Source organism: Erwinia persicina NBRC 102418 (assembly GCF_001571305.1).
Taxonomy (GTDB): domain Bacteria; phylum Pseudomonadota; class Gammaproteobacteria; order Enterobacterales; family Enterobacteriaceae; genus Erwinia; species Erwinia persicina.
On sequence record NZ_BCTN01000021.1, the window covers coordinates 1 to 57,671 of the forward strand.

Here is a 57,671-nt window from a genome sequence, read left to right on the forward strand (position 1 = left end):
GCCGCTGTGCGTGGCCTTAAAATCGGCCTGGTTGTGGATGTCGCTCCAGCCCAGCGTGCCGGTATCGAGGCGGTTCCTGTCGCTCTCCGCCGTGCTGGCTATCACCGCGCCGTCGAGCTGGGTGTGCTCTTTGACGGTGACGTCATAGCCGCCTTTGCCCGCAAACAGCCCGGTCTGCTCTTTAACGCTGTCGAAGTTGCTGTGCAGCTTGTCCCGGCTGGCGCTGACGCTGGCGGAACCGGTCATCGAACCGAAGGTGAAGCTGCCGCCCGCGCTGACGTTCTGCTGCTTCGCATCATAGCGGTCGCTGTCCCGTTCGCTTGCCAGCGTCAGGTTGCGCCCTGCGTCAACGGTGATTTTTTCCCCACTGGCCTGCGCCCCTTGCAGAGTGGTGTCGCGGCCGCTGGTCAGGCTGAGATGGCTGCCCGCATCGAGCGTGGTTTCGCTATGGGTCAGGCCGTTGCCGTTCTCATGCCCTTTACCGGCGTTTACCCCGGCAGAGACGCTGATGCCGTAGCCGCCAGTGCCGGCGCCGATACCCACGCCGACGTTGCCGCCTTTACTGCTGTTAGTGCCTGTTGTGGATTCGCTATTCTGCGCGGAGTGCAGGGTAATATCCCGCGCCGCATCAAGCGTCAGGTCTTTGCCCGCCTTAAGCTGACTGCCGGATATCGCGATATCGCCGCTTTGCGCGGCGTTATTCTTACCGGTTGCCGTTATCGACAGGTTTTGCCCGGCGCTGAGCGTGCTGCCCTGCGACTGGTGGCTGTCGGTGCGGGTTTCGCTCTTCGACGACTGGCTGCCCCAGGAGGCAGTGACGCCAACGGTGTTGGTGGCTCCCTGCGCGGCACCTTTATCACCCGACTGCAGGCCGGCTGCAGCATTCTTCGCGTCCGCCGCCCCGGTCAGGGCGTCGTCACGCGCCCAGGCCTGTGCAGCCTGCACGCCGGACAGCGCCGCTTTGGTGTTTTGCAGCGCGTTCAGGCGTCCGTCGCCTTCCTTTCTCGCCTGCTGCGCAGTGCTGACGGCGGCGTTGAGCGCGCTGCCCACGCTGCCCGACAGCGCCACGCTCAGCCCGCTCTGCTTCTGCTCGAAGGTTTCCTTGCGGGTGCGCTGGTCGTAGCCCGGGTCGATAGCCACGCTGTCGCCAGTAAGGTTCAGGTCCCTGGTCGCCACCAGGTCGGCACCGCCGATGTGCAACTGGTTGCCTGCGGTGATACTGACATTGCCCTGGCTGCTGCCGATGGTGCTGACACTCTGGCTCTGGGTCGTACCTTTTTCGTCGACTTCGTGCTTGCTCGACTGCTTACCAACCGTAAAGCCGATGCCCCCGGAGCTCATCAGTCCGCTCTTTTTCTTCTCTTCCAGCTGGTAGTGCGTGTCGGTCTCGGTGGCCGCACCGATATCAACGTTATGTCCGGCCTGCAGGTTGACGTCACGGTCGGCGGCAATCGCCGACCCGGTGACCGACAAGTCATTGCCGGCGCTGACGCTGACGCTCTCCCCGCTGAGCAGGGTACCTTTCTCACGCGTGGTGGCATCATGCGCCACGCTGTGGCTGCTCCTTTTTTTCAGGAAGCCCTTTTTCTGAGATCGTTCCTCACTGAAGGTTGACTCGCGTTCGGTGGCGGTATTGAGGGTTACATCCTTTTTCGCCTGCAGCGTGATGGCCCCCTGTTCGCTGTGCAGGGCGCTTGCCGTGGCGGTAATGCTGCCGTCCTGCGCCACCACCGTGACGCCGTCGCGCCCGCTGAGGGTACTGCCCACCACATTTTCACGCAGGGTTTCTTCGGCGCGCTGACCTTTGGTTTTCCGGCCGCGACTCTCCTCGCTGGAGACGCGATGTTCGCTGTCGGTGGTGTGATTAAGGGTCACATCCTTTTTCGCCTGCAGGGCGATGGCGCCCTGTTCGCTGTGCAGGGCGCTGCCGGTGACCGTTACGTCGCCCCCACGCCCGATAACCGTGACCCCTTGCTGACCGCTGAAGGTACTGCCGCTGCTGGTCTCGCGTGTGGTTTGCTCGATGCGATGACTGTTGGTCTTGCCCTCGCGTTTGTTTTCACGGTCCTGATCCTGCGTGTGGGTCCGTGCGTCCTGAATAGTCACGTCCTGCGCGCTGATGCCGATGCGGCCCTCTTTACTGTCAACCTGCGCGCCTTCGGCCAGCAGCTGGTTGCCCGCTACCAGGGTCACGTCCCGATCGCCTCCGAGGCTACTGAGCGTCAGCCGCTCTTCCTCGCGGCTGTTGCTGACTGACGAAGTCCGGCTGTTGGCGTCCAGGTGCGTGGTGTTGGTGGTCTTATCGGCAAGGAGATTGATATTGCCGCCGGCCTGTACGCCCAACTGGCCGCCTGCCTGAACCTGGCTGCCCGTCAGCGTCACGTCACGCCCGGCATTGAGCGTGAGATTGCCGCCGGCGTTAAGCTCACTCCCCAGCGCCTGCTGCCATTCGCCGCTAACCTGCGCCATCCGGGATCCGGCTGCCTCAGTTCCGCCGCGGGTGCGGTTGCCCATCGAGCCGGAGATAACCCCAAGGTCAGCCGTGTGGCTGCTTCTGGCGGTGGTAATGGTCAGATTGTTGCGCGCGCTCAGGCTGAGGGTGTCAGCCGCAGTCAGCTTCGCGCCCGCAAGCCGAATATCAGTGCCGCGCAGGCTGATATCATCGGCACTCATCGTCGCCTGGCGCAGCGCGTCCTGCAGGTTGGTACTCATCGACAGGGTGTCGGCCTGCACGTCAACAGTGCCGGCCTTGATGTCGCCACCCTGGTGCAGGAACTGCCCGGCGTAGACCGTCAGGGCTTTGTCGGCAAACAGGTTGCCGGCATTGGTGATGCTGCCGGCCGAGAGCTGCAGATTGCCGCCGCCAATCACCGCCCCATCCCCGGTCAGGCGCAGCGTGCTCTGTGCCAGGTAGACCTTCGGTACCCACACCGTTTGCGGACCGTCGGCCGTTTGTACCGTCTCGCTGACCAGCCAGACGATGTCCTGCTGCAGCGCGGCGATCTGTTCCGGCGTCAGGGCCACGCCGGGCACCAGATGGAAGTCCTGCGCGACCTGGCTACCGTTGCTCATCAGCTGCTGGTACTGCGCCATCGCATCTTCCCCCCTGACGGACGGTTTACCGGTGAGTGCCAGCACCTGCTCACGCACCAGGCGCTGCTCGTAAAAACCGTCGCCCAGGCGCTTGTGTGCCTGCGCCGGGTCATAACCCACCCGGTCGAGCAGGTAATCGCTGCTAATAAACTTATCGCGGCGGGTAAAGCGTTCGTCGGTGACCACCAGGAACGGGCTGGCGGGCGCCGTATGCTGGGCAAAAAGGCCATTATTGGGAATGGCGGTCGCTACATTACCCAGATGCTGTAACTGCGTTAGCGCCAGCTCGGCCGGCAGCAACGGGCGCCCCAGCGGCGAAGACGTTGTGGCGCCCGGCCTGGTCATTTGCTCGCCCGGTGCAAGCGCGGTGTCGCCACCCAGAGGAGCAGCACCTTCAACCTTAAAGGCCAGCGGGTTGCGCTCCAGTTCGGCACGTTCGGCGTCCACGGCGTTTAATGCCGACTCGAGCCGGCTGATTTGCGCCTGGTTTACCGTCGTGTTGGTAATGCTGGCGCCGTTGATGGTAACCGTGCCGTTGCCGGTAATAATGCCGTCAACGGTGGTCAGCGCCGTGGTTTCGTCGCGGTTGAACGTCGGATACCAGTGATGGGTGTCCTTGTCGTAATGGTCGACAATGACGGCCTGCCGCCGTTCATTGACCGAGTAACCGCGATTGTCCACGCTGCCACCGCCATCCTGCGTCAGGTTGCCGTTGGCGGTGATGACGCTGGCGTCATTGAGCAACTGCCCGGTAATGCGCAGCAGCAGATTGCCGCCCGCCAGAATGCGCGCGCCGATGCCTTCGGAGACCAGCCTGTCGCGCGTCACCGTGCCGCTCTCGCTACGTTCGCGGAAATTGTTGTAATCGGTGACGAACGGTGCGCTGTCGATATCAATGTGCTTTTCGGGGTCCCAGGTCAGCACCTGCGTCCAGTCGTGCTCCCAGTGAAAGCCGTTTTGATAGGGCGTCGGGATGGTCGCCAGCTGATTTCCCCCACGCGTTTCATAGAACGTCATGGCGTAGCTGCCGTCGTTATTCGGCTTAAGCGCCAGGTAGTTGACCCACAGGTCGGTCAGCTGGCCTTTGTTGTCTTTTACGCGCACCTGCGCGCGCTTGCCCGCCGCATCAATGGCCAGCAGGGTGCCGTAGCGGTTGCTCTGCGCCGCCGCGTCATCCTGGAAGGTCAGCTGCTGGGTGGTCGGCGCCATGGTGCTTTTATCGGGGTTGACCGCCGAACCATAGGTGCGCCAGTAGTAGTTGTAGCGATGCCACTTGTAGTCGCTCTTTTCTGCATCGCGCTCTATCTCCAGCCCTTCGCGCAGATTGTCCAGCCGGCGGGCCTCGACAGTAACGTTGCCGTCCGCTTCGATAAAGCTCGCCCGGTTCTCAATCAGGCCATCGCTGTGAAGCGACAGGCTGTCGCCGCTGTAGAGCAGGGCGCCATCCCGGTTGCTCAGGCGCTCACCGGCCCGCAACGTCAGGCTGTGGGCCGCCGCGATCACCGCAGGCTGACCGTGGTTATCGAGAGCACGCGCACGCACGCTAATGTCGTCGCCCATCAGCGCTGCGGCGTTGTCCAGGGTACCGACGTCCATCGTCATGGTGTCCGCTTCGATGCGTCCGGTGTTTTTCAGGGTCCCGGCCGTCAGCTGTAGCGTTTTGCCCACCAGGGCCGCCGGATTGGTGATGCTGCCCGCATTGAGGATAAGTTCGCCCGGTAGCAACCAATCCGCCAGGTTGGTAAAGGCACCGCTCAGGGAGAACGTCACCGTGCCGTTGCTGCTGACGGTTTCGCCTGCGGTGCGGGTGTAATCCTGCTGCGCGCTCAGCGTGAGCGACTGCAGACCGAGCAGGGTGCCCCGCTGATTTTCCAGGGTGCGCGTATGCACGGTCAGGTCACCGGCACTCTCTACCCGTCCGCCCTGATTGAGCAGGGCGAGCGGTGAGTCGGTCGGCGACAGTCCGGCATTAATGGCGATATGACCGTTGGCAAGGAGTCGTCCCTGGCGGTTATCCAGTGTGGCGACATCCGTGAAGGTGAGGGTGCCCGCACTTTGCAGCCGTCCCGCCGCATTGTCGATGTCGCGCGCGCGGATGCCGGTGTGCGTGGTGCCCAGGATCAGGCCGCCGTCGCGGTTGTTCAGGCTGTCAGCTTGCAGGTCAAGCGACGCCTGGCTGCTGAGCGTCCCCTGAGCGCTGTTGTCCAGCGCGTCCGCCTTGAGCCTCAGCGCCTGCATTGCGACGAGCTGGCCGCCCTGGTTATTCACCCGCGTTGCGTTAAGCGTCAGCGATGCAGCGCTGTGAACCTTGCCCTGCTGGTTGTCAAGCCGGTCGATGTGATAGGTGCCTGCACCCTGACTGATAAGCGTGCCGCCGGCGTTGTCCAGCTGTGCCGTCGCCAGGTCAACGTCACCAAGGCTGCTGAACACACCCTGTCGGTTATTGATATTGCCCGCCGTTACCCGCTGGTCGCCGTTGCTGCGTACTGTACCGCCGGTATTATCAAACAGGCTGAGGATGCGCAGCGTCAGCGCCTGCCCGGCGTCTGTCGTCCCACCGGCATTGTTCAGTGCCTTTGCGTCAAGCGACAGCGCGTCGCCGCTCTGCAGCCTGCCGCCGCGGTTATCCAGTTCGCCGTTCAGGTTCAGGCGCAGCAGCTTCTGACTGTACAGCTCACCGTTTTGGGTGTTGTTAAGGCTCAGGGCAGCAATGTTCAGTGCCTCTCCCGCCAGCCACTGGCCGCCCGCATTGTTGATTGCCCCGGCGGAGGCATCCGCAGTCGGGCCCTGTACGGCAAGCAGCCCCTGTGCGGAAACTTTGCCGCCGTGGTTATCGATATCCTGCGCAACGTGCAGCACCAGGTCCGCCGCAGACTGCAGGATACCTTCGGTATTGCCCAGCCGGTTCGCTGAAAGCTGCGCATCCTGCTGGCTTTGCACGCTGCCCCGTGCGTTGTCAAAGCTGCCGCTGACGGCGTGCCAGCTGCCCTGGCTGCCCATCCAGCCGCTGGCATTGACAATGTCCTGCGCGTCGAGCTTTTGCGACAGCTGACTGAAAATACGTCCCTGGCCATTATCCAGCTTCCCGCTGAACTGCATGTCCAGGCTGTCCAGCGCGTTGACAGTCCCCAGAGCATTCAACAGGTTTGCAGCGCGTACCCACGTGCTGCCGCTGCCGGTCAACGTGCCGCCCTGGTTGTTCCATTCCCCGGCGAGGCTGAGTGCCAGTGCGTTCTGGCTGTAAACCCGCCCAGACTGACGGTTGGTCAGTCGTCCGCCCTGCAGAGCCAGGGTGCCGCCGCTCTGCAGCGAACCACCATCATTGTCAAACAGGCTGAGCGCGCCTGCGTTAACCGTGACTGCCTGCTGCGCGCTCAGTTTGCCCGCGCGGTTAAGGATATCGCCTGTACTGTTAAGGCTCAGGTCGCCACCGGACTGCAGCCTGCCGCTGGTATTGTCGAGCGACTGCGCACTGGCGTTGACCTGATGGCCGCCCTGGGCGGTACCGCCACGGTTATCCCAGTCGCCCCCGACGTTTAGCGAGAGGCCATCACCGGCCTCAAGCCAGCCGCCGGCATTATTCAGCCCCTGCTGCGACGTCAGGGTGACGTCGTTTTGGGCAATGACCTTACCCAGGGCATTATCCAGACTGCCGGTCGTCAGCGTCAGCGACTGACCGCTGATTTCACCCTTTCCATTCGCGAGCAACCCCGCCGCGGTGAGGGTGAGCTGCTCACCACCCAGCAGCTTGCCGTCATCGTTGTGCACGTCCCGAGCCGTTACGGTAGCCTGCCCGATTGCGGTGAGCGTGCCGCCACGGTTGTTCAGGTCGCCGTCGGTGTGAGCCGCCAGCGTTTTACCTGCGCCAATGAGTCCCTGGTCGTTGTCCAGCCCCTGATGGGCATTCAGGTCCAGCGTCTGTTGGCCAATCACCTTACCCTGTGTGTTATCGAGGCTGTCAGCGCTCACCGTCAGCACCGTGCCGCTGATTTCGCCTCCGCGGTTGGAGGTGCGCCCTGCAGCATTAAGGATCAGCTGCTGGCCTGACAGCAGTTTCCCGTCGTCGTTGTTGACGGCGTTCGCTACCGCCTTCAGTGACGTTTCGCCCTGCGCCGTGCCGCTCCGGTTGTCCCAGTCGCGGGTGTGAATGTCCAGCTCTTTACCCGCCCCGATGAGGCCACGCTGGTTATCCAGGCTGTCTGCGGTCAGACCAAGGTCGCCCTGACTGATAACCTGCCCCTGGGTATTATCCAGATGCCCGGCCTTCAGAGTGAGCTGGCCGCCGCTCAGGGTGCCGGACTGGTTGCTGACGTCACCGCCCGCGCTGAGCGTCAGGGCGTTACCGGCCAGCAGGTTACCACCCGCGTTATTGGCCGCGCCGGAGCTATGCACCACCAGCGCTGCCTGGGTTTTTACCGTGCCGTTCTGATTGTCCAGACTACCAGCGTCAAGCCGCAGATCGCCGTTGCTACCCAGCTCGCCGCCCGCATTGTCGAGCTGGCCACTGACTCGCCACTGCTGTGCCGCGTTATCGAGTGCCAGCAGGCTGCCGCGCTGGTTGGTCAGCGCTGCAGCACTGAAGCTGAGCTGGCGGCTTTCTATGGTGCCGTCACTGTTGTCCAGCCGTCCCGTCAGCGCGAAGCGACTTTCACCACTTCCCGTCTGGGACCAGGTGGCCTGCTGATTGAACAGGTTATTTGCAGCGACGTCCCAGCGGCCCGCTTTCACCCTGGCCTGCCGCGCATCAATATCAGCGGCGGTGTTGATGACAAGCTGTTTGCTGTCTATCGCTGCATATCGCAGCGCCGCGCCGCCTTCCCGCGCGTTTAGCCGGGCACGGCTGGCCGCGACGTTCGCGCCGCTGATGTCGACCCGGCGTCCGCTCACATCAACATCTTTTTTGCTGAGCAGGCTGCCGCTGGCGCGAATATCGCCCTGGCTTTCCAGGCGCAGGCTGGCCTCGCGGTTAATCTGGCTGTTAGCATCGCTGCCCGCCAGAAGGTGCCCGCTGCTCTCTATACCGCGAATGGCGTTGAGCTGCACATCACCCGCCGCCGCGAGGGTGCCTGTCTGCGTCAGCTTACCCTCGCGGCTCTGCACGTAAAGTTGACCACCACTGTGTAATTTACCCTGATAGTCAACAGCGTCTCTGGCCGCCAGGCGGATATCGCCTCCCGCCTGGGTCACTGCGTCCTGGCTCCCGGACTGCCAGGTGAGCTTCCCTTCGCTGCTGACGGTCAGCGTTTTAGCCGCCTGGATATGCCCCCCCTGATTGCGCACCCCGACGCCAGCCTCTGTGCCGATCATGCGGATCTGGCCGCTGTACATGCCGCCCATCTGGCCCATATCAATCGCCAGCTCAGGGGCTTTACCGTCGGTGGCCAGCGCCGTCACCGTTTTACCATCGGCACTGATGCGATTGCGTCCTGCGACCACGTTGAGACCCTGCCGGGCCCAGACGCCCGCGTTGATATCAACCGCACGCGCCAGCACATCAACATACTCAGTATCATGCCGCGCGTCGCCGTTCAGGCCGCCGCCTTCAATACGCACGGTGCCGCGCTCGACCTGATAACCGGCGAGGCTGCCATCCGCATTCAACTGGGGCTTACCCGTGGTCAGCGTCATCCGTCCGGCATTAATAGTGCCGCAGCCGTTGCAGACGATCCCCGCCGGGTTAGCCACAATGACCTGTGCCCGCCCACCCGCAACTTCAAGAAACCCGCGCAGCTCGCTGGGGTTGTTGCTGTTGACTTCATTGAGAATGACGCGGGCCGGGGCCGATTTGGGATTGAGATTCGGGTTACCCTGGATCATCCCTGCCAGCTGCGTGGAGGTCATTGAGGCGGAGTTATTGAGGATGGCCCCCTTCTTATCGACGTCGAACTGGCGGTACTGGTTATGGGAGACCCCGGCCTGGTTGGGGGCGGTAATATTCACCTGCGGCAGGCCGTTCTGGGTCGCGATCACCTGCGGGCGCTGCGCCCCCGCCTGTCCGTCGGCAACAATCCCTCCGGCTGTCGCCGTGCCGGCACAGAGTGTCAGACCCAGCATCCATATCACCCTGCGCACCGTTACCCACAGGCGAGGCGCTCCGGTGGCACGGGTTTGTCCGGGTTCGCTGCTGCAGCTACGGGCCAGTTCCGAAACCACCCGCAGCTCCCCGTGAGTGCGGCTGAAAATAAGACGATAGCAATGCTTGTTCATGGGTTCGTCCTTGAAGGCGTAAGATCCGTTCAGTGAAGTATGCGGCTGTCGCTCAGGCGGCCGGCCGGTTAAATTTCCAGGTTAACGCTGAAGCCCGCCGTGGCGCCTGATGTGTGGAATTGTTCAGGTTTATACAGCGGCACGCCGGCAAACAGGTCGTAACTGAACCGTCGCCACAGCGCCCCGCGCACGCCCACGGCGCTGCCCGCCAGCTGATGCCCGGACAGATAACGGGTGCCGGGCCCGTCAACGCGGCCGTAGTCCAGCGCGACGTAAAGCTCATGCCCGCGCGACAGCACATTCCACGCCATCTCATTGCGCCAGATCAGCCCTTTCTCCCCGGAGAGGATCTGCTCCCCGTCAAAGCCGCGCACGGTGTAGCGCCCGGCAATCGCCAGACGTTCCTGAGGGGTCAGCGGGTTTGCGCTCCACTGCCCGCGCAGGCTGGTCACATAGCGCCACGGCTCTTCACCCAGGGTAAACGGCTGGTTCAGGCTGATATCCCCGAGGGCAATGCCGGTACGGGCGCTGCCGCTGTGGGTGTCCTCTTCCGGGGAGCGCAGCGCGCCGAAGGCCCCGGTGCCGCGCCGCCAGTTAATGCTGGCATCCAGCGTGGCATCGCTGAGGTAGCTGCGCTGGCTGAGTCCCAACTCCCAGCCCGCCGTCCGGCGGTGTTGCTGTTCGATATCAATGCCGTCGACGGCGTTAGTCGAGTGCTTGCGCCAGACACGCATATTCAGTGTGGTTTTATGCAGCTGATTGCGGAACAGCAGGCGGGACAGCGTCAGTTGCACGTTATCGCTCTTCCCGCTGTAACTGAGCACCTCGTTGGCGTTGGCAATGTTCTGGTGATAGGTGTAGTTGTTATAGTTGGCGGCCAGCCCCCAGTAGCCGAACGGCACAGAATAATTCAGGGTATGGGAACGGTTGCCAAACGGGCCGTGATCGAAGAGATCTTTGCCGATGTTGGCATAAAACAGGTCGTTCTGGGCAAACGGGGCGTCCACGGCCAGCGTGGCGGACCCGAGATAGCGGCCGGTGCTTTTGGAACCGCTGTCATCCAGTCCCAGGCTGAGGCGCACCGGGCGTCCCTCTGCCCAGTTCACCTGCAGATCGCTGGTGCCATCCCGCCCGCCGGGCAGGATACTGATATCGGCCGATGCACTCGGTACGCGGCGAAAGTTTTCCAGCCCCTGTTCAATATCGCGCAGATTCAGTACGTCGCCGGGTGAGGCGGGGACGGCATTCCACATGCGGGCACGCCAGGACACCGGCTGGCTGAAACGAACATGGTCAATGCGCCCCGGCTGGAGCGTCAGCGTCAGCACGCCGGTTGTCAGATCCTGCTCCTGTGCCATTACGCGCGTGGTGACATAACCCGCAGCGAGAATGGCGTTCTGCACCTTATTAAGAGCCAGCATAATCCCCTGTCCGCCGAGGCAACGGCCTTTTGCCCCGTCTGCCGCCGCCAGCGCCCACTGAAAGCGGGGCGCAAGATCGCCGTTCAGACGCAGAGTCTGGATCGGGAAACAGGGTTTTTCATTCGCGGGGTAGTCCGGCAGTACCTCACCGGGGCGCGTCAGACGGACATCACTTTCCGGCGCATTTTGCTGCTGTAACGCTCGTTCCCGCGCCTGTTGTCGAAGCTGCTCCCGGGCATCCAGGCTGGCAGCCTGGCGGGCATCACTGTCGGGCAAAAGGGCAGCCAGAGTGGGGGAAGAATAAGCCAGCACCGCACCCATAAGGACAGGCACGATTTCCCTGCGCTGAATAAAGCGAAAAGATAAAGTCATTCTAATGAAAGTCCGTTTACAGAGAAATTAGACGTTATAATTTTCGGACATTATCCATTCAAAAAAGGGGATATCAAGCAAAAGTAGCGTGAAATTGCTTTTTTAATTATCACCCTCCGCGCTGTGATAAGTTAATTCTGATTATCATTCCGCGTAAGGCTGGATATAAGTTACTCCTTAGAAATTTATACTTACAAACCCGCTTTGGACAAAATAACGCCCTGGCAGATACGTCTTCGCTCTGCCTGAAGGTTTATTCAGGCCCTCTCTTAATTCAGGGCATAAAAAAAGCCCCGCAGTGCGGGGCTTATTCAGCGATATTAATCGCGATCCTTTCTTAGAAAGGAATATCGTCATCGAAGTCCATCGGAGGTTCGTTATTTGCCGGTGCACTGTTCTGCTGTGGGGCCTGCTGCGGACGGGACTGCTGCGCGCCGCCGCTGAACTGGTTGTTGCTGCCGCCCTGTGGCTGCTGTGGCTGACCCCAACCGTTGTTGTTGCCACCGCTCTGACCGCCGCCCGCTGGTGCGCCGCCGCCCTGAGCACGACCGCCCAGCATCTGCATGGTGCCGCCGACGTTGACAACCACTTCAGTGGTGTACTTCTCTACGCCTGCCTGATCAGTCCATTTACGGGTCTGCAGTGCGCCTTCAATGTAAACCTGAGAACCTTTACGCAGATATTCGCCCGCCACTTCGGCCAGCTTGCCGAACAGCACAACACGGTGCCATTCGGTTTTCTCTTTGGTTTCACCGGTCTGCTTGTCACGCCAGCTTTCGGAGGTCGCCAGAGTAATGTTGGCAACGGCACCGCCATTCGGCATGTAGCGAACTTCCGGGTCCTGACCCAGATTTCCGACTAAAATTACTTTATTTACGCCTCTGCTGGCCATGTTGCTCTCTCCGGTTAATGTTCGTTCTGTAAGTCTAGGCGCAAAATTCTATCATGGGCTACCCTGAGATCCTACATTTAGGCGCTGCCTCGAAAAACGGGGCTGTTGTTGCAGTATGACATCGTTGCGCATGGCATTCTACGGCAAAACACTGGTTATCCATTCAGGTTTTTTTGTGCCATAATAATGCGTTTCTTTCTGGCCGTGCCGGGCAGGCATGGTGAGGTTTTGTGCTAATCCGGGAATTGTGAATGGATAAGATAGAAGTACGGGGTGCCCGCACCCACAATCTGAAAAACATTAACCTGACCATTCCGCGCGATAAGCTGATTGTCGTCACCGGTCTGTCAGGTTCTGGTAAGTCCTCGCTGGCGTTCGATACGCTTTACGCGGAAGGGCAACGTCGCTATGTAGAGTCGCTTTCTGCCTATGCGCGCCAGTTCCTCTCACTGATGGAAAAACCGGACGTCGATCATATCGAAGGGCTGTCACCGGCCATTTCGATCGAACAGAAATCCACGTCGCATAACCCGCGTTCCACCGTCGGTACCATCACGGAAATTCATGACTATCTGCGCCTGCTGTTTGCCCGCGTGGGCGAGCCGCGCTGCCCGGATCATGACGTCACACTGGCTGCCCAGACCGTCAGCCAGATGGTGGATAACGTGCTGGCCCAGCCGGAAGGCCGCCGCCTGATGCTGCTGGCACCGATTGTGAAAGATCGTAAAGGTGAGCACACCAAAACGCTGGAAAACCTGGCCAGCCAGGGCTATATCCGCGCCCGTATTGACGGGGAAGTGTGTGACCTGTCGGATCCCCCGAAGCTGGAACTGCAGAAGAAGCACACCATTGAAGTGGTGGTTGACCGCTTTAAGGTGCGTGAAGACCTGTCGCAGCGTCTGGCAGAGTCGTTTGAAACCGCCCTTGAGCTGTCCGGCGGCAGCGCGGTGGTGGCCGATATGGACGACACCAGCGCCGAAGAGCTGCTGTTCTCCGCTAACTTCGCCTGCCCCATCTGTGGCTACAGCATGAACGAGCTGGAACCGCGGCTGTTCTCCTTCAACAACCCGGCCGGGGCCTGTCCAACCTGTGATGGTCTGGGCGTGCAGCAGTATTTTGACCCGGATCGCGTGGTACAAAACCCGGATCTGTCACTGGCGGGGGGTGCCATCCGCGGCTGGGACCGCCGTAACTTCTACTACTTCCAGATGCTGCGCTCGCTGGCGGAGCACCTGAAATTTGATATCGAAGCGCCGTTCAGTTCCCTGCCGGATGAGAGCCGCAAGGTGATCCTCTACGGGTCAGGCAAAGAGAATATCGAATTTAAATACGTCAACGACCGGGGCGATACCTCCGTGCGCCGTCACCCGTTTGAGGGCGTGCTGCACAATATGGAACGCCGCTATAAAGAGACGGAATCGTCTGCCGTGCGTGAGGAGCTGGCGAAATATATCAGCAACCGCTCCTGCACCAGCTGCGGCGGCACGCGCCTGCGTCGCGAAGCACGCCACGTCTTTGTGGAAAACACCACGCTGCCAAGCATCTCTGATATGAGCATTGGCCATGCGATGGAATTCTTCCAGAACATGAAACTCAGCGGCCAGCGTGCGCAAATCGCAGAAAAAGTGCTGAAAGAGATTGGCGATCGCCTGAAGTTCCTCGTCAACGTTGGCCTGAACTACCTGTCGATGTCCCGCTCCGCCGAGACGCTTTCCGGCGGGGAAGCCCAGCGTATTCGTCTGGCCAGCCAGATCGGTGCCGGTCTGGTCGGTGTGATGTACGTACTGGATGAGCCATCCATTGGCCTGCACCAGCGCGATAACGAGCGCCTGCTAGAAACGCTGGTGCATCTGCGCAATCTCGGCAACACGGTGATTGTGGTCGAGCACGACGAAGATGCCATTCGCGCCGCCGACCATGTGATCGATATCGGCCCGGGTGCCGGGGTGCACGGCGGTCAGGTTGTCGCCGAAGGCACCGTCGATGACATTATGGCAGTCGCGGACTCGCTGACCGGGCAGTACCTCAGCGGTAAACGCGGCATCGCCATCCCGGAGCAGCGCGTCAAAGGCGACCCGGCGAAAGTGCTGAAGCTGACGGGGGCCAGCGGTAACAATCTCAAGGATGTCACCCTGACGCTGCCCGTCGGGTTGTTTACCTGCGTGACCGGGGTCTCCGGCTCCGGGAAATCGACGCTGATCAACGATACGCTGTTCCCGATTGCCCAGCGCCAGTTAAACGGTGCAACCATTGCCGAAGCCTCACCGTACCGTGATATCACCGGTATGGAGCACTTCGACAAGGTGATCGATATTGACCAGAGCCCCATTGGCCGCACGCCGCGCTCTAACCCGGCGACCTACACCGGGATCTTTACGCCGGTCCGTGAACTGTTCGCCGGGGTGCCGGAGTCTCGTACCCGTGGCTACACGCCGGGCCGTTTCAGCTTTAACGTGCGCGGCGGGCGTTGCGAAGCCTGCCAGGGCGACGGGGTGATCAAGGTTGAGATGCACTTCCTGCCGGATATCTATGTGCCGTGCGACCAGTGCAAAGGCAAACGCTATAACCGCGAAACGCTGGAAGTGAAGTACAAGGGCAAGAGCATCCACGAAGTGCTGGAGATGACCATTGAAGAAGCCCGAGAGTTCTTCGATGCCGTGCCGGCGCTGGCGCGTAAGCTGCAAACCTTGATGGATGTTGGCCTGTCCTACATCCGGCTCGGTCAGTCTGCCACCACGCTTTCCGGCGGCGAAGCGCAGCGCGTGAAGCTGGCGCGTGAGCTGTCGAAGCGCGGGACGGGCCAGACGCTGTATATTCTGGATGAACCGACCACCGGCCTGCACTTTGCCGATATCGAACAGCTGCTGGCCGTACTGCACCAGCTGCGCGACCAGGGCAACACCATCGTGGTGATTGAGCACAACCTTGACGTGATCAAAACCGCTGACTGGATCGTTGACCTGGGGCCAGAGGGCGGCAGCGGCGGCGGCGAAATCCTGGTGTCCGGCACGCCGGAAACCGTGGCAGAGTGCGAACGATCGCACACCGCCCGCTTCCTCAAGCCGCTGTTACAGGGCTAAATCAGACGGGCCGGTTCCTCACCGGCCCGTTTTTTTCTGCCATAGCTTTTCCCGCTATTTACTGCACTTTTGTTACCATCTCCACAAAATCTTGCAGAATCAGGCAAGACTTAGCGAGTTTTGGACATACCCCCCACCCCATTATCTGACTATGCTTAACCTTCATCATTTTGCGGATACGGCGAGGCATTTCCACGGCCGGCTCCCACCCTCACGGCCACTGCGCCACATCATCAATAACTGGAGAATCCAATGAATATTACGCATGCTTATGCAGCCCAGGACGCGAAATCGAAGCTGGCTCCGTTTGAATACCAGCCACGCGAACTGCGTGAACATGATGTGCAGATTGAAGTGATGTACTGCGGCGTTTGTCACTCTGACCTGCACCAGGCGCGCAATGAATGGCGCAACACCATCTTCCCGGTGGTGCCTGGCCACGAGATTGTTGGCCGCGTGACGGCCGTCGGCGCACACGGGCACAAATACAAAGTGGGCGATCTGGTCGGTGTAGGCTGCATGGTCGACTCCTGTCGTACCTGTGACAGCTGCAAAGAAGATCTGGAACAGTATTGCGAAGAAGGCTTTGTCGGCACCTATAACGGTCAGGATCGTATCAGCGGCGACATCACCTTTGGCGGTTACGCCACGCAGGTGGTCGTGCATGAAGACTTCGTGCTGCGCGTTCCGGAAAACCTGGACCCGGCCGGTGCTGCTCCGCTGCTGTGCGCCGGTATCACCACCTTCTCTCCACTGCACCACTGGGGCGTCGGCCCGGGTAAAAAGGTCGGTATCGTCGGTCTGGGTGGCCTTGGCCACATGGGCGTTAAGATTGCCCATGCGATGGGCGCGCACGTTGTCCTGTTCACCACCTCACCGTCAAAAATTGAAGACGGGAAGCGTCTGGGTGCAGATGAAGTGGTGATTTCGAAGGATGCTGACCAGATGGCGCAACACGCCAACAGCTTCGACTTCATTCTTAATACCGTTGCTGCACAGCATGACCTGAACCCGTTTATCACGCTACTGCGCCGTGATGGCACCATGACGCTGGTCGGTGCGCCAGAACATGACCATCCATCACCGCAGGTGTTTAACCTGATCTTTAAGCGTCGCAGCATTGCCGGTTCACTGATTGGCGGCATTAAAGAAACCCAGGAGATGCTGGATTTCTGCGGCAAGCACAACATCGTCTCGGATATTGAGATGATCAATATCAACGAGATCAACGAAGCCTACGAACGTATGCTGAAAAGCGATGTGAAATACCGCTTTGTCATTGATATCGATACGCTGCGCGCGTAACGGTGACGATCACGGGCGGACCGGGAAAGCAGGTCCGCCCCTGCTGCCACGGGGAGGCCCTTTATTCCGGCCGGCCCCGTCATCCCCCTTCACCCGGGGTACGCCGCCGTGTGAAAATCGATCTCCCACTGCAGCACTCTGCCGTAAAGCGCCGAAAGCGCCTGCTTTTCTGCCTCACTCAACGCATCTGCACAGCGGTCCAGCTCCTCTTTCAGCCAGCATGCCTGCTGGTAAAAGGCCTCTCCGGCATGCATCGATACCCAGCATCGCACGTCGTCATCCTGCAGCGTCTGTTCATTCACCCGGTGACACCAGTGGTAATACATCCATTCCGCGCCAAACATCAGGGTAATAATTTCCGCATAGCTGCCCTCCTGCGCCGCCTGTCGCATCCCGTCGTCAAAGCGGCGAACCCCGGGCAGATCGCCCGGATAGTCGGCAGGATTGATCTGCCGCCGGGCCAGCACAGCGTCAAACCAGGCGATCTGGGTATCTACCAGCGCATTGAGGACGCCGATCAGCCAGCGCTGTGAGCGAATATCCGGCGCTTTACTGACACCCAGGGCAAAGATAGCGATCGCCGTGGCGACAAATTGCCCCTCAAACACCAGGTAACGATTAAACACCGCCGCCGGCAGCTGTTGCCGCTCAATATCCGTGACGAAAGGATGCTGCTGCATGGCCTGCCACGCGGGCTGGTGCTCGCGCAGCAGACGTTCGCTGAATGCCTCTGTCATGCCTCCTCCAGCACCGCCTGTGCGACGGACATAAAGTGTTTTACCCGCGCCAGCTCTACGTCATTCCACCACACGCCGTCTGATTTCAGCGCGCTGGCCACGATCACGCCCTGGGTACGGCTGAGGATCTGGCACACGTTAGCCGGCGTAACCCCGGACCCGACTAACAGCGGCAGCTCAGTTGCCGCACGGATCTCATCAATTTCGCCCAGCGTCGCGCTGTCACCGGTGCGCTGCCCGGTGGCAATCACCGCATCGGCTTCGAAAAAATCGACATCGCGGGTTAATTCCTGGATTGAGCGGTCGGCAACAATCGCATGGCTGCCGTGCTTCACATGGCTGTCGGCAAACACGCGGATATGTTCCGCACGCAGCTGGCTGCGGTAGCGAAGGGCTTTGGCTGCCGCACCTTCAATAAACCCTTCGTTGGCAATGTAGGCATTCGCCCACTGGTTGACGCGCACAAAGTCCGCGCCGCCTGCCAGCGCCGTTGCCAGCGCGGGGATTGCGGCATTCGCCAGCACGTTAATGCCCAGCGGCACGCCAAAACGCTCACGGACTTTTTCGGTGATCACCGCCATCAGAGCAGAGGTTTCCGGGCCGATATCGTCAGGTTTAGAAAAAGGAATATCGCCATGATTTTCAATAATCAGGCCATGAACGCCGCCATTAATATAATTTTCCGCATCACGTAAGGCGCGCTCAATAATATCCTTCACTGATTTACCACGATATTTTGGTGACCCCGGAAAGGGATCGCAGTGAATAACGCCTATCACGGCTTTCTTACGTGAAAAAATAGCTTGTATTGCGTCAGTTTTTTCTGCTGAGATAGAAACCATCTTCTTCATCCTTTTAAGGAAACACGATGCGTGTTTATGTGGCTGGTAATATTACCGTCGATGAAACCTGGTCCATTGCGGATATTCCGCAAAAGGGATCATCGATTCATGGAAATAAAGTGTCGCAGGATATCGGCGGAAAAGGCGCGAATCAGGCGATCATATTGTCCCGCTGCGGTATCGACACGCGATTAATTGCCGCCACAGGAAATGACAGCAACGGATCGTGGATACGCGAGCAGATCATCAAAGAATCCCTGACGCTGTTACCCTCTCAACCTGTTTATCGCCATAGCGACACCTCAATTATTCTCAATAGTGCTGACGGCGATAATGCCATTATGACCACCACCGCCGCTGCCGATGCTTTTCACCTGGAAGCTATCGAGCCGTTGCTGGCCGATGCCCGCGCCGGGGATATCCTGCTGCAACAGGGGAATTTTTCTCTGGAGAAAACCCGTGCCCTGTTCCGGCTGGCGAAAGCGCGTGGTTTAACCACCGTATTTAACCCTTCACCGGTCAACCCGGATTTTGCTCAACTGTGGCCGCTGGTTGATATCGCCGTCGTCAACGAATCGGAAGCCGGACAGCTACAGCCACAGGGCATTGCCACGCTGGTGATCACGCAGGGGGCTGCCGGTGCCTGGCTGATCCGCCAGGGTCAGCGCCAGTTCTGCCCGGCGACCGGCGCCAGCGTGCTGGATACGACCGGGGCGGGCGACACCTTCCTGGCGGTGATGCTGGCTTCCGCCCTGCTGCGCGGCGTGGCGCCCGATGCGTTAGCCCTGACTCACGCCAGTCAGGCTGCCGCCATAACGGTCAGCCGCAGGGGCACGCTTTCTGCTTTCCCCCGGAGCGCTGAACTCGCCGCGCTGTTAGGGACACGCGGCGAGTCAGTCATCATTTAAACAGCGTACGGTAACGGTCAACGTTCGCTTTGGTCACCACCGTGGCCGGAACCAGAATGGTTTTCGGCACACTTTTACCCGCCGTCAGGGTGTTCAACGCTTTCAGGGCTTCCGACCCCATTTTTTCCGGGTCCTGCTGCAGTACGGCAGTCACGTAGCCACCATCCATGCCGGCAATCGCTTTTGCCGTCAGATCCCAGCCAAAGACCTTAATCTCTTTCTGTCGCCCCTGGTTTTCTACTGCCGCAATGGCTCCCAGCAGAGCCGGTTCACCCGTGGCATAAATCGCCGTCAAATCGGGATTACCGGTGATAAGATTTTCCGCCGCTGTCATGGCGTTATCCTGGACGTTCTGGCCATCCACCACATCGGCTATGGTGATGCCCGGGTGGGCTTTCAGCGTCTCTTCAAAGCCTTTCTGTCGCTGATTCTGAATTGCCGAGTTCAGCGCCCCGACGATGCCCAGGCGCGCCTTGCCACCCATCTCTTTTCCAACATACTCAACAAAGTATTTGCCCAGAATTTTACCGCCTTCGCTATTATCCACACCGACCTGTGCAGCCTGCGGCCCCGGCGGTAATACGGCATCAATCGCAATAACCGGAATATTGGCGGCGGCGGCCTCTTTGATCGCAGGCATAATGCCATTCACATCAATGGCATCAACCAGAATGCCCTTCACGCCTTGTTGAATATAGTTTTCGATAGCATCACTTTGCGCCACCGGGTTATCGGTAGCATTAAAGATGACTAATGTTTTACCGCTGGCTTTTGCCGCATCCTGTGCGCCTTTGTTCATCAGATTAAAGAACAGTGCCTGTTGGTTAATCTGCACCAGCGCATAAGTATCTGCCGCCTTTGCCGCTGAAATCACCAAAGCTGAAGCCAGTAATGCCGAAGCCGTTGCCATCAAATGCCATTTTCTGGTGTTAAATATCATCATCAGTACCCTCGAAAAAGAATGAGCGAAAAACAGCTGTGTCCGCGTCGCCAGGCAGCGCAGAGGGATTTTTTTTGGCGGGCAAATATCAGATGAATGCGCCGGACAGGATCCGGTTGCAACAAAGACCTGCTTTTCCCTCATTTCGGCATCCGGTCCGTTGCGGTGCACGACTGAAATGGGGTCTGGCCGGTTTGGGAATGACTTCCCGGGTAAGGCGGTAAACTGGTTATACAATTCTCCGCTGTGAAATTTTTGTCAAGCGTTTATTTTATCCACAGCCGGCTCGGATAAAAGACTACTGGCATCACGCTAACTTATGTTACAGATAGCCTTCCTGGAGAAAAATGGCGTGGAAAATGAGCATAAAACGCGTGTTGTTATCCGATGTGGCCAGGCGGGCTTCACTGTCGAAAGCGACGGTGTCTCGCTATATGAATCACAGCATTGTGTTGCCGCAGGAGACAATCGACCGCATTGAAACGGCCATTCGCGAACTGGATTATCGTGGCAACAGCCTGGCGCGTCGCCTGAGTAAAGGCGGCAGTGAAACCCTCGGCCTCGTGCTGCCCGATATTACCAACCCCTTCTTTGCCGAACTGGCCGATGCCGCCGAAGAGGCAGCCTCCGCCGGAGGCTACAGCCTGGTACTGTGCATCACCCGCAATAACCCTGACAAGGAATGCCAGTTTATCCGCTGGCTGGATACCTGCCAGGTTGATGGTCTGCTGTTTACCACTAACCGACCGGATAACGGATTGTTACGTAAAGAGATCCAGCGCCACCAGCGCATTGTGTTACTGGATGAAGATATCCCCGGCAGCAGCGTGCCCAAGGTGTTTGCGGACAATGTGCAGGGCGGACGCATCGCCACGGAAAAGCTGATCGCGGCCGGACACCGCCACATTGCCTTTGTCGGCGGGCCGGATGAACTGATGAGCGTGCGCGAGCGTTATCAGGGTTTTTGCACCGCCATGAAGCAGGCCGGATTAAGCTGGCCGCCGGAGTGGGTGATGTACGGAGAGTATCAGCGCGAGTTCGGCCAGCAGGCTCTGCAGCGCCTGTTCAGCCAGCCCACCCGCCCTACCGCCGTGTTCGCCGCCAGTGACTATCTGGTGCTCGGACTGCTCGACGGCCTGCGCGCCTGCGGGCTGCAGGCTCCCGAAGCGTTATCTCTGGTGGGCTTCGATGATGCCAATTACGCCGACTTCACCCAACCACGCATCTCCACCATCCGCCAGCCCGCGCGGGAGCTGGGCCGCACCGCTGTCGGGATCATGCTGCGCCTGCTGAATAATGAGAGTGATATCCCTGCTGAAACACGTCTTCCCGTCGAATGGATTGGCCGCGATTCTATCCAGCAATGTTAACCGTGTCTCAAAATGGCGCAAAACTGCACAGTTTTGGCGCAAATTTCGATCACTTTTTTTACTTTTCAGTATACTAAGTAAACCGGTTTACCTGATAATCCTGCTTAAAACCCTTGCATTACAGAGACTTAAATCGGCGGCGCACGCAGTATTTTGCGCCTGGCACGGAAGCTGCAATGTTCTGACTGGCGAACAAATATCTTTGTAGCGTTTGTCCTGAGGGTGAGAGTAAAGCTTCATTTTGCAGGTAAACCGGTTTACTAGACTGTAAACCGTGCTGAATGAGGCCTTTTTCGCCGGACGGCAAACATTTCCCTGCCACACCGATGGGAGTTATCAGATGCAGCAGTCACAACCTGCCCCGGCTCGGGTAGAGATGGTCAATATCACCAAGACCTACGGGTCGATACGTTCACTGCGCGGCGTGAATCTGCAGCTGGCCCCGGGCGAAGTGCTCGGCCTGGTGGGGGATAACGGCGCGGGAAAATCCACGCTGACCAAAGTCCTTTCCGGGGCGGTGGTGCCCACCAGCGGTACCATCCGCATCGACGGTGAACAGCAGCATTTTTCCAATCCGGCGGACTCACGCCGCTGTCATATCGAGATGGTCTATCAGGACTTATCCCTGTGCGACACGGTGGATGTGGCTGGAAATCTTTTTATGGGCCGCGAGCCGATGAAATCCCTGCTCGGCATTCCGTTTCTCGACCAGAGCAAAATGCACGCTGATGCGCGTGACATGCTGAAAGGGTTGGGCATTTCGATTCCGGATACCCGGATGCTGGTCCGCAACCTCTCCGGAGGTCAGCGCCAGGCGATTGCTATTGCCCGGGCGGCGGCCTTCGACCCGAAGGTACTGATTATGGATGAACCGACCGCGGCGCTGGCGGTGGCGGAAGTGGAAGCCGTGCTTGAGCTTATCCGCCGCGTCTCTGCGCGCGGGGTCAGCGTGATCCTGATTACGCACCGCCTGCAGGATCTGTTCCTGGTCTGCGATCGGATCATGGTGATGTACGAAGGCACCAACGTCGCGGATCGCCGGGTGGCTGACACCAGCCTGAGCGATATCGTCAATCTCATTGTGGGTGAGAAATTTACCGCCCACTCTGCGGCTGCACACTGAGGTAACAGGATGAGTATCATGAACGTAAGCGGCTCCCGCACGATCCGGCATTCCCTGCCGCGCCGACTGCTGCACAACCACTCGGGTGTGGTCAGCATTGCGCTGTTTTTCATCTTCTGCTGCGTGGTGTTTTCCCTGATCACCAGCCACTTTCTCAGCGGCACAAACTGGCTGAATATTATCCGCCAGAGTGCGCCCCTGCTGATTGTCGCCACGGCGATGACCCTGGTGATCACCACTGGCGGCATTGATCTCTCGGTCGGGTCGACCCTTGCCCTGGTGGGGGCGCTCTCGGCCATCGCCCTGAACAACTGGGGGCTGCCGTGGCCGGTCGTGCTGCTCGGCGGGCTGCTGCTCGGTGGCCTGGTCGGCGCGATTAACGGCTTCTTTATTGCCTATGAAGGTATTCCGGCATTTATCGTCACGCTGGCCACGCTGGCGGTGGTACGCGGTGTGGCGCTGCTGGTCACTCAGGGCTATTCCATCCCGATCCCGGCCGACAGCCTGTTTACCTTTATGGGGCGGGCCTGGGTGATGGGCATTCCGATGCCGGCGCTGATCGGTATCGTCATCCTGGTTATCGGCCATATCGTGCTGAATCATATGCGCTTTGGCCGCTACGTAACCGCCATCGGTGCCAATGCTGAAGGCGCCCGCCGCAGCGGTATCAACACCAAAGCCGTCACCATGAAGGTCTATATCCTCAGCGGTATGGCGGCAGCGCTGGCCGGGATGATCATCACTGCCCGTCTGGGCAGCGGCTCCTCCAACCAGGGCGAAGGCTTTGAACTGCAGGTTATTGCTGCGGTAGTGCTTGGCAGCACCAGCCTGTTTGGCGGCTTCGGGACCATTATTGGCACCCTGCTCGGCGCGCTGTCCATTGCGGTTATCCAGAACGGATTGATCCTGTCGCATATCTCGCCGTTTTACACCCAGATCGCCACCGGCACCATTATCCTGCTGGCCATCTGGCTGAACACGCGCATTCTCAACCCTACCCGCTCTGCAGCGAAAGGATAGCTGATGAAAGGTTCGATTTTTCGTCACCCGGAGCCGCTACCAATCGGTATCCGCAGCGGCTATGTGATGACGGTGCTGGGCCCGCTGCCGCTGGCAGACATGGGCGTAACGCTGATGCATGAGCATATTCTGCTGGATGCCTCGGGCAAATGGGTACCGCCCTGCTGCTGTAGCGATCGTCATCTGGCCGAAATGCCGGTGAAAATGGAAAACCTCGGCGAGCTGTCGCTCAACCCGCTGATGAGCCGCGATAACTGCCAGCTGTTCGATGTCGATGTGGCCATCGACGAGCTGATGAAGTTCCGTGCCCTGGGCGGTGAAACGGTGGTGGATCCGACCAATATCGGCATCGGCCGCGATCCGAAAGCGCTACAGCGCATCGCCCGCCTGACCGGCCTGAATATCATTATGGGCACCGGGCTGTATCTGGAGCCGTCACATCCTGAATGGGTGAAAACCACCAGCGTGGAGCAACTGGCCGACAGGCTGATTTACGACCTTGGCGGTGCGGAGGAGAAGCCGGAGGTGATGGCCGGACTGATTGGCGAAATCGGCGTTTCCAGTCGCTTTACCACTGATGAAGAAAAATCGCTGCGCGCCGCCGGCCGTGCCAGTGCGGCAACCGGCGTACCGATTGAGGTGCATCTTCCGGGCTGGGAACGACTGGGGCACAAAGTGCTGGATATTCTGCAAGAGGAAGGGGCCGATCTCCGCCATACGGTGCTGTGCCACATGAATCCCAGCTTTGCCGACAAAACGTATCAGCGGGAACTTGCCGGGCGCGGCGCATTTCTCGAATACGACATGATTGGTATGAGCTTTTACTACGCCGATGAATCGGCCCAGTCGCCCTCCGATGAGGAGAACGCGCGCGCCATTCGCGAGCTGATTGACGACGGCTTTATTGATCACATCCTGCTGTCGCAGGACGTGTTTCTGAAAACCATGCTGACCCGCTACGGCGGCCATGGCTATGGCTACATTCTTAAACATTTTGTTCCCCGTCTGAGGCGTCACGGCGTCAGCGGCGAACAGCTTGAAACCTTAATGATGGCAAATCCGCAGCGCGTGTTTGGCGGGCAAAAGAGGAACAATGATGCAGAAGAAAATTTTACTGGTGGGTGAGTCCTGGACCAGCACCTCAACGCACGTAAAAGGCTTCGACCAGTTTGCGACAGCGACCTGGCACAGCGGAGCAACCGATTTTATGGCCGCGCTGGCAGACAGTGACTACGCCATTACCCATATGCCCGCCCATGCCGCAGCCACCGATTTCCCGCTGACGCTGGCGGAACTGCAAAGCTGGGATGCAATCATCCTGTCCGATATCGGGGCTAACACGTTACTGCTGCACCCGGATACCTGGCTGAAAAGCCGCCGAACCGCTAACCGTCTGACGCTGATCCACGACTATGTCGCAGCCGGCGGCGCGCTGATGATGATTGGCGGCTATTACAGCTTCCAGGGAATTAACGGCGGCGCGCGCTATCGCAATACTGCCGTGGAGAAAGTGCTACCGGTCAGGTGCCTGGCGTGGGACGACCGCATCGAAACGCCGGAAGGCTGCTATGCCAGTGTGACGGAAACGCATCCTCTGTTTAACGATCTGCCTCCTGAATGGCCATGGCTGCTGGGCTATAACGAAGTCGAGATGCAGCCAGAGGGCAAACTGCTGGCCACCATTGCCGGGACTGCGCATCCACTGGTTGCAGTACGCGAATATCAGCAGGGCCGCTCGCTGGTATGGACCAGCGATATGTCGGCGCACTGGCTGCCGGAGGAGTTCGCCAGATGGCCGGGCTACCGCCAGCTGTGGATCAACTGCCTTGACTGGCTGACGGAGCGCGGCTGATGGAAGCCGTCAGCACCCGTGAGCTGGCGCAGCAGTTGCTGCGCTTTGATACCATCAATCCGCCGGGTAACGAAGCGGCCTGTATGCAGTTTCTTGCCGACTGGCTGCGTGAACAGGGTTTTGAGGTCAGCCTGACGTCGTTCGGTACCGGTCGATGGAATGCGGTCGCCCGGCTGGTCGGAACAGGGCCCGGCAAGCCGCTGGCGTTTACCGGCCATCTCGATACGGTTCCCCTCGGCAGTGCCGCATGGCACTACGATCCTTTCGGTGAGATCGAAGAGGATCGACTGTACGGACGCGGATCGAGCGATATGAAGGCAGCAATCGCGGCGTTTGCCGTCGCCTGCGTTCGCGAAAAGCAGACCATTCTTGCCGGTAGCGGGGTAGTGATGCTGCTCACCGGCGGCGAAGAAACGGGCTGCGACGGGGCCCGCGCACTGACTGAAGCGGGACAGCTTCCCGGGGTGGGTGCGCTGATCGTCGGCGAACCGACGGCGAACTACCCGGTTATCGGGCATAAAGGCGCGCTGTGGCTGCGCTGTGAAACGCGGGGAAAAACCGCCCACGGGGCAATGCCGGAGCTGGGGATCAATGCAATTTATCTGGCGGCAGAGGCCATCGGTAAAATCCGTACTTTCTCGCCGGGAGCCCCCCACCCGCTGATGAAGCAGCCGACGCTGAACGTCGGGCGCATCGAAGGCGGGCTGAATATTAATTCGGTGCCGGATCGCACGCGTTTTGATGTGGATATCCGCAGCGCGCCTAATCTGCAGCACGCCACCATTCGCCAGCAGCTCACCACCCTGCTGGGAGAGACGGTGACGATATCGACCCTGGTGGATCTGCCTGCGGTATTAAGCAGCGACGCGCATGCGTGGATCCAACAGGTGTATCAGCGCTGCCAGCCGCGGCACGACCGGCCGCTGCAACCCAGCATTGTGCCCTACTTTACCGATGCCTCGCTGCTGCTGCCGGCGCTCGGGCATCCGCCCTGTATTATTCTCGGCCCCGGTGAACCCTCGATGGCGCACCAGACCGATGAATATTGCCTGCTGTCTCGCCTGGAGGAGGCGGAGCGGCTGTATGGCGAGATTATTCAGGACTGGATGGGACAGACCTGAAGCGGCCGGATCACACCTTTGGTCAAGAAGAGCGACCGTGGCCGCCCTTGTTTCAGCCCTCTGGCCCGGGCGTTACTTCTGCACCTGCTGAAAAGAGGCATCCACCAGGTAATAAATCTGTGAATCCTTTAACGATCCGTCCAGCAGTACGGTGTTCCAGTGCGAGGGATTCAGATGCTCACTGGGCTGCACGTCGCTGTGCTGATCGCGGATCAGTTCTGCCAGCGCGGGCGTGCTTTTCAGCGCCACCGCAGGCCGGCCATTCAGGTCGTACAGCATGGCAAACAGTACGCCATCTGCTTTGATTTGCGTCGCCTGCCACTCCTCGTGTTCACTCTGCTCTGCCCCGCGCTTGGCCATGCAGTACGTCAGTAGATCGGATACCTTCATGCTTAATCGTCCCCCTGTAGCGTCGCCACAATCCGTCGGGCGCCGCCGCGAACGCGGTGTTCACCCAGATAAATACCCTGCCAGGTGCCCAGCATCAGACGCCCACGGCTAATCGGCAGCAGCAGCGAGGTGCCCAGCAGAGAAGATTTTATATGGGCAGGCATATCATCCGCCCCTTCATAGTCATGCTGATACGGCGCATTTTCCGGTACGGAACGCAAAAAATGCTGCTCCATATCCGCGCGGACCGTCGGATCACAGTTCTCATTCAGCGTCAGAGAGGCAGACGTATGCTGCAGCAGCAGATGCAGCAGCCCGGTCTGCACATCACTTAACCGACGCAGTTCGCTGAGGATTTCATCAGTAACCAGATGAAAACCGCGAGGTTTTTCGCTCAGAGTGAGGGTTTGCTGATACCACATAGTACGACTCCTTAACTAAACCGATGCGTTAAGTGTGCAGCAAGTGGCGAAAAGGTAAACCTGAAAAGTAAAAAAGCGGAGACTGCCGGCCGGTTTGCTCCGGCCGGCAGGGGGATTACATCACGGCGGCCATCGCTTCTGCGACCTGACGCACATTGTTATGGTTCAGACCGGCGATGCAGATACGGCCGCTGGCAATCAGGTAGATACCGAACTCATTACGCAGCCGATCCACCTGCGCCGCGCTGAGGCCGGTGTAACTAAACATACCGCGCTGCTGCAGCAGATAGTCGAAGTTTTTACCCGGCACGGCCAGGCTCAGCCCTTCCACCAGCGCCTGACGCATTGCCAGAATACGCGTGCGCATGGCTTCCACTTCGGCCAGCCAGCTGGCTTTCAGCTCAGGATTATTCAGCACGCAGGAGACCACCTGCGCACCAAAGTTTGGCGGGCTGGAGTAGTTACGGCGTACGGTCGCCTTCAGCTGACCCAGCACGCGGGAGGCTTCCTCCGCATCATCGCAGACGATCGACAGGCCGCCTACACGCTCACCGTACAGGGAGAAAATTTTCGAGAACGAGTTACTGACCAGCGCTGGCAGGCCTGCCGCCGCTATCGCCCGGATGGCGTAAGCGTCCTCTTCCATGCCTGCGCCAAAGCCCTGATAGGCGATGTCGAGGAACGGGATCAGCTCGCGTGATTTCAGCACGGCGGTCACTTCATCCCACTGGGCAGGAGTCAGATCGGCGCCGGTCGGGTTATGGCAGCAGGGATGCAGCAGAACGATGCTTTGTGCAGGCAGCGTATGCAGTTTTTCCAGCAGCGCCGTAAATTTCACGCCGTTGGTCTCTGCGTCATACCACGGGTAGGTGTTCACCGTAAAACCGGCACCGGCGAAGATGGCGATGTGGTTTTCCCAGGTCGGATCGCTGACCCACACCTGGGAATTCGGGAAGTAATACTTCAGGAAGTCCGCACCGACTTTCAACGCGCCTGACCCACCCAGCGTCTGGATGGTGGCAATGCGTCCTGCTTTCAGCACCGGATGTTCCGCGCCAAACAGCAGCGGGGCGATGGCGCTGCGGTAAGGCGGCAGTCCTTCCATCGGCAGGTAGAGCGAAGCGCTCTGTGGCTGCGCGTTCAGCAACGCTTCCGCGTCGGCCACCGCCTTCATCTGCGGGATCACGCCCTGGGCGTCGTAATACAGACCAATGCTCAGGTTCACCTTGTGCGCCCGGCTGTCCTGCTTGAAGGTCTCCATCAGGGAGAGAATAGGGTCGCCAGCATAGGCATCAACGTTTTGAAACACGGTGCACGTCTCCATTAAATAATCAGTGATATCCTTCGACGCCCCGGCGGACGTCGCGGTCAGTTCAGGCAGGGCTAAACGGCGTAGCGGCCCGGACGATGGTTCATCGCAATAATCAGATTCAGCACCACGGCCCCCGCCACAGAAGCAATGAGCATTTCGCGCGACACCACAAACAGCGATGCCAGTACCACGCAGGTATCCACCACCATTTGCAGCTTTCCGGCACGGATCCCGTAGCGGTCCTGCAGCCAGAGCGCCAGGATATTGATCCCGCCCAGGCTGGCTTTATGGCGAAATAACACTATAAACCCAATCCCCATCACCACGTTACCGAACAGTGTCGCATAAAAGGGATCCAGCGCGGAAAAATGGATGAATAAGGGGTGCAGGTGGCTGAACAGTGACACCAGCGCCACGGCGGAGAAGGTTTTGACCGTAAACGCCCAGCCCATACGTTTTACCGCCAGCCAGTAAAACGGAATGTTGATCAGAAAAAAGGCGAGGCCAAAAGAGGCTTTACTCAGATAGCTGATCAGAAAGGCGATACCGGCGGTACTGCCGGTCAGTGCTCCGGCCTGCTTCAACAGCGTGACGCCAAACGAGACCATCAGCGTCCCGAGCAGGATAGCCAGCACATCTTCCAGCAGGGTATGGGGGATTTTTACAGATTGTGGTGCGACGTTATCCATCGGAATGATTCTCTGGTGATGTTTGCTCTGTTAATAACTGAATACATTGCAAAAATCGCACCAGAACTTTGGTCGCAGGCGTACCCCGCAGGAGCCAAAACATTAACCCATTGAATAGCAGACACTTTATGTGTCGATGTCGCGCATAAAACCCGGGTTATTCCGTTATGTTACGCATACTTTCGTCATTAACTGCGTGAGCTGCGCATGAAAACCACCAAATATGCACAAAAACAGGGCGGCTCGCGCACTGTTTTAGCGCAGCGGCGTTTCGTTTACCGACATGATGCCATTCTCTTTCAGACGGTTAAGTACCACCGACGTTTTCACATGCGATACGCTCTGATGCCCGGCGACCAGCTGGCTGATCAGCGCGCTCAGACCGGGCAGGTCTGCCACCGCCACTTTCAGCAGGTAGTCGGCATCCCCGGTGGTTTTGTAGGCATCGACAATGGCGGGTTGCTCTGCAACCATGCGGTGGAAGCTTTCGACGTAGTCGGCCGTGTGGTTGATCAGCCGGACTTCGATCAGGCCAATCATGCCCAGGCCAACGGCATCCGGCGACAGCCGGGCGTGGTAGCCGAGGATCAACCCGGCCTGCTCCAGGTTAATGCGGCGGCGGGAGCACTGGGAAGCCGACAGCTTCACAATATCACTCAGTTCCTGGTTCGTCAGGCGGCCATTGGCTTCCAGTAACGTCAGTATTTTAAGGTCAAAATCATCAATCTGGGTCATCATTCATCCGTGCCGGTGTCAGTTCAGGCGACTGCTGACAGACAGATAACCGCATTCATGGCGTTGTTGTCCAACACTATTTTTCGATGGCCGGGGTGGGCGTCAGGGGCAACCGGGAGAAGAGTCGCCCCTGCACTATCAGGCGGGCAAACACTGATATGGCCGACCGACGTGGCTATCGGCCGACCACAGCGTGGTGTTATTCGTCGTCGTACTGCGGACCGGCATAGTTGTCAAAGCGTGACCACTGGCCGTTAAAGGTCAGGCGCACGGTTCCGATGGGGCCGTTACGCTGTTTACCAATGATGATCTCAGCAATGCCTTTATGCTCGCTGTTCTCCTCATACACCTCATCGCGGTAGATAAACATGATCAGGTCAGCATCCTGCTCAATGGAGCCGGATTCACGCAGGTCGGAGTTAATCGGCCGCTTATTGCTGCGCTGCTCCAGGGAACGGTTGAGCTGCGACAGCGCGACCACCGGTACCTGCAGCTCTTTCGCCAGCGCTTTAAGCGAGCGCGAAATTTCCGCAATTTCCAGCGTACGGTTATCGGACAACGCCGGCACGCGCATCAGCTGCAGGTAGTCGATCATAATCAGGCTTAAGCCGCCGTGCTCACGGAAAATGCGGCGCGCGCGGGAGCGGACGTCGGTGGGGGTCAGGCCGGAAGAATCATCGATGTACATGTTCTTCTTCTCCATCATGATCCCCATGGTGCTGGAGATACGTGCCCAGTCCTCGTCATCCAGCTGTCCGGTACGGATACGCGTCTGATCCACGCGGGACATGGACGCCAGCATACGCATCATGATCTGTTCGCCGGGCATCTCCAGGCTGAAAATCAGCACCGGCTTGTCCTGTTCCATGGCGGCATTTTCACACAGGTTCATGGCGAAGGTGGTTTTACCCATCGACGGACGTGCCGCTACGATAATCAGGTCGGAGCGCTGAAGTCCGGCGGTTTTCTTGTTCAGGTCGCCATAGCCGGTATCCACGCCGGTGACACCATTTTGCGGCGTCTGGTAGAGAGCCTCAATACGCTCAATGGTCGATTCAAGGATCTGATCGACGCTTTTCGGCCCTTCATCTTTATTGGCACGGCTTTCCGCAATCTGAAAGACGCGGGTCTCGGCCAGGTCAAGCAGATCTTCGCTGGTGCGGCCCTGCGGATCGTAGCCTGCGTCGGCAATCTCGTTGGCGACCGAGATCATCTCACGCACCACTGCGCGTTCACGGACGATATCCGCATAAGCGCCGATGTTGGCGGCACTTGGCGTATTTTTCGATAGCTCGGCCAGGTAGGCAAAGCCGCCCACCATACTCAGTTCACCCTTCGTTTCCATCGACTCGGACAGGGTGATCAGGTCGATGGGTTTCCCCAACTCCAGCAGTCGCTGCATCTCTGCGAAGATCATCCGGTGCGGACGGCTGAAGAAGTCTTTCGCCACCACGCGCTCGGCAACGTTATCCCAGCGTTCGTTATCCAGCATTAAACCGCCCAACACCGACTGCTCAGCTTCCAGCGAGTGCGGAGGCAGCTTCAGACCTTCCATCTGGCGGTCACGCGGCTCACGGTTCTCAGCGGATTTTTCGTAGGATTTGTTGGTGGGTTTATTTCCTGCCATAGTGATGCGATACCAAAAATCTTGTGGGGGGACGCGCAAGTATACCCGTTTGCATGGCTGCCGTCCTCCCCCTCATCGCGGCGAAATCCACAGGAGTGAACATGGCGAAACGTATACAAATCAGCCAGCACGGCGCACCCGAAGTGATGCACCTGGTCGACTTTGATGTGCCCGATCCGGCCCCGGGCGAAGTGCAGGTTGAGAACAAAGCGATTGGCATTAACTATATCGATACCTACGTCCGCAGCGGCCTGTATCCGTCTCCGCTCCCTGGCGGACTGGGCACCGAAGCGGCCGGTGTGGTCACCCGCGTTGGCGAGGGCGTCAGCGTGCTGAAGCCGGGCGATCGCGTGGTGTATGCTCAGTCAGCGCTCGGCGCCTACAGCGAGCTTCACAACGTGCCGGTGGATAAGGTAGCGCTGCTGCCCGATGTCATCTCCTTTGAGCAGGCGGCCGCCTCGTTCCTGAAGGGGCTGACGGTGCATTATCTGCTGCGTCAGACCTATGTGGTACAGCCTGACGAGGTGTTTCTGTTTCATGCCGCTGCCGGTGGCGTCGGGCTGATTGCCTGCCAGTGGGCGAAGGCGCTCGGCGCGCATCTGATCGGGACGGTGGGCTCGGCAGAGAAAGCCCAGCTGGCGAAAAATGCCGGTGCCTGGGCAACGATTAACTATCGTGAAGAAGATATTGCCGCACGCGTCAGCGAACTGACGCACGGCAAGAAGCTGCGCGTGGTGTATGACTCGGTCGGCAAAGATACCTGGGAAGCCTCGCTCGACTGTCTGCAACGTCGCGGCCTGATGGTCAGCTTTGGCAACGCTTCCGGCCCGGTGACCGGCGTCAACCTGGCGATCCTGAATCAGAAAGGCTCCCTGTATGTCACCCGGCCCTCGCTGAACGGCTATATCACCTCCCGTGATGCGCTGGTGCAGGCCAGTAACGAGCTGTTTTCGCTGATCGCCAGCCGGGCCATCAAGGTGGACGTGCCGGAAGCGCAGAAGTTCGCTCTCGCCGATGCGCAGCATGCACACCAGGTGCTGGAAGGGCGTGGCACTCGGGGTTCCAGCCTGCTGATCCCGTAAGCCACAAATAGTAAGGGCCTCCCGTAGGAGGCCCTTTTTTCTTTCTTTTTATTGTTCGCACTGAGTGTAGGGTCAGCGGCGATGAATGCGTGTTGATTCAGTGAAGCCATCCTGGCAGAATTCATAAGTAAAAAATATGTTTAATTGCAAAATGGCACTGAGCAATTTCCTGTGATGTGATCCACGCCGCATTACGCCGCTAAAAAACTCTACAACTCGTTGATATTACCGGGATAGCCACGGTTTATCCTTCACCGCAGGTTTGCGGAATGCGCGGTACAGCCACACGCCAGCGATCGCCAGCAGCAGCCAGGGCAACAATTTAATAACAATCGCGAATAAGCCGCCAACGACCATCACCACGGTGGCGACCAGTAACGCCACGATGATACCCAGCAGCGAAATACCGGTCAGCAACAGCATCATAAAAAAGCCGATGACAAACAGGATCTCTAACATATCGGTACGCTCCAGAAAAAGGGACTCTGAAGGAGTTATTACAAGAAACGTGCCAGGACGGCAGGAAATCTAACTTATTGAAAGTTAAGGAAGGAGTTCACCAGGACGGATTGAATCCTGGTGAATTTAATCATCAATTAGTGAAATTTTGACGATGTTATACGCTGGCTGGCACCCTGTCCGCGACCAGCTGTAAGGCCGTTTCGACGACAGCAACGCCCGCGCCAGGTTTGTGGGCGTTTTCACTCAGGTACCGACGCCACTGACGTGCCCCGGGAATCCCCTGGAACAGGCCCAGCATATGGCGGGTCACATGGCCCAGCCAGGTGCCGTTCGCCAGCTCCCGTTCTATGTACGGATACATCGCCCGCACCACCGCGACAGAGTCCGCTACCGGAGCACTGCTGCCGAAAATCATCTGATCCACCTGCCCTAGCAGGCCAGGATTCTGGTAGGCTTCGCGCCCCATCATCACCCCGTCCAGATGCTGTAAATGCACACGGGCTTCCTCCAGGGTTTTGACACCGCCGTTAAGCGACAGCGTCAGCTGCGGAAAGTCACGCTTGAGCTGATAAACACGCTCATAGTCGAGCGGCGGGATCTCGCGATTCTCTTTCGGGCTGAGGCCGGAAAGCCAGGCTTTGCGGGCGTGGATAATAAACGTCTCGCAGCCGCCCTGCTCCGCAACGCGCTGGATGAAATCGCACAGAAATTCATAGCTGTCCTGATCGTCAATGCCGATACGGGTTTTTACCGTGACCGGGATCGATACCACGTCGCGCATCGCCTTGATGCAGTCGGCAACCAGCTGCGCTTCACCCATCAGGCAGGCACCAAAACGGCCATTCTGCACGCGATCGGACGGGCAGCCCACGTTGAGGTTCACCTCGTTGTAGCCCCGCTCTTCAGCCAGCTTCGCACACTGCGCCAGCGCCGCCGGGTCGCTACCCCCCAGTTGCAGAGCGACAGGCTGCTCCTCAGGGCTCCAGGCCAGGTAGTCACCTTTGCCGTGTATGATCGCGCCGGTGGTGACCATTTCCGTGTACAGCAGTGTCTGCCGCGTCAGCTGGCGGTGGAAGTAACGACAGTGACGATCGGTCCAGTCGAGCATCGGGGCGATGGAAAAACGATGTGCAGGGTATGTTTCGGTCATGAAAAGCGCTAACTCTGTATCAGAAAAGGAGGTGACGATATTGTGCGCAATGATAGCACGGCGGTGGGAGATCCTGTAGCGGATGGCCTTTTTTTCCGGTCGTTCCGTAGTATCAACCCAGCGCAGTGGCGAATTGCTCCTCGCTACTTTGACCTGCTCCCCGTTGATTAACACACCGCGCATGGTGCATGTTTCAGACTTAGCCGAGTTTATTGGTAAAAGAAGAAAGGAAGCAAAAGACGAGTTACAAAAGATGCGATGAACCCGAGGGTAGCCAAGAGGCTGCCCTTTTTTTTGGGCTGAAGTTGAATGTTTAGTTAAGAAGGGTAATGGTAACGGACAAAAGCAAAAAACCCCGCCGAAGCGAGGTTTTTCTTGGTTCGTGAAGACGATTTACATCTATGCGGCTTCACGGCAACGGCGACGGCCCTGCTTTTCTTGGCTAGGAGCCTGCGCCCTTTCGTCCAGTGCAGGACCAATTTTCATAAGGAAGTCGAGAGCTTCACCAGCTTTTTTGTAGGTTTGGATCGTATCAAACATACGTTCTTCATGCATTTTCATAAAACACCTCAATGGAATCTCATATTCCAGATATTAAACGAGGTAGCGTCTTCAATGTACGACAGCGATGCGTGCTAACGTTCACACCCTAAGTCTAATACATATCAGACGTGCCGTAGCCTGTTTCAACCTATCGTTACTATCGTAACGGCAGAAGATTCGCTCGGTAGCTGCCAAGCTCTTTTCAGGCTACAACTACATTTCAAAGATACACTATAACATATGGAGTGCATCGTGAAGGTTTTCAAGACAATTCTCAGTCAGCCATGCGAGCCAAGGTATCTTGTAGCTTCGCCAAGGTGCATGTCATAACATAAGCACAGCTTTCACTCATCTCGAATCCAAAGGATTCGTAATAAGCGATTTTTTCCTCTACAGGCTCAATGATGCGGATCACTTCACCACCAGCTTGGCTCATGAAAATCACTGCGGCATATAGAGTATACAAAACCATCCGTCGGCGCAATGGGTGATCTTCAGAGTCCCTTACGAAGCTTTCAACAGCATGGATATCAAAAGTCTTGGAGCTAATGCTGTAAGTAGACAATGACACGCCAGCTGGAGAACTCTCAATCAGCTTGTGCTCGCGAGAGGTCATCAACTTGAGGCTAAGACCGAAACAATCATCTCGATTGCTGACTGAAGTGATGTACCAATCCCAATTCAAATCACCGTAAGCCCTGCTGAGCAGGTTGGCATCTGCATCGGTTAACGGCCCTACAGCAAGGTTAATCCCACGCTGATCCATGTAGTACTGGAACGTAGTGTAAGTCAGTTGCGCTACTTCGTTTAAAGAAAGCATTGAGACAACCAAAAAGTAATCAATTAAGACATGTTAACATTTGCTTTCAGACTTATCAGCGGAAAAATACGGACGAACATAAATTTTAAGCCTTCATAAACCTTATCGGCAGACTGGGAGGAAAGCTTAGCAAGTACAGATGAAACTGCGCGCGAGGACGCCAATAGGACACCGACTGACGGGAAAACAGGCCAGCCTCTGCGTGTGCAAAGGCCGGCCCGCAGCAAACGCGGATCAGAAGGTAAAGTTCAGTTGGGCAACGGCACCCCAGGTGTTGTCTTTACCGACCATTCCCGCCAGATCCAGATGCACCTTGTTAAACGGTGACAGGCCAAAACCGCCGGTGAAAACATCGGTGTCGTTGGACTTCACGTCGGCACGGTAACCGGCACGCAGCTGCAGCCAGTCCAGCAGGCGGTACTCTGCACCCACGGCAGCATACTGGCTGTCATCCTGCGTTTTGAAGCGTTTGGTGGGGGTCAGGTCCACATCCAGCGCGGTGGTCAGGCGCTCGGTATGGAAGGAAACACCGGAGGTCACCAGCGGGCGGATCTGGTAGGTATCTTTGTAACCGCTGACTTCTTTGGTGTCGATATCCCGTGAGATCAGGTTCTGTGCGCTCAGGCCCAGCGTCCAGTTGTCACCCAGGTCGGTTGAGGCCCCGGCATCGATGTTGAAACCAGTGTTGGTGTTTTTGTAGTTGCCGTTGGTGAAGTCGGACTTGTCATAGCTGTAAACCGAGGCGCTGTAGTTATACAGAGTGGTTTTTTGCAGCTTTGGCGTCACGCCCAGTGACACTGGCTGACCGGCGATATCAAACTCGTGGGCCACCGCAATCCCCATATCGTAGACCACGGCAGCACGCCCCAGTCCTTCAGAGGTCAGCCTGTCCTGATCCCCCGGCAGCGGGATACGGGTACCATCCGCCACTTGCTGTAAATAATCGATATCACTTTGGGTCACGTTCGCCACCACTGATGCCGTACCGTAGGCTTTAGTGACAAACGCAAAAGGCAGAACCTCATTCGGCACCGTGACCGCAAACGCGGCCCCGGCTTTTGCCCAGGCTTTTTCGCCCTGGATCTCCCGCAGGCGGTTAGCTAAATCGCCTGCTGCACCCTGCAGGCGTGGAATATCGTTGGGGAAGACAAAGTTATTCGCCAGGTCCTTATATCCATCCACGGCATCCGTCAGGTCATCCACTTTATCGACCAGCTTGCCCTTATCGCTGATCTGCGCACCGACTGCAGGCAGAATAATACTCACCGAGTCTTCCGGCTGCGCTTTGGTCATCAGAGCCGGGTTGGCCAGCACGGCTGAACCATAAGAGGACGAGGCCACGCCGGTTCCCCCCATGGCATCATTGCGGGCATCAAAATAGTTACCGGCAGCCAGGCCACTGAGTGGCGCCAGCAGCAGAGCGGGCAAGACGACCGGACGGTAAAAACCGCTGAGTGCATTAAATTTATGTGCCATTGACCCGAAACCCACCATAGATAATGAAAAAGAAAGTGCGTGTAAAACGCATAACTGAATGCCTGAATAATGAACATAAAGGCGACATTTCATTGCTGTGAATTAAGAGAAGATGAGTGGGCTTATCAGGTCATTGCCATTTTCTTAATCTGTTATCATGCTAACAGTTGAACGTTCTGCATCTGTTATTCCAATGCCAAACGCAACGAGCCCTATGCAAAAGGTAGTCATGAAGCTTAAGCAGCGCAAATAAGATTAGCCCTACTGAATCATTACTGACTGGCCCTGGCACCTGGACGCCAATGGTTAAATTTTCTTTACCTTATGCGCTTATCAGCAATACCACTCTTTTCTGGAGTGTGCCCTTTCCACCCTTCGCCCTGGCGGCTGCCGGAAGGCACGACTCGGTGTTTTGTTACAGATGTGATAAAATAACATCCTGTTATGGCCTGAGGGGGAACAATCAATATGACCAGCGCTGAAAAAATCCTGTCGCAGGCGGAAGCCATTTGTCAGGAACGCAGTGTGCGCCTGACGCCACAGCGTCTTGAAGTTTTACGGCTGATGAGTGAGCAGAACGGGGCCATCAGTGCCTATGATTTGCTCGATCTGCTGCGCCACTCTGAGCCTCAGGCGAAGCCCCCCACCATTTACCGCGCGCTGGATTTTCTGCTGGAACAGGGCTTTATTCACCGCGTGGAGTCGACCAACAGCTATGTTGTCTGCCATCATTTTGAAGAACCCTCGCACACTTCTGCGATGCTGATCTGCGATCGCTGTGGTTCAGTGGCTGAACAGCACGCCGATGGGGTGGAAGATATCTTGAAATTGCTGGCCCTGAAAACCGGTTTTACCCTGGCTCACAGCGTAATAGAAGCACATGGTTTCTGTCAGCAATGTGGGGAAATCGAAGCCTGCACCCATCCGGATGCGTGCCAGCACGATCATACCGTGCAGGGAAAAAAGCGCGGACGCTAGCGTAGCAATGTGAAGGAGAGTACGGGAATAACGGGGGGAGAGCTTTGGTAAAAGGGTTGGCACAATCCTTGTGCCGGGTAGGAGCCTGGAGCTTAACGTCCCGCTGTGTTACCAGCGATGGTCGTTACGTGTTTCCCAGTCTTTCAGTTCTTTTTCGGCCTGATCTTTTTGATAGCCGTAACGCTCCTGAATTTTACCCACTAACTGATCGCGTTTACCTTCAACCACGGTCAGGTCATCGTCAGTCAGCTTACCCCATTGTTCTTTCACTTTACCTTTCAACTGTTTCCAGTTACCGCCGGCTTCGTCTTTATTCATAATGTGATTCCTCTACCTTGGGTTAAAACAGCTTTAACAGCCTGGAGTTGGGCCAATTAGCCAGATAATTATCTGGTTAATTGCCTGACACAGAGATAATTGTAGTAGAGAAATCGCACCTGAGCCGTTAACGCCCTGGCTATTGGTGTTTAACACCCTAAAAAAACAGCCAAATCAGCGAGCTAGCGAAGCGGTGCTTACGTAAGTAAATGTTTCAGGGAATAAACCATGTGCCGTGACGCCAGTGCCGCCGCCAGATCGCCCACAGCGTCACGCCGCGCAGCAGCAGAAATAACGTAATCGCCAGCCACAGGCCGTGATTGCCCAGCCAGGGGACGCTGCACAGCGTCAGTCCGAAACCCAGCGCGGCGACGGCCATACTGTTACGCATCTCGCTGGCGCGGGTCGCGCCAATAAACATTCCATCCAGCAGATAGCAGCCTACTCCCGCCAGTGGCATCAACACCTGCCACCATAAATACTGGTCGGCAAGCTGGCGCAGCGGTTCAAGGGAGGTCAGTAGCGCAACAATGTGCTCACCCGCCAGGGCATAAAGCAGGGAGAACCCCAGCGCAACGACCAGAGACTGACGGCAGGCAGCGTGCCACACGCTCAGTAACTGCTGGCTGTTGCGTGCACCATACGCTTCACCAGAACAGGCCTCCACCGCATAGGCAAAGCCGTCCAGCGCGTAGGCGGTGAAGGTAAGAAACATCAGCAGTACGGCATTGACCGCCACGATGTCATTACCCAGGCGCGCGCCAACGAGGGTCAGCGAGGCGAAGCAGATCTGCAACAGGAGCGAACGCAGCATGATGTCGCGGTTCAGACGCAGCAGTCGCGACACATCTCCCCGCCAGGCCCTTAACATCAGACGCAGTGACAGGCCCCGCATCACCATAACCCGCCATACCAGCAGCAGGCCGACGATCAGACTGGTGTATTCCGCGATTACCGTTGCCGCTGCGGCCCCCTGCACGCCCCACTTCAGCCCGATGACAAACCAGAGGTCGAGCACGATATTCACCAGATTGCCGACGACCAGCAGGATGACCGGTGCCCGGGCATACTGCACACCAAGCAGCCAGCCCAGCAGCACCAGATTTGCCAGCGTCGCCGGCGCACTGAGCCAGCGTATCTGCATAAACAGTGCGGCCTGATGCAGGACGTCGTCACTGCCGCCCGTTATCCCCAGCGCCAGATGCGTGATCGGCTGCTTCAGGACAATAAACAGCAGCCCGGCAGAAACGGCCAGCAGCAGCGGCTGCATCAGCGCACGCGCCAGGGCCTGTTTATCGTTAGCGCCAAAGGCCTGTGCCGTCAGCCCGGTGGTGCTCATGCGTAAAAACAGCAACAGCATAAACAGGAAACTGGTAATGGTCGTGCCAATCGCGACACCGCCCAGATAAGTGGGGCTGTCCAGATGGCCAATCACGGCCGTATCGACCAGGCCTAGCAGAGGCACGGTGATATTAGAGAGGATCATCGGCAGCGCGAGCCGCCAGAGGCTTTTATCTGCGGGGGTCAGCAGTGTCATCAGAGTCCATCAGCGGAAAACCCTCACTGACGATGCTGCGCGCCGCTTAAGCAGCACACAGCATTTAGCGGGGAGTGAAGTACCGGTTACAGCCAGTTGCCGTTGCGGATCACACCGACAGCCAGGCCTTCAATCGTCAGTGTCTGCTGACGCAGGTCAACGATGATCGGTTTGAAATCCGGATTTTCGGGCAGCAGCTGCACCGTATTCCCCTGCCTTTTCAGGCGTTTTACCGTCACTTCGTCGTCAATGCGCGCCACCACGACCTGGCCATTACGCACATCTTCCGTTTTATGCACGGCTAACAGGTCGCCGTCCATAATACCGATGTCTTTCATCGACATTCCGCTAACACGCAGCAGGAAGTCTGCGCCGGGTTTAAACAGGTCAGGGTCAACCTTATAGTGGCCTTCAATATGCTGTTCTGCCAGCAAAGGTTCACCTGCTGCGACGCGACCAATCAGTGGAAGACCGTCTTCTTCTTCCATCATCAGGCGAATACCGCGCGAAGCGCCGGATACGATCTCAATTACGCCCTTACGCGCTAACGCCTTCAGGTGTTCTTCAGCCGCATTCGGGGAACGGAAACCGAGCTGCGCAGCAATCTCCGCGCGCGTTGGTGGCATGCCGGTTTGATTAATGTGGTCGCGAATCAGGTCATAGACCTGCTGCTGCCTTGCCGTTAGTGCTTTCATCCCGCCCCCTGGTTGTTTATACAGTCGACTGTGAGTATATACAGGTATTTAGACATTGAAAACCTAAAGTTGGGCGAAATACCGTTTGTGGCGATTTTTGGAAAACTCATCGCAAATGCGGCACTAACAGCATGATCCAGACAAACATTGCCAGCAAGATAGCCAACAGCACCGCCGCTGACCCCATATCTTTCGCCCGCCCGGCCAGCGGATGAATTTCACTGCCGATACGGTCAACGACGGCTTCGATGGCGCTGTTGAGGATTTCCACAATAATCACCATCACCACCGACCCTATCAGCAACACCCGGGTAACCGCATCGACGTCCAGCCAGACGGCGATGGCAATAGCGATAATGGCCGCCACGGCTTCCTGGCGAAAGGCCGCTTCATGCTGCCATGCCGCGCGGATGCCTTTCCACGAGTAGCCAGCCGCTTTTATGATTCGTGTCAGTCCAGTGACATTATTTGCCATAATCAGGGAACCCTTTGAGAAGTTTAACGTCAATGAGTGGAACTACAGGTTTTTCAACACCACAGATTCTGTTGGCGCTTTCTGGTATGCTTGCGGCGCTTTGCTAACAAGAGGCTTCATGTTATCTATGTCAGGTTGGCGTAATTTATATTATAACTTATTGAATCTGCCAGTTAAATTACTGGTAAAAAGTAAGGCAATCCCGGCTGAACCGGTTGCCGAACTTGGGCTTGATACGTCGCGCCCTATTATGTATGTGCTGCCTTATGATTCAAAGGCGGATCTCCTTGCCCTGCGTGAGCAGTGTCGCAAACAGGACCTTCCCGATCCCCTGGAACCGCTGGAGATTGACGGCACAGTTCTGCCCCGCCATGTGTTTATCCATGATGGCCCACGCGTTTTCCCGTATTTTGTGCCGAATCTGCAGTCGGTCAAGCTGTTCCACGAATATCTCGACCTGCACCGTAATCATCCCGAACTGGATGTGCAGATGGTGCCGGTATCGGTGATGTTTGGCCGTGCCCCTGGCCGCGAAGTTCAGGGTGACGATCAGCCGCACCTGCGAATGCTGAACGGCATTCAGAAATTCTTTGCGGTGCTCTGGCTGGGCCGCGACAGCTTCGTGCGCTTCTCGCCGATGGTATCTCTGCGCCATATGGCGACTGAACACGGCACCGATAAAATCATCGCCCAGAAGCTGGCACGCGTCGCCAGGATGCACTTCGCCCGCCAGCGTCTGGCCGCCGTCGGCCCACGCCTGCCGGTGCGTCAGGATCTGTTCAACAAGCTGCTGCAGTCCAAGGCTATCGCCAAAGCGGTAGAGGATGAGGCACGCAGCAAAAAGATCTCCCATGAAAAAGCCCAGCAGAATGCCGTTGAGCTGATGGAAGAGATCGCCGCTGACTTCTCTTACGAAGCGATTCGCCTGACCGACCGCATTATGGGCTGGACCTGGAGCAAATTATACCAGGGAATTAATGTTAACGGCGGTGAACGCGTGCGCCAGCTGGCGCAGGACGGGCATGAAATTGTCTATGTTCCCTGTCACCGCAGCCACATGGATTACCTGCTTCTCTCCTACGTGCTTTATCACCAGGGACTGGTGCCGCCGCATATCGCAGCCGGCATCAATCTGAACTTCTGGCCTGCCGGCCCGATCTTCCGCCGCCTGGGCGCCTTCTTTATCCGGCGAACCTTTAAGGGCAACAAGCTTTACTCCACGGTGTTCCGCGAATACCTGGGTGAACTGTTCACCCGTGGCTATTCCGTTGAGTACTTTGTGGAAGGGGGCCGTTCACGTACGGGCCGCCTGCTGGACCCGAAAACCGGCACGCTGTCGATGACCATCCAGGCGATGCTGCGCGGTGGCAATCGCCCTATCACCCTGGTGCCGATTTATATCGGCTACGAGCATGTGATGGAAGTGGGCACCTACGCGAAAGAGCTGCGCGGCGCGACCAAAGAGAAAGAAGGCTTTATGTCGATGGTGCGCGGGCTGCGTAAGCTGCGCAACCTGGGCCAGGGCTATGTCAATTTTGGTGAACCGCTGCCGCTGATTGCCTACCTGAATAATCAGGTGCCGGAGTGGCGTGACGCCATCGATCCAATTGAGGCGCAGCGCCCGGCATGGTTGACCCCGGCCGTCAACGACATCGCGCAGAAAGTGATGGTGCGGATCAACAATGCCGGGGCGGCCAACGCCATGAACCTCTGCGTGACCGCCCTGCTGGCCTCGCGTCAGCGCTCCATGACCCGTGAACAGCTGACCGAACAGCTTGACTGTTACGTACAGCTGCTGCGCAACGTCCCCTACTCGCCTGACTCAACCGTGCCGGATATGACCCCGGAAGCGATGCTGGAACATGCGCTGAGTATGAACAAGTTCGAGCTGGAGCAGGACAGCATCGGTGAGATCGTGGTGCTGCCGCGCGAGCAGGCGGTACTGATGACCTATTACCGCAACAACATTCACCATATGCTGGTGATGCCTTCGCTGATTGCTGCCATCCTGATGCAGCATCGCGAAATCAGCCGCGCCGAACTGCTGCGTCAGGTCACGGTGATTTATCCGATGCTGAAGAGCGAACTGTTCCTGCGCTGGAACAGCGATGAGCTGGCGCAGGTGCTGGACTCACTGGTGGCAGAAATGGCCCGTCAGGGACTGCTGGTGGCTGAAGAGAGCAGCCTGCGTCTCAGTGCCGGTCGTTTCCGTACCCTGCAGCTGCTGGCAGCGGGCGTACGTGAAACCCTGCAGCGCTATTCAATCACCTTCTCGATTCTCAGCGCAAAACCGGCCATTAACCGCGGAACGCTGGAAAAAGAGAGCCGGACCATGGCACAGCGTCTGTCCGTACTCCACGGCATTAATGCGCCGGAGTTCTTCGACAAGGCAGTATTTACGTCGCTGGTGTTAACGCTGCGGGATGAAGGCTATATCAGTGATTCCGGTGATGCCCAGGTTGAACAGACACAGCAGGTTTACCAGCTGCTGGCCGACCTGATCACTCAGGACGTCAGAATGACCATTGAGAGTGCGGTAGAGCTCGACTGATACGGTAAGGATAGCGGGCCGATTCCATAGTGGATCGGCCCTTCAGTTTACTCTCAGATACCCAGTACCACGCCCATAAACAGTACCAATCCTACCCAGTTATTGTTCAGAAACGCCTTAAAGCACAGCTCACGGCGCCGCCTGGCAATCAGCTTCTGCTGATGCACAAAGAACACCCCCGCCACCAGCACCGACCAGTAAAAGATACCGTTGAGATGCAGCTGCCAGCCCACCAGCGCCATCAGGCACAGCGTGGCCAGCTGAAGCAGGCCAATAATCAGCTTATCGTAACGACCAAAGAGAATGGCGGTGGATTTCACCCCAATCTTCAGGTCGTCATCACGGTCAACCATCGCATACTGGGTGTCGTAGGCCACCGTCCAGCAGATATTGGCCAGGAACAGCAGCCAGCAGGTCAGCGGCACGCTCTCGCTGACCGCCGCCCAACCCATCGGGATCGCCCAGCCAAAGGCCGCACCCAGTACCACCTGCGGCAGATGGGTGTAGCGTTTCATAAACGGATAGAGCCAGGCCAGGCCCAGGCCGCCCAGCGACAGCCAGATGGTCATGCTGTTCATGGTCAGCACCAGCGCAAAGGAGATCAGCACCAGGCCGGCAAACAGCAGTTTGGCTTCACGCGGGGTCACCGCGCCACTGGGTAGCGGGCGCTCACGGGTACGCTTTACAAAGCCATCAATTTTTCGGTCAGCAAAATCATTCACCACGCAGCCGGCTGCACGCATAAAAAATACGCCCAGCACAAACACCAGCAGCACGTTAAGCGGCGGTGCCTGCCTTCCTGCCAGCCACAGCGCCCACAGCGTGGGCCACAGCAGCAGTAGTGATCCTATCGGTTTATCAATACGCATCAGACGGCTGTAGGCCGCCATTTTACTCATTGGCACGCTCTTCTCCACGCTATGCTCCCCCTTCTGCCGCCACGCTGGCATAGAGCGGGGAGGCAGGTAAAAACAGTTCGGTCAGTAACAGTGGCTTGCCTGACAGACGCAGGCGCGAACGCCGGCCCCACAGCGTATCGCTGTGGCCAACATCAATAAAGTCACGCGTCAGCGTTGAAGAGGCAAAAAGATAGCGGCCCAGCGGTACCGTGCCCAGCTGTTGCAGCTTCTGTTCGGGGCCGTTGAGGGTGGATTCCGGCACCAGCGTGCGGGCGACCAGCCAGGGAACGCCGTCGCCACAGAGTTCAATTTCCCGCAGCCAGTAACGCGGCTCGGCAGGCAGCAGCACGATATCTTTATCGTCTGCCGCTTCCTGCGCACTGATAAATCCCTCACGCAGCAGGTTCACCGTCACCGCCTGGCAGTGACGCTCAAAGCGACGCGTCATGGAATCGACTTCCATCAGCCAGTCAAGCAGGGGGGCCGTTAACAGAGGGGATGAATCCGGCAGCCAGTTGATCGCGCGCAATTGCGACAGCGCGTTCTCAGCCATAACACTTCTCCGCAAAATCTTCGATGCGTCAGTGTAACGCAGACCCTGGCGGCAAACCTATCAAAGCCGGGCAAATAGCCGTGAATTTATGGCGCGTTTACAGACTTATTCGCGCTTCAGGCGGTTGCTGTTTGCCAGCCACAGGGTGATCACCAGAATCAGGATGGCGATAGCATAGGCCAGGGTATCAAAGGGGTTTTTATGGTCGACAATGATCAGGCGAATGATGGCCGTAATGCCGATATAGACAAAGTAGCGCAGCGGGAAATGGTAACCAGACTGGAAATACTTAATGATCAGCGCGATAAACTCAAAGTAGAGGAAGTAAATCACGATACCTTCGATAAGCAGATAAGACGACGTCTGCTCGCCGGTATTCAGCAGCACGTTACCCAGATGGATGGTCTCTTTGCCAAGAAAGATGATCAGAATGCAGGCCAGCACAATCAGGCCGGTGTTTAAAACCATTTGCAGGGCAAAGGCCAGCCGGGTGGCGGGCGTGTTACGTTCCTGGGACGTCATGATACACCTCAAAGTCACTGTTATCCGTCGGGAATGCCGACGGATAACAATATGCTTGAGTGTGATGCAGATCACAACATTTCGATGAGGCTTACCGCATGACGGGGCGACCGGGAAAAAAGGCCGCCCCGCCGTAACGCCGGGATTTAACGGTAATTTGCGTCGCGGTCGGTGGTCATATCGTACAGCTGGTACTTACGACCCAGCATCTGACCACCATCACGCGTCAGCGGAGTCCAGTTCACCTGCGCACGACCGCGGGTTGGTGACACGCTGAAGACATCCATCGGCACGGAGATATAGAAGCCCTTGGTGAAGTCACCCTCGCCGTACTCTTCCGCAGAGACGTTGGTTTTGGTGGCGTAAGCCCCGACGGTAATACCGCTGTCGAAGCGCTTCGAAATATCCACCGTCACGCCTTTATCTTCCGCCAGGTACTGCCCGACGCTGGCTTTCACCAGTACGTTGCGCATAAACCACGGCTGCCAGTAACCGGTAATGTTGCCCACCTTCGCGCTGTAGTCGGTGAATTTCATCATGTTGTCCCAGTCACGCTGTTTGACGTAGTTGGCGTCCACCCCCACGGCCCAGCTGGCATCCAGCGGACGATAAAGCACTTCGCCGCCGGCCCCGCCATACATGGTTTCCAGATAGCCACCGTACACCTGTCCGTAGAACCCGTTGCCGAGCTCATGCATGTAGTTGGCCTGCAGGTTATTCACATAGACGTTATTTTCAACGTAGTCGCGAATATGGGTACGCACCCGTGGCAGGGAGGAGTCCGCCGGCGCACCGTTGTAATTAAACTTGTCGTAGTTGTTGGCCAGGTTGCCAAACAGGCTGCCGTCCAGCAGCAAGTGGTCCGTCAGCCAGAAGCTGGCGTTCGCCATTACGCCCACCTGGTAAAGGTAGAAGCTCTCCGGCCCACCGACTGACTGGTTGAGCACCGGTGACAGGCTATAGCTCAGACGGTCGCCGTCGATACGGAAGCCCTGCTCAGTATGCCCCGGATCGCGCGGATCCACTCGCTGCTGCTGAAGCGTCTCTTCCCGTCCCAGCGGATATCCCGCCAGCTGGCGTTGCAGGCTGCCCACATTGGTTTCCGTGGTCACCTGTGGCATATGGCTGCGCGTTTGTGTCACACGCAACGTATCCACGCCTTCCGGCAGATGGTTGGCAAGGATGACGTTGGCGCGGTCGACGCCGCGCTGCGTATCACGGTATTTATACTGCTCCCCGGTGACGGTCATCGTGCTGCCGTCCACCTGAATATTCGGCGCATTCAGACCGGCGTTGTACTTCAGGTCGGTCAGTTGGTTGGCAGTCAGCGTGGGCTCAAGGAAGCGGTCCTGCGGCTGCGGATTGTATTCCGGCTTCGGCATATCCCGCTGATTCTGGTGCAGATCGTTAAAGTTAGTGCGCAGGGTGAAACCGGCCATAAAGGTGTTGCCACGCTCATAGCTGACATTGACATCCGCCCAGTCGGTAAGCCGGTAGATTGCCCCGACGTTAAGTTTGCTCTTCTGTTCCAGGCGCCCGGCAAAGTCATCTTTATAATCGTTGCCTTCATACTCCATCTTCAGGCGCAGCGGTTGCCACGGGGTCTGATACTCAATGCCGCCGAAAATGGCTGTTGGCCCTTTAAACATATCGCCACCGCTCACCGACCCGGCGGTGCCGCTGCCCTCTGCACGGTAGCAGTATTTTTCGCTGGCAGAACAGAACGGGTTCTTGACGGTCCCGCTGTTACCGATGTAGCCCCAGCCCATGCCGAGGGTGAAGTCAAACGGCCCCCAGGCCTTGGTGGCCACCAGATATTCGCTGTCAAACAGGCCGGTACCGCCAAGGTCACGCGTTCCTACAGAGACTTCCGGTAGCCAGAACCCCTCTTCCCACAGGCGCAGCTTAAGGTCGAACGCTTTATCTTTGTAAGTCTGATCGCCAGAGAAGCTGGATACGGCGCTGTATTCCCGGGTTTTGACGTCGGTGTAGCGGATGGTGGCTTCCAGCCACGGGAACAGCTGCACCGAGGAGGAGTAAAAGTGGTACTGATCGTTATAGCGGTAGTTAAGGCTGAACTCGCCCTCTTTGGCCATACGCGCCGTCGGCACCTGCATCAGGCCCACGCCGCCGAAGTCAGACTGAGACGGGCCAATCGGGTCCGGATAGGTGGCAGCCTGAGCCTGGCAGGCACAGGCAACGGAGAGTGACAGCAGGCTGAGAAGATAACGTTTTTTCATCAGTCAGGGATCCGGTGCGTCAGTACAGAAATGATCTGCTGGTTGAGATCGGCATAGGTGGCCGGTAGCGTCCACGAGGAGAAGCCAACGAAGAGGATGCTGCCCGGTTGCGGCTCGTAGTGACGACGGTTCCAGTACGCCACCGGCACGTCGGTGACCTCCCCCCCGGGGGAGATCACCTGTGCGATGTTGCGTTCACCGCCGCTCATGCGCGGGTGTGCATCCAGATACTCAACGGCGGAACGTCCCGCTGCCCACGGGGTTTTACCTGCTTTTTCCACCGCCCCCGCCAGGGTAATGGAGGTCGGTTTTGCCAGGGTATACACGCTGTACTCCCCCTGCAGCGTGCGGTTGGCCTGTGGACGTAACCGCACCCAGTCCGGATCCAGATTGACCTTCTGCCGCCCTGTCACCTTCACGCCGGCGATCTGCTGGCGCACGTTTTCAACCACGGCGGCCTGTTGCGCATCATTGTCGCTTTTCAGTTCATCGCGCCAGGCCTGAAGCCGCGCCAGCAGCTGTTGCTGCTGCTGTACTGCGACAGCGGTCGCCTGTCGTTCAGCGATCACCGTTCCCGGCCACCACGTTTTTTCCATCAGTGCCGGGCTGGTGACCAGCTGTGACAGATTCGCCGCGTGGGCAACCACAACCGGCTGCGTCTGCCCGGGATAAAAGATATTCACCCGGCCATCGGCCTGAGCGTGCAGCGACAGCGATGCCACCATCCCTGCGAGAATAAGGGTTAATTTTTTCATGATTTCGCAGGCTTCAGAATGGTGAATTCAACAGGAAGGTAGTCGGCTCCCAGCGTCTGCCGTGCCTGACGCACCTGCCCGCTGGACATATCTACCCAAAACGTATTGCGCCACGAACGGCCATTTTCCGCCGTCGTCACCTCTTCCTGCCAGACGCGACAGGCAACAGCCTGCCCGCCAATTTGCAGCACCTCGTCTTTCCCCCGCGTGAAGTGGGAAACCGCCGTGTCCGCCTGAGGTTTACCGTCCTGCGTCCAGCTGAGCGTTCGGGTCCAGCTGGCCCCCTCGGTCAGGCGCAGCGCATCACGCAGCGGGTCGTTTTCCAACTGACTGACGTCATTGAGGTTATCCGCCAGGCCAAGGGTTTTGACCAGGCGACCGTGCCGGGTGACCAGCATCGCTTTATCGCGCGTGATCCATTTCTGCTGTCCGTCTTCATTGAAGCCCAGCACCACAAAGATCTGCTGGCCGCCGTTGACCCGCAGGTACATGCTGGCATAAGGCATCGCGTCGATTTGTTCGTTAGTCATCTGGATGTCGTCAGCGCCGAGAAAGGCCAGCTTGACGGTTTCACCCAATCCTTTTTGCGTTTGTGTACAGGCCTGAAGCAGCAGGCAGAGCAGCAGAAGTGGTAGGTTTCGCAACTGTGAGTGTCCCTGAGCAAAGGAGAACAAGGCGGAAAATAACCACACAAATGTGTGGTTATGATTAATTTTTGTACTTAGCGGGTCGTGCCTGTGGTGGTGGTGGTCGTGGTTCCGGTGTTGGAACCATTTCCGCCGCTGCTTGCGGCCAGCGCAATGCCAGCCAGCGCGCCAACGGCACCAATACCTACAGCAGTTGTCGCACCAGCTGACATTGAACCCGCATCAGCACCAGCAGCAGCACCGGTTTCTACCGGTGGAGCGCCAGCAGCTTCAGCGGCAAACGCGCCGGTTGCACTCGCTAAGTACACTATGGCTGCAGTAGCCCATATGACTTTTTTCATCACACTTTCCCTTCATTAAATGAATGGATACCAGGACCTGGATGGTGCCTGGCGACTCCAGTATGGGGAATTAATTTCCAGAAAGCAGCGCAGCGGGCAGAAGGTCATGGCATGGCGGTGAGTATTGATAAAACCCTGTAAACCGGTTAATTGTTAATATATATGACCAAGAAAAACCGATTAACAGAGGTTAATACCAATGTTTACTGGATTCGGGGGAAGTGCGGCTTAAAATGGCGGGTAGTGAAGAGTAGCGTGACTTTGCGTGATTAATTTGCAAAATACTGTGAATAAAACATTAAAAATCAGTTAGATAACAGATAAGTTATTCGTGTTTTTTTGCCATTATCGCGCCATTTATTTAAGAATTATCTGTCTCAAAACGAGGCGTTTTATGGCATTTTTAGGAATAAGCCCATCCCTGTTACGACCATTTTACTCATCGTTGGGGTGAAAAAAGGCGACAGAATCCGTTGGCGGACAGCCACTCAGCCTTCGCAGTCCAAGGGAGATAGAAATATCTCCCTGTCAACCAGGTCCAGTTATTTCCAGAAAATAAAAAACCCCCAGAAACCGGGGGTCAGCACCGGACACCGTGCCGGTGAATGTGGCGGGCGGCAGGGAAAAAAGCCGCCCACGCCCTGGCGGTTAGCGCCAGGATTTATAACGGTTAATCAGACCATTGGTCGAGCTGTCATGCGTACTGACCGCATCCGCACTTGCCAGTTCTGGCAGGATACGGTTAGCCAGCTGTTTGCCCAGCTCAACGCCCCACTGGTCGAACGTGAAGATGTTGAGAATAGCGCCCTGCGTGAAGATCTTATGCTCGTAAAGCGCAATCAGCGCACCCAGGCTGTACGGCGTGATGTCACGCAGCAGGATGGAGTTCGTCGGGCGGTTACCTTCGAACACTTTATACGGAACAACGTGTTCGACGGACTGTGCGTCCTTCCCGGCATCGGCAAACTCTTTTTCGACCACTTCACGCGATTTACCAAACGCCAGTGCTTCGGTCTGCGCAAAGAAGTTCGACAGCAGCTTGCTGTGATGGTCGCCCAGTTTGTTATGGGAGACCGCAGGCGCGATAAAATCGCACGGCACCAGTTTGGTGCCCTGATGGATCAGCTGGTAAAACGCGTGCTGGCCGTTAGTGCCAGGCTCACCCCAGATGATCGGGCCAGTCTGGTAAGTCACCGGTTGGCCGGCGCGGTCAACGTATTTACCGTTAGACTCCATGTTGCCCTGCTGGAAGTACGCAGAGAAACGATGCATATACTGGTCGTAAGGCAGGATGGCTTCGGTTTCTGCACCGAAGAAGTTGTTGTACCAGATGCCGATCAGCGCCAGCAGGATCGGCAGATTTTTCTCTTCCGGCGTATCGGCAAAGTGGCGATCCATCGCATGCGCACCGTCCAGCAGCTTTTCGAAGTTTTCGAAGCCAACGGAGAGGATGATGGACAGACCAATAGCCGACCACAGGGAATAACGGCCACCGACCCAGTCCCAGAATTCGAACATGTTGTCGGTATCAATACCAAACTCAGCGACGGCCTGGCCGTTAGTCGACAGCGCAGCAAAGTGCTTCGCCACGTCTTCCTGATGACCCGATGTCAGGAACCAGTCGCGCGCGCTGTGGGCGTTGGTCATGGTTTCCTGCGTGGTGAAGGTTTTTGATGCCACGAGGAACAGGGTTGTTTCCGGGCTCAGGGTCTTCAGCGTTTCGGCAATATGCGTGCCGTCCACGTTGGAGACAAAGTGCATGTTGAGATGGTTTTTAAACGGACGCAGCGCTTCAGTGACCATAAACGGCCCCAGGTCTGACCCGCCGATGCCGATGTTCACCACGTCGGTGATCGGTTTGCCGGTGAAACCTTTCCACTCGCCGCCGATAATACGCTCAGAGAAGGCTTTCATCTTCTGCAGCACGGCGTTCACTTCCGGCATGACGTCTTTGCCGTCGACCACGATTGGGGTGTTGCTGCGGTTACGCAGGGCCACGTGCAGAACCGCGCGATCTTCCGTACGGTTAATCTTTTCCCCGGAGAACATTGACTTGATTGCGCCCTGCAGGTCGGTCTCTTTGGCCAGCGCCAGCAGTTTATCGAGGGTTTCGCGGGTGATGCGGTTTTTCGAAAAGTCCACCAGCATCTGATCGTCGAACGTGGCAGAGAAGGCAGCAAACCGGTCGGCATCGTTAGCGAACAGGTCAGCAATCTGAACATCTTTCATTTGTTCATAATGCTGGATCAGTGCCTGCCAGGCAGCGGTTTGTGTCGGATTGATATTTTTCATAGCAACACTCTTTTTATTTAAGAACAGTCAGTCAGACCGGACGATATCTTACCTGTTACGGGCGTTCGGCTCCCCTTTTCCTGCAACAGGTTACAGCTATCATCCCGCCACGATTCGGTATCCGGCGGTGCGGACGATCCCGCCAGGGGAAATAAGTATGACTATTCATACCCTTTTCCGGGTAAAAATTATAGCCCGGACATGGCTTATAAGAATTGACGCTTAGGGTCTAAACGGTGATTTTTGTAGCAAAAGTGATTAGCGTGGGTGATACCGTACCGATCATAACGAAAATGCATAATCATCGGCCGACAGGCGTTGACAGCTGCACCATAACCCGATATTCCTATGCGCAACTTATGCACCGCATAAGCCAGAAGAGGCGCGTCGCCCAGGCAGTGTGTTGGAGGAACCGTATCCTTTGATAATGCATGATGGGGAGCGACGCCGAGGTATTAACCACACGGAGTGGGGCATATCGACCGCAGGGGCTGAATCCTCTGGGTTGTCACCAGCAACGTCCGGTAGTCGGGCGGCGAGGTGGGGCGCTTCTGGGTGACGCGTAGCCTTTCTTCTACGTCCTCTCCCGTTGCGTTCTTCCCTTGTGCCAAGCTGATGGAATAAATCCTGACACGAAGGTAGTCATCGTAATGTCTCAAAATCTGATCGTGGCGAAATTTGGCGGCACCAGTGTCGCTGACTTCACTGCTATGAACCGCAGCGCCGATGTAGTGCTGTCTAATCCCGATGTGCGTCTGGTTGTCCTGTCTGCCTCCGCAGGCGTCACCAATCTGCTGGTTGAACTGGCGGCGGGCCAGCTCCAGGAGCAGCGTGCGTTCCTGCTGGACGAGATCCGCCGAATTCAGTACGCCATTATCGACGCGCTGGATCAGCCCGCGGTGATCCGTGACGAAATTGACCGCATGCTGGAAAACATCACCATGCTGTCCGAAGCTGCCGCACTGGCCACCTCCACTGCCCTGACCGATGAACTGGTCAGCCACGGTGAACTGATGTCGACGCTGCTGTTCGTCGAGATCCTGCGCCAGCGTGACGTGGCGGCAGAATGGTTCGACGTGCGGAAAGTGATGCGCACCAATGACCGTTTTGGCCGTGCCGAGCCGGACGTGAGCACGCTGTCCGGACTGGCGGCCAGCCAGTTGCAACCCCGCATTGCGGAAGCACTGGTCATCACCCAGGGCTTTATTGGCTGTGAAGAGCAAGGCCGCACCACCACGCTGGGCCGTGGCGGCAGTGACTATACCGCTGCGCTCCTGGGCGAAGCACTGCATGCGCAACGGATTGATATCTGGACCGATGTACCGGGTATCTACACCACCGACCCGCGTGTGGTGCCCGCCGCGAAACGGATTGACGTGATTACCTTCGAAGAAGCCGCTGAAATGGCGACCTTTGGTGCCAAAGTACTGCACCCTGCTACGCTGCTGCCGGCAGTACGCCGTGATATTCCGGTGTTTGTGGGCTCCAGCAAGGATCCGGCGGCGGGCGGCACCATTGTCAGTAATAAAACAGAGAACCCGCCGCTGTTCCGCGCGCTGGCCCTGCGCCGCAAGCAGACCCTGTTAACCCTGCACAGCCTGAGTATGCTGCACACCCACGGCTTCCTCGCCGAGCTGTTCAGCATTCTGGCGCGCCATCAAATCTCGGTCGATCTGATCACGACCTCCGAAGTAAGCGTGGCGCTGACGCTGGATACCACCGGTTCAACCTCAACGGGGGCCAGTCTGCTGACCCAGGCCCTGCTGACTGAACTGTCTTCGCTGTGCCGGGTGGAAGTGGAAGAGAACCTGGCGTTAATTGCCATTATCGGCAACAAGCTCTCGCAGGCCTGCGGCGTGGGTAAAGAGGTGTTTGGCGTCCTGGATCCGTTTAACCTGCGTATGATCTGCTACGGGGCCAGCAGCTATAACCTCTGCTTCCTGGTGCCGGGCAACGATGCTGAAAAAGTCGTGCAGACGCTGCATCACAATCTGTTCGAGTGATTGCAAAACCGGGCCTGGCCCGGTTTTTTTCGCCGGGCGCAGAAGAAGAATGCTGTGCTGCCTGAACCCCACTGCGGTGGGGTTTTCTGCTTTATATCACGCCAATGTCGCTGACTTTTCACCCCGTTTTTAATGCTATGATCCCCTGTTCATTATCTTGTGCTATGGCAATTTTCTCCGCTTCATCAATAACGCTTATAAGGATCCACGGCTATGCTCGCCACTGTCACCCGACTGTTCCCACTCTGGGCCGTCCTGCTCTCTGTCGCTGCCTATTACACCCCCACCACGTTCACCGGCATGGGGCCGTACGTTCCCTATCTGCTGATGCTGATTATGTTTGGTATGGGCGTAACGCTGAACGTCGGCGATTTTAAACGCGTTCTGACTCGCCCGGCACCGGTGGTCGCCGGGACCTTTCTGCACTACCTGGTGATGCCGCTGGCAGCCTGGGGCCTGGCAAAACTGTTTCATATGCCACCGGACCTGGCGGCAGGGATGATTCTGGTGGGCAGCGTGGCCAGCGGCACGGCGTCAAACGTGATGATCTACCTGGCGAAGGGGGATGTGGCTCTGTCAGTAACCATCTCTTCTGTTTCGGCCCTGGTGGGCGTTTTCGCCACCCCGCTGCTGACCAAATTCTACGTGGATACACATATTCAGGTCGACGTGGTCGGGATGCTGCTGAGTATTGTGAAGATTGTTGTTGTTCCGATCGGTCTTGGCCTGGTGATCCACCATACGCTGAATGGCGTTGTCAGACGCGTGGAGCCTTACCTGCCGGCGTTTTCGATGGTGTGTATTCTGCTGATTATCAGCGCCGTGGTTGCGGGCAGCCAGAGCTTTATCGGTTCAGTCGGCCTGATGGTGATTGTTGCGGTGATCCTGCATAACGCCATTGGGCTGCTGGGAGGCTACTGGGGGGGCAAGCTGTTTGGCTTCGATGAGTCCACCTGCCGCACGCTGGCGCTGGAAGTGGGGATGCAGAACTCCGGTCTGGCGGCGGCGCTGGGCAAGATGTACTTCTCGCCGCTGGCGGCCCTGCCGGGTGCGCTGTTCTCCGTCTGGCACAATCTGTCAGGCTCGCTGCTGGCGGGGTACTGGTCCGGTAAGCCGATTAAGAAATAACGTCCCGGTACGGTCAGCCTGACTGCCGCCGGAAGGCGGCAGTCAGGCTGAAGGCGCTGTGGCGGCGTCCCGCCGTCACAGCCCTGCTGGCAGGTTAATCCTCGTTTTTATCATCATCCGCCTGCTCAAGAACGCTGTACGCCACCGCGCAAAACAGTGAGTTCAGACGTTTCATATCGCCCAGTAACCCCAGATGCAGCGAGCTGGTTTCAATGCTCTGCACGTTTTGCTGATGCAGGCGGTCAACGTGCGCATGCGAGTAACGACGGTTGGTAATGCGAAAACGGTGCTTGGCACGGCGCAGACGCTTCGCGCTGGTGATATCGCGTGACAGGAACACCGACAGGCTGAGACGCAAATTGCTGGTCAGCAGTTCAAGCTGGGCATCCAGCTCCTTCATCCCCTCGGCAGAGAACGCCCGCCCCGCGGCCAGGGATTTATCCGCCACGTCACCGCTCATACGCTCCAGAATATCCCCCGCCATTTCGAGGTTAAGCGCCATCTCGATGGTTTCTGCCCAGCGACGCGAGTCTTCTTCCGGCAGGTCTTCCTTCGGCATCTGTGCCAGATAGAGCTTGATGGCGGTATAAAGCACATCGACGTCATCATCCAGCTTACGGATCTCGCGGTCTTCACGCAGTTCACCGTGCACCACCTTGCCGAAGGTTGCCAGCATCTGCTCCAGCACATCGCCCATGCGCAGGGTTTCACGGGAGGCATTGGCCAGCGCCAGCGCCGGGGTATCCAGCGACCCGGGATCCAGGTGGCGCGGCTTCAGACGCAGGTCTGTTTCCGGTTCTTCACGGATCAGCCGGCAGCAGAGGCTGGCCATCAGTCCGGCAAACGGTACCATCACCACGCAGCGGATCAGGTTGTAGAAGACGTGGAAGAAGATCACCAGCTCTTCATCGTTTACCGGCAGTTCGTCCAGCCAGCCCGCCAGCGGGTCGATAAAGGGCAGCACCATCAGCGAACCGATAAATTTAAACAGCAGGCTGCCCAGCGCCACCCGCTTGCCGGAGGCATTCGATGCACTGTTATTCAGCATCGCCAGCAGTCCACTGCCGAGGTTGGCCCCGACCACCAGACAGAGCGCCACTTTGAACGAGATCACGCCGCTGGCCGTCAGCGTGGCAGTCAGCAGCACGGCTGCCAGGCTGGAGTAACTGATAATGGCAAACAGGGCCCCGATCAGCGAGTCGAGCATCACGTCGCCGGTCAGCGAGGAAAACAGCACCTTGACGCCTGCGGCCTGAGTGATAGGCGTGGCGGCGGTGACGATCAGCTGCAGCGCCAGCAAAATGAGGCCCAGCCCGATGCTGGCGCGGCCCAGTTGCCCCGCACGGGTCTGCTTACGGCCGAGGAAGAACACCACGCCAAAGAAGATAAACAGCGGCGAAAGCCACGAGAGGTCAAAGGTGAGGATACGCGCCATCAGCGCCGTACCGACGTCGGCACCGAGGATAATCACCAGCGCAGGCGTCAGCCCCACCAGCTCCTGCGCAACAAAAGAGGTCACCAGCATAGTGGTGGCATTGCTGCTTTGAACCAGCGCGGTTACGCCAATACCGGAGAGGAAGGCCATCGGTTTTTTGGCCACGCTGCGGCTGAGTACCCGCCGCAGGTCGGCACCGTAAACGCGCATGATGCCGGTCCGCACGATATGGGTTCCCCATACCAGCAGCGCCACGGCAGAAAGAAGGTTAAGCAGGGTTAACAACGGTCGCGATCTCCATGATGACAATATGATGACGGCACGCCTGTGCCACATACCGTTAATCTTAGCCGATCTTGTGCCGTTCTCCGCCGATTAAAACGCCGGGATGGCGGGTCACCCCACATTCTTTATCGGGCCACTTCACACAGCGTCCGCTGACCCGGCAGGGCCTGCCTTTTTCCTTTCACGGTGCGGCTGCCAGCAGCGCGGCGCAGTAGGGCTTATCATGCGCCACCCCGAGGATCTGACAAAGGGTGCCGCAGAGTTCAGTCTGCTGCGGCAGGGCATCCATCGTTCTGGAGAAGGCGCTGCCGAAAACAAACAGCGGTATCTGCGTCTCCTCCGGCAGGGTGCCGCCGTGGCTGCGGTCATCGTTCATGCCGTGGTCGGCAGTGACGATCACCTGATAACCCTGCTGTAACCAGCCCGGCATCCAGTGCGACAGATAGCCATCGGCCATGCGCGCCCGGTTGCGGTACTGCGGGGTGGAGAAGCCGTGCTTGTGCCCGGCATCGTCAATATTCATGGGATGGATCAGTAAAAAATCGGGATCATGGCGCAACCGCAGGCTCTCGGCATCTTCAAACAGATGTGAGTCCGGGTAGCCGTCATCAGAATAAAAATGGCCGAACTGGACAGGCAGCTCCGGCGCATCGGTGTGACGGTCTCTCGGCGCGTCAAACGGCGTGCGGTTGTACAGTTCGCTCACCCAGTAATACGCCGCCGCTGCCGTGGTCAGCCCTGCCGCCCGCGCATAGTGAAACACGCTGCGCTGCTGGCTGAGACGGCTGACACCGTTGTGAATAATACCGCTGTTCACCGGCGTCACACCGGTGAGGATGCACTCATACAGCGGGCGCGAAAGTGACGGCAGTTCGCAGGTCATCTGGTAACACTGACCCCGGCCCTGTGCGCACTCCGCCTGCAAGTAGCCCATCGCGTGCCGGGCCACCTGAAAGTTCAGTCCGTCCAGTACCACCAGTATTGTTTTCATCGCCTCGCCTTATCGCTTCATGTTGATGATGACGT

Annotated in this window: 45 protein-coding genes and 1 riboswitch; of the genes, 14 read left to right on the forward strand and 31 right to left on the reverse strand. The window is 57.8% G+C overall.

What is annotated here, in order from left to right:
* The 3 genes from EPE01S_RS18955 to ssb1 form a co-directional block, all read right to left on the reverse strand.
* The coding region (locus EPE01S_RS18955; protein ID WP_062748281.1) for a hemagglutinin repeat-containing protein at positions 1-9,300 on the reverse strand (9,300 nt) is incomplete at its 3' end.
* Positions 9,301-9,368: 68 nt separating this feature from the next.
* Complete coding sequence (locus tag EPE01S_RS18960) at positions 9,369-11,093, reverse strand: ShlB/FhaC/HecB family hemolysin secretion/activation protein (RefSeq protein WP_062748283.1); 1,725 nt, start codon at positions 11,091-11,093, stop codon at positions 9,369-9,371.
* A gap of 337 nt (positions 11,094-11,430) precedes the next feature.
* A complete protein-coding gene (gene ssb1, locus EPE01S_RS18965) occupies positions 11,431-11,985 on the reverse strand; it encodes a single-stranded DNA-binding protein SSB1 (RefSeq protein WP_062748286.1) in 555 nt (184 codons plus the stop codon).
* Positions 11,986-12,236: 251 nt separating this feature from the next.
* Between ssb1 and uvrA the strand changes: the two genes are divergently transcribed.
* Positions 12,237-15,065 carry an excinuclease ABC subunit UvrA gene (gene uvrA / locus EPE01S_RS18970; RefSeq protein WP_062748288.1) on the forward strand — a complete coding sequence of 943 codons (2,829 nt, stop codon included), beginning with the start codon at positions 12,237-12,239 and terminating at the stop codon, positions 15,063-15,065.
* 252 nt (positions 15,066-15,317) lie between these two features.
* Complete coding sequence (locus EPE01S_RS18975; protein ID WP_062748290.1) at positions 15,318-16,370, forward strand: NAD(P)-dependent alcohol dehydrogenase; 1,053 nt, start codon at positions 15,318-15,320, stop codon at positions 16,368-16,370.
* Positions 16,371-16,459: 89 nt separating this feature from the next.
* On the opposite strand, the gene EPE01S_RS18980 is transcribed toward EPE01S_RS18975, so the two are convergent.
* Positions 16,460-17,107 (reverse strand): TenA family protein, encoded by a 648-nt coding sequence (locus tag EPE01S_RS18980; protein WP_062748292.1) that lies wholly within the window; start codon positions 17,105-17,107, stop codon positions 16,460-16,462.
* Complete coding sequence (locus EPE01S_RS18985) at positions 17,104-17,949, reverse strand: BtpA/SgcQ family protein (RefSeq protein WP_062748294.1); 846 nt, start codon at positions 17,947-17,949, stop codon at positions 17,104-17,106. Before EPE01S_RS18985 ends, EPE01S_RS18980 begins: the two co-directional genes overlap by 4 nt.
* A gap of 26 nt (positions 17,950-17,975) precedes the next feature.
* On the opposite strand from EPE01S_RS18985, the gene EPE01S_RS18990 reads away from it, so the two are divergent.
* Positions 17,976-18,857 carry a ribokinase gene (locus tag EPE01S_RS18990; protein ID WP_062748296.1) on the forward strand — a complete coding sequence of 294 codons (882 nt, stop codon included), beginning with the start codon at positions 17,976-17,978 and terminating at the stop codon, positions 18,855-18,857.
* On the opposite strand, the gene EPE01S_RS18995 is transcribed toward EPE01S_RS18990, so the two are convergent.
* Positions 18,850-19,800 (reverse strand): ABC transporter substrate-binding protein, encoded by a 951-nt coding sequence (locus EPE01S_RS18995; RefSeq protein WP_062748381.1) that lies wholly within the window; start codon positions 19,798-19,800, stop codon positions 18,850-18,852. The two genes, EPE01S_RS18990 and EPE01S_RS18995, sit on opposite strands and share 8 nt — an antisense overlap.
* A 344-nt stretch (positions 19,801-20,144) precedes the next feature.
* Here EPE01S_RS18995 and EPE01S_RS19000 point away from each other — a divergent pair, with 344 nt between their 5' ends.
* The 6 genes from EPE01S_RS19000 to EPE01S_RS19025 all read left to right on the forward strand — a co-directional run bounded on the left by EPE01S_RS19000 (position 20,145) and on the right by EPE01S_RS19025 (position 26,283).
* The gene (locus tag EPE01S_RS19000; RefSeq protein ID WP_062748298.1) at positions 20,145-21,167 is read left to right on the forward strand and encodes a LacI family DNA-binding transcriptional regulator; all 1,023 of its coding nucleotides are present in this window, start codon (positions 20,145-20,147) and stop codon (positions 21,165-21,167) included.
* Positions 21,168-21,543: 376 nt separating this feature from the next.
* Positions 21,544-22,290 (forward strand): ATP-binding cassette domain-containing protein, encoded by a 747-nt coding sequence (locus EPE01S_RS19005; RefSeq protein WP_161975976.1) that lies wholly within the window; start codon positions 21,544-21,546, stop codon positions 22,288-22,290.
* A gap of 18 nt (positions 22,291-22,308) precedes the next feature.
* On the forward strand, positions 22,309-23,310 hold the full coding sequence (locus EPE01S_RS19010; RefSeq protein ID WP_161975975.1) for an ABC transporter permease: 1,002 nt from the start codon (positions 22,309-22,311) through the stop codon (positions 23,308-23,310).
* A gap of 3 nt (positions 23,311-23,313) precedes the next feature.
* A complete protein-coding gene (locus EPE01S_RS19015; protein WP_062748304.1) occupies positions 23,314-24,435 on the forward strand; it encodes a phosphotriesterase family protein in 1,122 nt (373 codons plus the stop codon).
* Positions 24,407-25,162, forward strand: coding sequence for a glutamine amidotransferase (locus tag EPE01S_RS19020; protein WP_062748306.1), 756 nt, complete (start codon positions 24,407-24,409; stop codon positions 25,160-25,162). Before EPE01S_RS19015 ends, EPE01S_RS19020 begins: the two co-directional genes overlap by 29 nt.
* The gene (locus tag EPE01S_RS19025) at positions 25,162-26,283 is read left to right on the forward strand and encodes a M20 family metallopeptidase (RefSeq protein ID WP_062748308.1); all 1,122 of its coding nucleotides are present in this window, start codon (positions 25,162-25,164) and stop codon (positions 26,281-26,283) included. The genes EPE01S_RS19020 and EPE01S_RS19025 overlap by 1 nt, the downstream gene beginning before the upstream one ends.
* Before the next feature lie 72 nt (positions 26,284-26,355).
* Here the strand turns inward: EPE01S_RS19025 and EPE01S_RS19030 are convergent, their stop codons facing one another.
* From EPE01S_RS19030 to dnaB, 6 genes are all read right to left on the reverse strand, one after another.
* Positions 26,356-26,673: an MmcQ/YjbR family DNA-binding protein gene (locus tag EPE01S_RS19030; RefSeq protein ID WP_062748311.1), complete on the reverse strand. Its 318-nt coding sequence runs from the start codon at positions 26,671-26,673 to the stop codon at positions 26,356-26,358.
* Between the two features lie 2 nt (positions 26,674-26,675).
* Positions 26,676-27,095, reverse strand: a complete 420-nt coding sequence (locus EPE01S_RS19035) for a secondary thiamine-phosphate synthase enzyme YjbQ (RefSeq protein WP_062748313.1) — start codon at positions 27,093-27,095, stop codon at positions 26,676-26,678.
* 115 nt (positions 27,096-27,210) lie between these two features.
* Positions 27,211-28,404: an amino acid aminotransferase gene (locus EPE01S_RS19040; RefSeq protein ID WP_157076034.1), complete on the reverse strand. Its 1,194-nt coding sequence runs from the start codon at positions 28,402-28,404 to the stop codon at positions 27,211-27,213.
* A 74-nt stretch (positions 28,405-28,478) separates the two neighbouring features.
* On the reverse strand, positions 28,479-29,096 hold the full coding sequence (locus EPE01S_RS19045) for a YitT family protein (protein WP_062748317.1): 618 nt from the start codon (positions 29,094-29,096) through the stop codon (positions 28,479-28,481).
* A 255-nt stretch (positions 29,097-29,351) separates the two neighbouring features.
* Positions 29,352-29,831, reverse strand: coding sequence for an Lrp/AsnC family transcriptional regulator (locus EPE01S_RS19050; protein WP_062748319.1), 480 nt, complete (start codon positions 29,829-29,831; stop codon positions 29,352-29,354).
* Between the two features lie 199 nt (positions 29,832-30,030).
* Positions 30,031-31,458 carry a replicative DNA helicase gene (gene dnaB, locus EPE01S_RS19055; RefSeq protein WP_062748321.1) on the reverse strand — a complete coding sequence of 476 codons (1,428 nt, stop codon included), beginning with the start codon at positions 31,456-31,458 and terminating at the stop codon, positions 30,031-30,033.
* A 101-nt stretch (positions 31,459-31,559) separates the two neighbouring features.
* Here dnaB and EPE01S_RS19060 point away from each other — a divergent pair, with 101 nt between their 5' ends.
* Positions 31,560-32,540, forward strand: a complete 981-nt coding sequence (locus tag EPE01S_RS19060; RefSeq protein WP_062748323.1) for a quinone oxidoreductase — start codon at positions 31,560-31,562, stop codon at positions 32,538-32,540.
* 225 nt (positions 32,541-32,765) lie between these two features.
* Here EPE01S_RS19060 and pspG read toward each other — a convergent pair whose 3' ends face one another.
* The 5 genes from pspG to EPE01S_RS19080 all read right to left on the reverse strand — a co-directional run bounded on the left by pspG (position 32,766) and on the right by EPE01S_RS19080 (position 36,991).
* Positions 32,766-32,999, reverse strand: a complete 234-nt coding sequence (gene pspG, locus EPE01S_RS19065) for an envelope stress response protein PspG (protein ID WP_062748325.1) — start codon at positions 32,997-32,999, stop codon at positions 32,766-32,768.
* Between the two features lie 157 nt (positions 33,000-33,156).
* A complete protein-coding gene (gene dusA, locus EPE01S_RS19070; protein WP_062748383.1) occupies positions 33,157-34,152 on the reverse strand; it encodes a tRNA dihydrouridine(20/20a) synthase DusA in 996 nt (331 codons plus the stop codon).
* A gap of 399 nt (positions 34,153-34,551) precedes the next feature.
* The gene (locus tag EPE01S_RS23670) at positions 34,552-34,713 is read right to left on the reverse strand and encodes a hypothetical protein (RefSeq protein ID WP_167550591.1); all 162 of its coding nucleotides are present in this window, start codon (positions 34,711-34,713) and stop codon (positions 34,552-34,554) included.
* Positions 34,714-34,969: 256 nt separating this feature from the next.
* Positions 34,970-35,515: a hypothetical protein gene (locus tag EPE01S_RS19075; RefSeq protein ID WP_062748327.1), complete on the reverse strand. Its 546-nt coding sequence runs from the start codon at positions 35,513-35,515 to the stop codon at positions 34,970-34,972.
* 234 nt (positions 35,516-35,749) lie between these two features.
* The gene (locus tag EPE01S_RS19080; protein ID WP_062748329.1) at positions 35,750-36,991 is read right to left on the reverse strand and encodes a conjugal transfer protein TraF; all 1,242 of its coding nucleotides are present in this window, start codon (positions 36,989-36,991) and stop codon (positions 35,750-35,752) included.
* A gap of 468 nt (positions 36,992-37,459) precedes the next feature.
* Here EPE01S_RS19080 and zur point away from each other — a divergent pair, with 468 nt between their 5' ends.
* The gene (gene zur, locus EPE01S_RS19085) at positions 37,460-37,969 is read left to right on the forward strand and encodes a zinc uptake transcriptional repressor Zur (RefSeq protein ID WP_062748331.1); all 510 of its coding nucleotides are present in this window, start codon (positions 37,460-37,462) and stop codon (positions 37,967-37,969) included.
* A 108-nt stretch (positions 37,970-38,077) separates the two neighbouring features.
* On the opposite strand, the gene EPE01S_RS19090 is transcribed toward zur, so the two are convergent.
* From EPE01S_RS19090 to EPE01S_RS19105, 4 genes are all read right to left on the reverse strand, one after another.
* Entirely contained in the window at positions 38,078-38,287 is a 210-nt protein-coding gene (locus EPE01S_RS19090) for a CsbD family protein (protein ID WP_062748333.1), read from the reverse strand.
* A 214-nt stretch (positions 38,288-38,501) separates the two neighbouring features.
* Entirely contained in the window at positions 38,502-39,824 is a 1,323-nt protein-coding gene (gene dinF / locus EPE01S_RS19095) for an MATE family efflux transporter DinF (RefSeq protein WP_062748335.1), read from the reverse strand.
* Positions 39,825-39,910: 86 nt separating this feature from the next.
* Positions 39,911-40,519 carry a transcriptional repressor LexA gene (gene lexA / locus EPE01S_RS19100; protein WP_062748337.1) on the reverse strand — a complete coding sequence of 203 codons (609 nt, stop codon included), beginning with the start codon at positions 40,517-40,519 and terminating at the stop codon, positions 39,911-39,913.
* A gap of 106 nt (positions 40,520-40,625) precedes the next feature.
* A complete protein-coding gene (locus EPE01S_RS19105) occupies positions 40,626-40,994 on the reverse strand; it encodes a diacylglycerol kinase (protein WP_062748339.1) in 369 nt (122 codons plus the stop codon).
* 127 nt (positions 40,995-41,121) lie between these two features.
* Here EPE01S_RS19105 and plsB point away from each other — a divergent pair, with 127 nt between their 5' ends.
* Entirely contained in the window at positions 41,122-43,545 is a 2,424-nt protein-coding gene (gene plsB, locus EPE01S_RS19110; protein WP_062748385.1) for a glycerol-3-phosphate 1-O-acyltransferase PlsB, read from the forward strand.
* A 53-nt stretch (positions 43,546-43,598) separates the two neighbouring features.
* Here plsB and ubiA read toward each other — a convergent pair whose 3' ends face one another.
* From ubiA to pgi, 8 genes are all read right to left on the reverse strand, one after another.
* Positions 43,599-44,462, reverse strand: coding sequence for a 4-hydroxybenzoate octaprenyltransferase (ubiA, locus tag EPE01S_RS19115; protein WP_062748341.1), 864 nt, complete (start codon positions 44,460-44,462; stop codon positions 43,599-43,601).
* 1 nt (position 44,463) lies between these two features.
* Positions 44,464-44,997: a chorismate lyase gene (ubiC, locus tag EPE01S_RS19120; protein WP_062748343.1), complete on the reverse strand. Its 534-nt coding sequence runs from the start codon at positions 44,995-44,997 to the stop codon at positions 44,464-44,466.
* A 105-nt stretch (positions 44,998-45,102) separates the two neighbouring features.
* Positions 45,103-45,519: a phosphate-starvation-inducible protein PsiE gene (gene psiE, locus EPE01S_RS19125; protein WP_062748345.1), complete on the reverse strand. Its 417-nt coding sequence runs from the start codon at positions 45,517-45,519 to the stop codon at positions 45,103-45,105.
* Between the two features lie 146 nt (positions 45,520-45,665).
* On the reverse strand, positions 45,666-47,759 hold the full coding sequence (locus EPE01S_RS19130) for a YjbH domain-containing protein (RefSeq protein WP_062748347.1): 2,094 nt from the start codon (positions 47,757-47,759) through the stop codon (positions 45,666-45,668).
* A complete protein-coding gene (locus EPE01S_RS19135; protein WP_062748349.1) occupies positions 47,759-48,514 on the reverse strand; it encodes a capsule biosynthesis GfcC D2 domain-containing protein in 756 nt (251 codons plus the stop codon). The genes EPE01S_RS19130 and EPE01S_RS19135 overlap by 1 nt, the downstream gene beginning before the upstream one ends.
* On the reverse strand, positions 48,511-49,158 hold the full coding sequence (locus EPE01S_RS19140; protein ID WP_062748351.1) for a YjbF family lipoprotein: 648 nt from the start codon (positions 49,156-49,158) through the stop codon (positions 48,511-48,513). The genes EPE01S_RS19135 and EPE01S_RS19140 overlap by 4 nt, the downstream gene beginning before the upstream one ends.
* Before the next feature lie 77 nt (positions 49,159-49,235).
* Positions 49,236-49,502, reverse strand: coding sequence for an exopolysaccharide production protein YjbE (yjbE, locus tag EPE01S_RS19145; RefSeq protein ID WP_062748354.1), 267 nt, complete (start codon positions 49,500-49,502; stop codon positions 49,236-49,238).
* 648 nt (positions 49,503-50,150) lie between these two features.
* Entirely contained in the window at positions 50,151-51,794 is a 1,644-nt protein-coding gene (gene pgi, locus EPE01S_RS19150; protein WP_062748357.1) for a glucose-6-phosphate isomerase, read from the reverse strand.
* Positions 51,795-52,163: 369 nt separating this feature from the next.
* Positions 52,164-52,353: riboswitch (Lysine riboswitch) on the forward strand.
* 91 nt (positions 52,354-52,444) lie between these two features.
* On the opposite strand from pgi, the gene lysC reads away from it, so the two are divergent.
* Both lysC and panS read left to right on the forward strand, forming a co-directional pair.
* Positions 52,445-53,797, forward strand: coding sequence for a lysine-sensitive aspartokinase 3 (gene lysC / locus EPE01S_RS19155; protein WP_062748359.1), 1,353 nt, complete (start codon positions 52,445-52,447; stop codon positions 53,795-53,797).
* A gap of 213 nt (positions 53,798-54,010) precedes the next feature.
* Positions 54,011-54,925, forward strand: coding sequence for a ketopantoate/pantoate/pantothenate transporter PanS (panS, locus tag EPE01S_RS19160; protein WP_062748362.1), 915 nt, complete (start codon positions 54,011-54,013; stop codon positions 54,923-54,925).
* 94 nt (positions 54,926-55,019) lie between these two features.
* Here the strand turns inward: panS and EPE01S_RS19165 are convergent, their stop codons facing one another.
* Positions 55,020-56,645 carry a Na/Pi cotransporter family protein gene (locus EPE01S_RS19165; protein ID WP_062748364.1) on the reverse strand — a complete coding sequence of 542 codons (1,626 nt, stop codon included), beginning with the start codon at positions 56,643-56,645 and terminating at the stop codon, positions 55,020-55,022.
* Between the two features lie 181 nt (positions 56,646-56,826).
* Complete coding sequence (locus EPE01S_RS19170) at positions 56,827-57,636, reverse strand: alkaline phosphatase family protein (RefSeq protein WP_062748366.1); 810 nt, start codon at positions 57,634-57,636, stop codon at positions 56,827-56,829.
* Positions 57,637-57,671: the final 35 nt, after the last annotated feature.

Excerpts from the sequence above, each read along its gene's own strand:
- psiE (WP_062748345.1), bottom strand. The coding sequence starts at position 45,519 with ATGACGTCCCAGGAACGTAACACGCCCGCCACCCGGCTGGCCTTTGCC.
- yjbE (WP_062748354.1), bottom strand. The coding sequence starts at position 49,502 with ATGAAAAAAGTCATATGGGCTACTGCAGCCATAGTGTACTTAGCGAGT.
- EPE01S_RS19080 (WP_062748329.1), bottom strand. The coding sequence starts at position 36,991 with ATGGCACATAAATTTAATGCACTCAGCGGTTTTTACCGTCCGGTCGTC.
- lysC (WP_062748359.1), top strand. The coding sequence starts at position 52,445 with ATGTCTCAAAATCTGATCGTGGCGAAATTTGGCGGCACCAGTGTCGCT.
- pgi (WP_062748357.1), bottom strand. The coding sequence starts at position 51,794 with ATGAAAAATATCAATCCGACACAAACCGCTGCCTGGCAGGCACTGATC.
- EPE01S_RS19015 (WP_062748304.1), top strand. The coding sequence starts at position 23,314 with ATGAAAGGTTCGATTTTTCGTCACCCGGAGCCGCTACCAATCGGTATC.
- EPE01S_RS19000 (WP_062748298.1), top strand. The coding sequence starts at position 20,145 with ATGGCGTGGAAAATGAGCATAAAACGCGTGTTGTTATCCGATGTGGCC.
- EPE01S_RS19030 (WP_062748311.1), bottom strand. The coding sequence starts at position 26,673 with ATGAAGGTATCCGATCTACTGACGTACTGCATGGCCAAGCGCGGGGCA.
- EPE01S_RS18995 (WP_062748381.1), bottom strand. The coding sequence starts at position 19,800 with ATGATGATATTTAACACCAGAAAATGGCATTTGATGGCAACGGCTTCG.
- panS (WP_062748362.1), top strand. The coding sequence starts at position 54,011 with ATGCTCGCCACTGTCACCCGACTGTTCCCACTCTGGGCCGTCCTGCTC.
- EPE01S_RS19025 (WP_062748308.1), top strand. The coding sequence starts at position 25,162 with ATGGAAGCCGTCAGCACCCGTGAGCTGGCGCAGCAGTTGCTGCGCTTT.
- uvrA (WP_062748288.1), top strand. The coding sequence starts at position 12,237 with ATGGATAAGATAGAAGTACGGGGTGCCCGCACCCACAATCTGAAAAAC.
- EPE01S_RS19050 (WP_062748319.1), bottom strand. The coding sequence starts at position 29,831 with ATGACCCAGATTGATGATTTTGACCTTAAAATACTGACGTTACTGGAA.
- dusA (WP_062748383.1), bottom strand. The coding sequence starts at position 34,152 with ATGACCGAAACATACCCTGCACATCGTTTTTCCATCGCCCCGATGCTC.
- EPE01S_RS19005 (WP_161975976.1), top strand. The coding sequence starts at position 21,544 with ATGGTCAATATCACCAAGACCTACGGGTCGATACGTTCACTGCGCGGC.
- EPE01S_RS18975 (WP_062748290.1), top strand. The coding sequence starts at position 15,318 with ATGAATATTACGCATGCTTATGCAGCCCAGGACGCGAAATCGAAGCTG.
- EPE01S_RS19105 (WP_062748339.1), bottom strand. The coding sequence starts at position 40,994 with ATGGCAAATAATGTCACTGGACTGACACGAATCATAAAAGCGGCTGGC.
- ubiC (WP_062748343.1), bottom strand. The coding sequence starts at position 44,997 with ATGGCTGAGAACGCGCTGTCGCAATTGCGCGCGATCAACTGGCTGCCG.
- EPE01S_RS18980 (WP_062748292.1), bottom strand. The coding sequence starts at position 17,107 with ATGACAGAGGCATTCAGCGAACGTCTGCTGCGCGAGCACCAGCCCGCG.
- EPE01S_RS19045 (WP_062748317.1), bottom strand. The coding sequence starts at position 29,096 with ATGGATAACGTCGCACCACAATCTGTAAAAATCCCCCATACCCTGCTG.
- dnaB (WP_062748321.1), bottom strand. The coding sequence starts at position 31,458 with ATGGCAGGAAATAAACCCACCAACAAATCCTACGAAAAATCCGCTGAG.
- lexA (WP_062748337.1), bottom strand. The coding sequence starts at position 40,519 with ATGAAAGCACTAACGGCAAGGCAGCAGCAGGTCTATGACCTGATTCGC.
- zur (WP_062748331.1), top strand. The coding sequence starts at position 37,460 with ATGACCAGCGCTGAAAAAATCCTGTCGCAGGCGGAAGCCATTTGTCAG.
- EPE01S_RS18985 (WP_062748294.1), bottom strand. The coding sequence starts at position 17,949 with ATGGTTTCTATCTCAGCAGAAAAAACTGACGCAATACAAGCTATTTTT.
- EPE01S_RS19135 (WP_062748349.1), bottom strand. The coding sequence starts at position 48,514 with ATGAAAAAATTAACCCTTATTCTCGCAGGGATGGTGGCATCGCTGTCG.
- EPE01S_RS18960 (WP_062748283.1), bottom strand. The coding sequence starts at position 11,093 with ATGACTTTATCTTTTCGCTTTATTCAGCGCAGGGAAATCGTGCCTGTC.
- plsB (WP_062748385.1), top strand. The coding sequence starts at position 41,122 with ATGTCAGGTTGGCGTAATTTATATTATAACTTATTGAATCTGCCAGTT.
- EPE01S_RS19020 (WP_062748306.1), top strand. The coding sequence starts at position 24,407 with ATGCAGAAGAAAATTTTACTGGTGGGTGAGTCCTGGACCAGCACCTCA.
- EPE01S_RS19035 (WP_062748313.1), bottom strand. The coding sequence starts at position 27,095 with ATGTGGTATCAGCAAACCCTCACTCTGAGCGAAAAACCTCGCGGTTTT.
- EPE01S_RS19170 (WP_062748366.1), bottom strand. The coding sequence starts at position 57,636 with ATGAAAACAATACTGGTGGTACTGGACGGACTGAACTTTCAGGTGGCC.
- EPE01S_RS19075 (WP_062748327.1), bottom strand. The coding sequence starts at position 35,515 with ATGCTTTCTTTAAACGAAGTAGCGCAACTGACTTACACTACGTTCCAG.
- EPE01S_RS23670 (WP_167550591.1), bottom strand. The coding sequence starts at position 34,713 with ATGAAAATGCATGAAGAACGTATGTTTGATACGATCCAAACCTACAAA.
- EPE01S_RS19130 (WP_062748347.1), bottom strand. The coding sequence starts at position 47,759 with ATGAAAAAACGTTATCTTCTCAGCCTGCTGTCACTCTCCGTTGCCTGT.
- dinF (WP_062748335.1), bottom strand. The coding sequence starts at position 39,824 with ATGACACTGCTGACCCCCGCAGATAAAAGCCTCTGGCGGCTCGCGCTG.
- EPE01S_RS19010 (WP_161975975.1), top strand. The coding sequence starts at position 22,309 with ATGAACGTAAGCGGCTCCCGCACGATCCGGCATTCCCTGCCGCGCCGA.
- EPE01S_RS19090 (WP_062748333.1), bottom strand. The coding sequence starts at position 38,287 with ATGAATAAAGACGAAGCCGGCGGTAACTGGAAACAGTTGAAAGGTAAA.
- ssb1 (WP_062748286.1), bottom strand. The coding sequence starts at position 11,985 with ATGGCCAGCAGAGGCGTAAATAAAGTAATTTTAGTCGGAAATCTGGGT.
- EPE01S_RS18990 (WP_062748296.1), top strand. The coding sequence starts at position 17,976 with ATGCGTGTTTATGTGGCTGGTAATATTACCGTCGATGAAACCTGGTCC.
- EPE01S_RS19060 (WP_062748323.1), top strand. The coding sequence starts at position 31,560 with ATGGCGAAACGTATACAAATCAGCCAGCACGGCGCACCCGAAGTGATG.
- pspG (WP_062748325.1), bottom strand. The coding sequence starts at position 32,999 with ATGTTAGAGATCCTGTTTGTCATCGGCTTTTTTATGATGCTGTTGCTG.